At 70.6% G+C, this 56,913-nt stretch carries 48 protein-coding genes and 9 pseudogenes (2 of these 57 only partly in view); 28 read left to right on the top strand and 29 right to left on the bottom strand.

What is annotated here, in order from left to right:
* Nucleotides 1–438: the 3' portion of a pyridoxal-phosphate dependent enzyme gene (locus MOV08_RS07240; RefSeq protein WP_275306745.1), read on the top strand. 342 nt of this gene lie to the left of the window's left edge; the window shows 438 of its 780 coding nt (coding positions 343–780); its start codon lies beyond the left edge, outside the window; it ends in the stop codon at nt 436–438.
* Between the two features lie 15 nt (nt 439–453).
* The gene (locus MOV08_RS07235; RefSeq protein WP_275311713.1) at nt 454–1,866 is read left to right on the top strand and encodes an MATE family efflux transporter; all 1,413 of its coding nucleotides are present in this window, start codon (nt 454–456) and stop codon (nt 1,864–1,866) included.
* 34 nt (nt 1,867–1,900) lie between these two features.
* Here the strand turns inward: MOV08_RS07235 and MOV08_RS07230 are convergent, their stop codons facing one another.
* Nucleotides 1,901–2,788: a phenylalanine 4-monooxygenase gene (locus MOV08_RS07230; RefSeq protein WP_275306744.1), complete on the bottom strand. Its 888-nt coding sequence runs from the start codon at nt 2,786–2,788 to the stop codon at nt 1,901–1,903.
* A 271-nt stretch (nt 2,789–3,059) separates the two neighbouring features.
* Between MOV08_RS07230 and MOV08_RS07225 the strand changes: the two genes are divergently transcribed.
* The gene (locus MOV08_RS07225; RefSeq protein ID WP_420834134.1) at nt 3,060–4,145 is read left to right on the top strand and encodes a sugar ABC transporter substrate-binding protein; all 1,086 of its coding nucleotides are present in this window, start codon (nt 3,060–3,062) and stop codon (nt 4,143–4,145) included.
* A gap of 134 nt (nt 4,146–4,279) precedes the next feature.
* Here MOV08_RS07225 and MOV08_RS07220 read toward each other — a convergent pair whose 3' ends face one another.
* Nucleotides 4,280–4,762, bottom strand: coding sequence for an Lrp/AsnC family transcriptional regulator (locus MOV08_RS07220; RefSeq protein ID WP_039630452.1), 483 nt, complete (start codon nt 4,760–4,762; stop codon nt 4,280–4,282).
* Between the two features lie 199 nt (nt 4,763–4,961).
* On the opposite strand from MOV08_RS07220, the gene MOV08_RS07215 reads away from it, so the two are divergent.
* Nucleotides 4,962–5,486 (top strand): DUF6624 domain-containing protein, encoded by a 525-nt coding sequence (locus MOV08_RS07215; protein WP_039630450.1) that lies wholly within the window; start codon nt 4,962–4,964, stop codon nt 5,484–5,486.
* Nucleotides 5,487–5,529: 43 nt separating this feature from the next.
* On the opposite strand, the gene MOV08_RS07210 is transcribed toward MOV08_RS07215, so the two are convergent.
* Nucleotides 5,530–7,845 (bottom strand): glycoside hydrolase family 3 N-terminal domain-containing protein, encoded by a 2,316-nt coding sequence (locus MOV08_RS07210; protein ID WP_275306743.1) that lies wholly within the window; start codon nt 7,843–7,845, stop codon nt 5,530–5,532.
* 355 nt (nt 7,846–8,200) lie between these two features.
* Here MOV08_RS07210 and MOV08_RS07205 point away from each other — a divergent pair, with 355 nt between their 5' ends.
* From MOV08_RS07205 to MOV08_RS07175, 7 genes are all read left to right on the top strand, one after another.
* Nucleotides 8,201–9,712: an FUSC family protein gene (locus MOV08_RS07205; protein ID WP_039630447.1), complete on the top strand. Its 1,512-nt coding sequence runs from the start codon at nt 8,201–8,203 to the stop codon at nt 9,710–9,712.
* Between the two features lie 1,124 nt (nt 9,713–10,836).
* Complete coding sequence (locus MOV08_RS07200; RefSeq protein ID WP_052286576.1) at nt 10,837–11,520, top strand: urease subunit gamma; 684 nt, start codon at nt 10,837–10,839, stop codon at nt 11,518–11,520.
* Nucleotides 11,513–13,408, top strand: a complete 1,896-nt coding sequence (locus MOV08_RS07195; RefSeq protein WP_275306742.1) for an urease subunit alpha — start codon at nt 11,513–11,515, stop codon at nt 13,406–13,408. Before MOV08_RS07200 ends, MOV08_RS07195 begins: the two co-directional genes overlap by 8 nt.
* 44 nt (nt 13,409–13,452) lie before the next feature.
* Nucleotides 13,453–14,127, top strand: a complete 675-nt coding sequence (locus MOV08_RS07190; RefSeq protein WP_275306741.1) for an urease accessory protein UreF — start codon at nt 13,453–13,455, stop codon at nt 14,125–14,127.
* A gap of 41 nt (nt 14,128–14,168) precedes the next feature.
* Nucleotides 14,169–14,864, top strand: coding sequence for an urease accessory protein UreG (gene ureG / locus MOV08_RS07185; RefSeq protein WP_275306586.1), 696 nt, complete (start codon nt 14,169–14,171; stop codon nt 14,862–14,864).
* Nucleotides 14,861–15,682: an urease accessory protein UreD gene (locus MOV08_RS07180; protein ID WP_275306740.1), complete on the top strand. Its 822-nt coding sequence runs from the start codon at nt 14,861–14,863 to the stop codon at nt 15,680–15,682. The genes ureG and MOV08_RS07180 overlap by 4 nt, the downstream gene beginning before the upstream one ends.
* Before the next feature lie 172 nt (nt 15,683–15,854).
* Complete coding sequence (locus MOV08_RS07175) at nt 15,855–16,946, top strand: lactonase family protein (protein ID WP_275306739.1); 1,092 nt, start codon at nt 15,855–15,857, stop codon at nt 16,944–16,946.
* Between the two features lie 19 nt (nt 16,947–16,965).
* On the opposite strand, the gene MOV08_RS07170 is transcribed toward MOV08_RS07175, so the two are convergent.
* From MOV08_RS07170 to MOV08_RS07145, 6 genes are all read right to left on the bottom strand, one after another.
* Nucleotides 16,966–17,319, bottom strand: a complete 354-nt coding sequence (locus MOV08_RS07170; RefSeq protein ID WP_039630437.1) for a nuclear transport factor 2 family protein — start codon at nt 17,317–17,319, stop codon at nt 16,966–16,968.
* 361 nt (nt 17,320–17,680) lie between these two features.
* The gene (locus tag MOV08_RS07165; RefSeq protein WP_063777425.1) at nt 17,681–18,622 is read right to left on the bottom strand and encodes a sirohydrochlorin chelatase; all 942 of its coding nucleotides are present in this window, start codon (nt 18,620–18,622) and stop codon (nt 17,681–17,683) included.
* 72 nt (nt 18,623–18,694) lie between these two features.
* A complete protein-coding gene (locus MOV08_RS07160; RefSeq protein ID WP_275306738.1) occupies nt 18,695–19,738 on the bottom strand; it encodes an N-acetylglucosamine kinase in 1,044 nt (347 codons plus the stop codon).
* Nucleotides 19,731–20,768, bottom strand: a complete 1,038-nt coding sequence (locus tag MOV08_RS07155; RefSeq protein WP_039630431.1) for an LURP-one-related family protein — start codon at nt 20,766–20,768, stop codon at nt 19,731–19,733. Before MOV08_RS07155 ends, MOV08_RS07160 begins: the two co-directional genes overlap by 8 nt.
* 40 nt (nt 20,769–20,808) lie before the next feature.
* Nucleotides 20,809–21,486: a uracil-DNA glycosylase gene (locus MOV08_RS07150; protein WP_039630429.1), complete on the bottom strand. Its 678-nt coding sequence runs from the start codon at nt 21,484–21,486 to the stop codon at nt 20,809–20,811.
* Between the two features lie 54 nt (nt 21,487–21,540).
* Nucleotides 21,541–22,626: a WD40/YVTN/BNR-like repeat-containing protein gene (locus MOV08_RS07145; RefSeq protein ID WP_039630426.1), complete on the bottom strand. Its 1,086-nt coding sequence runs from the start codon at nt 22,624–22,626 to the stop codon at nt 21,541–21,543.
* Nucleotides 22,627–23,009: 383 nt separating this feature from the next.
* Between MOV08_RS07145 and MOV08_RS07140 the strand changes: the two genes are divergently transcribed.
* The 6 genes and pseudogenes from MOV08_RS07140 to MOV08_RS07110 all read left to right on the top strand — a co-directional run bounded on the left by MOV08_RS07140 (nt 23,010) and on the right by MOV08_RS07110 (nt 28,024).
* Nucleotides 23,010–24,107, top strand: a complete 1,098-nt coding sequence (locus MOV08_RS07140) for an NADH:flavin oxidoreductase/NADH oxidase (protein WP_275306737.1) — start codon at nt 23,010–23,012, stop codon at nt 24,105–24,107.
* Nucleotides 24,108–24,517: 410 nt separating this feature from the next.
* Nucleotides 24,518–24,913 (top strand): annotated as a pseudogene (locus MOV08_RS43800) (acyl carrier protein); the annotation flags it as partial.
* Nucleotides 24,914–25,070: 157 nt separating this feature from the next.
* Nucleotides 25,071–25,451, top strand: a complete 381-nt coding sequence (locus MOV08_RS07125; RefSeq protein WP_338057141.1) for a cytochrome P450 — start codon at nt 25,071–25,073, stop codon at nt 25,449–25,451.
* Between the two features lie 474 nt (nt 25,452–25,925).
* A complete protein-coding gene (locus MOV08_RS07120) occupies nt 25,926–26,537 on the top strand; it encodes an ATP-dependent Clp protease proteolytic subunit (RefSeq protein WP_073448745.1) in 612 nt (203 codons plus the stop codon).
* Nucleotides 26,538–26,658: 121 nt separating this feature from the next.
* Nucleotides 26,659–27,348, top strand: a complete 690-nt coding sequence (locus MOV08_RS07115; RefSeq protein WP_052286574.1) for an ATP-dependent Clp protease proteolytic subunit — start codon at nt 26,659–26,661, stop codon at nt 27,346–27,348.
* 304 nt (nt 27,349–27,652) lie between these two features.
* Nucleotides 27,653–28,024: an ArsR/SmtB family transcription factor gene (locus MOV08_RS07110; RefSeq protein WP_039630418.1), complete on the top strand. Its 372-nt coding sequence runs from the start codon at nt 27,653–27,655 to the stop codon at nt 28,022–28,024.
* 22 nt (nt 28,025–28,046) lie between these two features.
* Here MOV08_RS07110 and MOV08_RS07105 read toward each other — a convergent pair whose 3' ends face one another.
* Nucleotides 28,047–29,420 carry an FAD-dependent oxidoreductase gene (locus MOV08_RS07105; RefSeq protein ID WP_275306736.1) on the bottom strand — a complete coding sequence of 458 codons (1,374 nt, stop codon included), beginning with the start codon at nt 29,418–29,420 and terminating at the stop codon, nt 28,047–28,049.
* Between the two features lie 195 nt (nt 29,421–29,615).
* On the opposite strand from MOV08_RS07105, the gene MOV08_RS44145 reads away from it, so the two are divergent.
* The gene (locus MOV08_RS44145) at nt 29,616–30,401 is read left to right on the top strand and encodes a DUF6214 family protein (protein ID WP_420834133.1); all 786 of its coding nucleotides are present in this window, start codon (nt 29,616–29,618) and stop codon (nt 30,399–30,401) included.
* Nucleotides 30,402–30,589: 188 nt separating this feature from the next.
* Here MOV08_RS44145 and MOV08_RS07095 read toward each other — a convergent pair whose 3' ends face one another.
* Both MOV08_RS07095 and MOV08_RS07090 read right to left on the bottom strand, forming a co-directional pair.
* On the bottom strand, nt 30,590–31,252 hold the full coding sequence (locus MOV08_RS07095; RefSeq protein WP_039630412.1) for a TetR/AcrR family transcriptional regulator: 663 nt from the start codon (nt 31,250–31,252) through the stop codon (nt 30,590–30,592).
* A 438-nt stretch (nt 31,253–31,690) separates the two neighbouring features.
* Nucleotides 31,691–31,927, bottom strand: a complete 237-nt coding sequence (locus MOV08_RS07090; RefSeq protein ID WP_275306734.1) for an IS3 family transposase — start codon at nt 31,925–31,927, stop codon at nt 31,691–31,693.
* Here MOV08_RS07090 and MOV08_RS07085 point away from each other — a divergent pair.
* Nucleotides 31,910–32,520 (top strand): annotated as a pseudogene (locus MOV08_RS07085) (4-hydroxy-3-methylbut-2-enyl diphosphate reductase); the annotation flags it as partial. The gene MOV08_RS07090 and the pseudogene MOV08_RS07085 sit on opposite strands and share 18 nt — an antisense overlap.
* A gap of 116 nt (nt 32,521–32,636) precedes the next feature.
* Here MOV08_RS07085 and MOV08_RS07080 read toward each other — a convergent pair.
* Together MOV08_RS07080 and MOV08_RS07075 are read right to left on the bottom strand one after the other, a co-directional pair.
* Nucleotides 32,637–32,978, bottom strand: coding sequence for a phospholipase A2 (locus MOV08_RS07080; protein ID WP_275306733.1), 342 nt, complete (start codon nt 32,976–32,978; stop codon nt 32,637–32,639).
* 451 nt (nt 32,979–33,429) lie between these two features.
* A complete protein-coding gene (locus MOV08_RS07075; RefSeq protein ID WP_275306732.1) occupies nt 33,430–33,966 on the bottom strand; it encodes a hypothetical protein in 537 nt (178 codons plus the stop codon).
* 211 nt (nt 33,967–34,177) lie between these two features.
* Between MOV08_RS07075 and MOV08_RS07070 the strand changes: the two genes are divergently transcribed.
* Together MOV08_RS07070 and MOV08_RS07065 are read left to right on the top strand one after the other, a co-directional pair.
* Nucleotides 34,178–34,483 (top strand): hypothetical protein, encoded by a 306-nt coding sequence (locus MOV08_RS07070; RefSeq protein ID WP_275306731.1) that lies wholly within the window; start codon nt 34,178–34,180, stop codon nt 34,481–34,483.
* 21 nt (nt 34,484–34,504) lie between these two features.
* A complete protein-coding gene (locus MOV08_RS07065; RefSeq protein ID WP_275306730.1) occupies nt 34,505–35,671 on the top strand; it encodes a copper resistance D family protein in 1,167 nt (388 codons plus the stop codon).
* Between the two features lie 317 nt (nt 35,672–35,988).
* On the opposite strand, the pseudogene MOV08_RS44140 reads toward MOV08_RS07065, so the two are convergent.
* From MOV08_RS44140 to MOV08_RS07050, 3 genes and pseudogenes are all read right to left on the bottom strand, one after another.
* Nucleotides 35,989–36,110 (bottom strand): annotated as a pseudogene (locus MOV08_RS44140) (IS5/IS1182 family transposase); the annotation flags it as partial.
* A 671-nt stretch (nt 36,111–36,781) separates the two neighbouring features.
* Complete coding sequence (locus tag MOV08_RS07055; protein ID WP_275306729.1) at nt 36,782–38,062, bottom strand: erythromycin esterase family protein; 1,281 nt, start codon at nt 38,060–38,062, stop codon at nt 36,782–36,784.
* Nucleotides 38,063–38,439: 377 nt separating this feature from the next.
* Nucleotides 38,440–39,257 (bottom strand): IS5 family transposase gene (locus MOV08_RS07050; RefSeq protein WP_420834110.1). Its coding sequence is split into 2 segments (ribosomal slippage): nt 38,440–38,906 and nt 38,906–39,257, totalling 819 coding nucleotides; the frame shifts between segments, so codons are not numbered across the junction.
* Nucleotides 39,258–39,358: 101 nt separating this feature from the next.
* Between MOV08_RS07050 and MOV08_RS07045 the strand changes: the two are divergent.
* Nucleotides 39,359–39,811: pseudogene (locus MOV08_RS07045) on the top strand (GNAT family N-acetyltransferase); the annotation flags it as partial.
* Here the strand turns inward: MOV08_RS07045 and MOV08_RS44135 are convergent.
* Nucleotides 39,765–39,953: pseudogene (locus MOV08_RS44135) on the bottom strand (hypothetical protein); the annotation flags it as partial. The pseudogenes MOV08_RS07045 and MOV08_RS44135 sit on opposite strands and share 47 nt — an antisense overlap.
* A 30-nt stretch (nt 39,954–39,983) precedes the next feature.
* On the bottom strand, nt 39,984–40,463 hold the full coding sequence (locus MOV08_RS07040) for a MarR family winged helix-turn-helix transcriptional regulator (RefSeq protein ID WP_476718400.1): 480 nt from the start codon (nt 40,461–40,463) through the stop codon (nt 39,984–39,986).
* Between the two features lie 50 nt (nt 40,464–40,513).
* On the opposite strand from MOV08_RS07040, the gene MOV08_RS07035 reads away from it, so the two are divergent.
* Nucleotides 40,514–40,891 (top strand): cupin domain-containing protein, encoded by a 378-nt coding sequence (locus MOV08_RS07035; RefSeq protein WP_275306728.1) that lies wholly within the window; start codon nt 40,514–40,516, stop codon nt 40,889–40,891.
* A 766-nt stretch (nt 40,892–41,657) separates the two neighbouring features.
* Entirely contained in the window at nt 41,658–41,840 is a 183-nt protein-coding gene (locus MOV08_RS07030; protein WP_052286568.1) for a hypothetical protein, read from the top strand.
* A 254-nt stretch (nt 41,841–42,094) separates the two neighbouring features.
* On the opposite strand, the gene MOV08_RS07025 is transcribed toward MOV08_RS07030, so the two are convergent.
* The 4 genes and pseudogenes from MOV08_RS07025 to MOV08_RS43785 all read right to left on the bottom strand — a co-directional run bounded on the left by MOV08_RS07025 (nt 42,095) and on the right by MOV08_RS43785 (nt 49,063).
* Nucleotides 42,095–44,122 carry a HelD family protein gene (locus MOV08_RS07025; RefSeq protein WP_203232526.1) on the bottom strand — a complete coding sequence of 676 codons (2,028 nt, stop codon included), beginning with the start codon at nt 44,120–44,122 and terminating at the stop codon, nt 42,095–42,097.
* A 628-nt stretch (nt 44,123–44,750) separates the two neighbouring features.
* Nucleotides 44,751–44,942: pseudogene (locus tag MOV08_RS07020) on the bottom strand (transposase); the annotation flags it as partial.
* An 800-nt stretch (nt 44,943–45,742) separates the two neighbouring features.
* Nucleotides 45,743–47,254, bottom strand: a complete 1,512-nt coding sequence (locus MOV08_RS07015; RefSeq protein WP_275306727.1) for a serine/threonine-protein kinase — start codon at nt 47,252–47,254, stop codon at nt 45,743–45,745.
* Between the two features lie 1,062 nt (nt 47,255–48,316).
* Nucleotides 48,317–49,063, bottom strand: a complete 747-nt coding sequence (locus MOV08_RS43785; RefSeq protein ID WP_338057140.1) for an alpha/beta fold hydrolase — start codon at nt 49,061–49,063, stop codon at nt 48,317–48,319.
* Nucleotides 49,064–49,517: 454 nt separating this feature from the next.
* On the opposite strand from MOV08_RS43785, the pseudogene MOV08_RS43780 reads away from it, so the two are divergent.
* Nucleotides 49,518–49,877, top strand: a pseudogene (locus MOV08_RS43780) (MmyB family transcriptional regulator); the annotation flags it as partial.
* Nucleotides 49,878–50,131: 254 nt separating this feature from the next.
* On the opposite strand, the gene MOV08_RS06995 reads toward MOV08_RS43780, so the two are convergent.
* Entirely contained in the window at nt 50,132–50,836 is a 705-nt protein-coding gene (locus MOV08_RS06995; protein ID WP_275306725.1) for a TetR/AcrR family transcriptional regulator C-terminal domain-containing protein, read from the bottom strand.
* A gap of 91 nt (nt 50,837–50,927) precedes the next feature.
* On the opposite strand from MOV08_RS06995, the gene MOV08_RS06990 reads away from it, so the two are divergent.
* From MOV08_RS06990 to MOV08_RS44130, 3 genes and pseudogenes are all read left to right on the top strand, one after another.
* The gene (locus MOV08_RS06990; RefSeq protein WP_275306724.1) at nt 50,928–52,496 is read left to right on the top strand and encodes an FAD-dependent monooxygenase; all 1,569 of its coding nucleotides are present in this window, start codon (nt 50,928–50,930) and stop codon (nt 52,494–52,496) included.
* 350 nt (nt 52,497–52,846) lie between these two features.
* Nucleotides 52,847–52,996: pseudogene (locus MOV08_RS06985) on the top strand (ISL3 family transposase); the annotation flags it as partial.
* Nucleotides 52,951–53,124, top strand: a pseudogene (locus MOV08_RS44130) (hypothetical protein); the annotation flags it as partial. The pseudogenes MOV08_RS06985 and MOV08_RS44130, both read left to right, overlap by 46 nt.
* 426 nt (nt 53,125–53,550) lie before the next feature.
* On the opposite strand, the gene MOV08_RS06980 reads toward MOV08_RS44130, so the two are convergent.
* The 5 genes from MOV08_RS06980 to MOV08_RS06960 form a co-directional block, all read right to left on the bottom strand.
* Nucleotides 53,551–53,898, bottom strand: coding sequence for a YciI family protein (locus tag MOV08_RS06980; RefSeq protein WP_039630393.1), 348 nt, complete (start codon nt 53,896–53,898; stop codon nt 53,551–53,553).
* Nucleotides 53,899–53,965: 67 nt separating this feature from the next.
* Nucleotides 53,966–54,865 (bottom strand): Vgb family protein, encoded by a 900-nt coding sequence (locus tag MOV08_RS06975; protein WP_420834132.1) that lies wholly within the window; start codon nt 54,863–54,865, stop codon nt 53,966–53,968.
* Between the two features lie 5 nt (nt 54,866–54,870).
* Nucleotides 54,871–55,527 carry a CatB-related O-acetyltransferase gene (locus MOV08_RS06970; RefSeq protein WP_275306722.1) on the bottom strand — a complete coding sequence of 219 codons (657 nt, stop codon included), beginning with the start codon at nt 55,525–55,527 and terminating at the stop codon, nt 54,871–54,873.
* A 67-nt stretch (nt 55,528–55,594) separates the two neighbouring features.
* A complete protein-coding gene (locus tag MOV08_RS06965; protein WP_275306721.1) occupies nt 55,595–55,990 on the bottom strand; it encodes a VOC family protein in 396 nt (131 codons plus the stop codon).
* A gap of 154 nt (nt 55,991–56,144) precedes the next feature.
* On the bottom strand, nt 56,145–56,913 hold the 3' portion of the coding sequence (locus MOV08_RS06960) for an FAD-dependent monooxygenase (protein ID WP_275306720.1). Its footprint extends 758 nt past the window's final position; the window shows 769 of its 1,527 coding nt (coding positions 759–1,527); its start codon lies beyond the right edge, outside the window; its stop codon occupies nt 56,145–56,147.

The raw sequence follows: 56,913 nt of genomic DNA, 5'->3' as shown, positions 1-56,913 counted from the left end.
GAACTGCGCACCCTCATGCCGGACGTCACCACCATCGGCGTGGAACCCAAGGGCTCCATCGCCTTCGGCGGCCCCGCCCACGACTACTACCAGTCCGGCACCGGCACCCCCGAAGGCGCGGAGATCGGCGCCCTGGTCGACTTCGCCCTCATCGACGAGGGCGTCAAGGTCGGCGACGTCGAAGCCTTCGCCACCGCCCGCGCGGTGGCCCGCACCGGCCTGCTGATCGGCGGCTCCGCCGGCGGCGTGGTCCACGAGGCGCTGCGCCGACTGCCGTCACTGCCGCCCGGGACGACCGTGGTCGCCCTCGTCAACGACGGCGGGGAGAAGTACCTGGATACCGTCTTCGACGACGGATGGCTGGCCGCCCGCGGCCTGCTCGCCCCCGACGTCGAGCGCGAGATCGACGAACGCCTCGGCAAACTCCGCAGGAATTGACGGTCCATGCCCTTCATGCCCGCCCCGCAGCCGACCACCCTCCTCCGCGACGGCCGCGCGCTGGCCGCGCTGGCCGTGCCGCTGGTCCTCACCCAGCTCGCCCAGGTGGCCCTGACCACCACCGACACCGTGATGATGGGCTTCCTGGGCGCCCGGGACCTCGCGGCCGGCGGCCTCGCCATCGTCCTCTTCAACCAGCTGCGCACCATGGGCGTCGGCCTGGTCACCTCCGTCGGCAACCGGATCGCCGCCGCCGCGGCCCGGGAGGAGGAGGGCGACGCCCCGGGAACCGCTGCCGACGTGCCCGCCGTCCGGGGCATCGCCCGGGCCGGGACGGCCGTCGCCACCCTCGCCGGACTGGCCGGCGCGGTCCTGATGGTCCTCATCGGCCAGGCGCTCACCTGGGTCGGCCAGGACGCCGAGATCGCCGACCGGGCGCGGCCGATGCTCGTGGCGCTCGCCCCCGGACTGCTGCCCTGCCTGTGGTTCCAGGCGATCCGTCAGTTCACCGTCGGCCTGCGCCGCCCGCAGGCCCTGCTGCGGATCACGCTCGCCTCGGTCGCGGTCAACGCCGGCCTCAACTGGGTCCTGGTGCACGGCACCTGGGGACTGCCCAGGCTCGGCCTGCCCGGCATCGGCGTCGCCACCTCCGCCGTCCACCTGCTGTCCTTCCTCGCGCTGTACGCCGCCGCCCGGCGGGACCCGGTCCTGGCCCCGCGGCTCAGCCTCAACGCCGCCGGGGCCGACGCCGCCACCGTGCGCACCCTCGTCGGCCTCGGCGTGCCGATCGCCGCCACCTACGGCTCCGAGGCCGGCTTCTTCTCCGTCACCGCGCTGATGGCCGGCAGCTTCGGCAGCGCCGCGCTCGCCGCCCACACCGCCGTCAACCAGCTCGTCTACATCGTCTTCCAGGTCGCCGTCGGCCTCTCCCACGCCGCGTCCATCAACGTCAGCCGGGAACTGGCCCTGGGCCGCACCGACTCCGCCCGGCGCCTGAAGAACACCGCACTGGCCTGCGCCGCCGTGGTCATGGCGGTGGTCGCGGTGATCTACCTCGCGCTGCCGGAGCTGGTCCTGCGCCCGTTCTTCGACCCGGGCGCGGCCGGCGACCGGCCGGCCCTCGCGATCGCCGGCCAACTCCTGTGCGTCATCGCCGTGCTGCAGTTCTTCGACTGCGCCCAGAACATCGGCGTCGGCCTGCTGCGCGGCCTGGACGACACCAGGAGCGGCTTCCGGATCACCCTCGTCGGCTACGGGCTGGTCGGCCTGCCCGCCGCCTGGGCGCTCGGCTACGCCGCCGGGCTGCACACCCTGGGCGTCTGGCTCGGGCTGCTCGCCGGACTCGCCACCACGGCGCTGCTGCTGCTGCGCCGGTACGGCACCGCCCTGCGGGCGCGGGGCACCGCCGCCCCCGCGGAGGCCGCCTGAGCCGTGGTGGGCGGCCGTGCGGCACGGCCGCCCGCTACTGCCGGTCGCGGGGGAGCGACGGCAACCCCAGCCGGTTCCCGGTGTCGTCGTCGAATTCCGCGCAGAACCCGCCGATCGCGTCCTCAAGATGGGAGAAAGACCGCGCCGCGAACAAAACAGACTGATAGCTGGAAATACGGTACTGAGTGCTTGCTGCGACGCAGAGGTCCAGTTCGCGCACTTCCCGGACCTCGTGCGCGGCGATCTCCCCGTACGAGGACAGCAGCGCCGCGCCGAAGGCTTTCGGCCCGCCGGATTCGGCGATCAGCCCGTATTCGAGGGTGTACCAATACACGCGGCTCAGAATGTCCAGCGCCTCCGCGGTCCGGACCCGGTTCGCGGCCCGGCCGATGACCCGGTACAGCTCGGCGATCCCCGGCGACGACAGATGGATGCCGTGCCCGAACACGTCGTGCAGGACGTCCGGTTCGGGGGTGTACAGCGGCACGGCCGGATGGCGTACGAACTGCACCGCATGGAAGTAGCCGTGCTCCATCGCCCCCAGGAACCGCTCGTTGGGCACCACCCCGCCGGCCAGGGTGAGCGAGAAACCGGTGCGGGTCCGCAGCCCGGGCGTGATCTCCGCGTGCTGCGGGATCTGCTCGGCAGGTATGTCCGCTGCCTCGCCGGCCGCCAGCACCTCCCGGCAGGCGTGCGCCCGGTGCGCCGGGGCCAGCGCGTCGTACACCGTCCGCCAGGTCCGGTGCTCGTCCTCGGTGTACGCGACGTCCTCGTACGGCGCTCCCACCCGGTGGTTCTCGGCGCGGGCCGCCAGGGCGTCGCGCCGCCGCCGGTAGTCCTGGTCGTGGCGCCCGGGGTGCTCGTTCGCGCGCCCCAGCCGCCCCTCGACGGAGACGGGGGTCTGCTTCCGTACGGTGCTCATGGCCCTGAACCTGCCCCGCGGCGGGGCGAAGATCACCTGGCGTAGCGGTCGAAGTACCCAGTGCCGCGGACCGCTCCGGAGGCCCCGCCGGCCGCTACCGCGCCGCCTTCGGCCTCTCAACGCACGAGCCGCCCCGATGTCGTTATTGGTTCGTTTCTTGACTATCCGGGCTTCAGTGACGTTCACTCAGCCATTCATGGGCCGAGTCAGGGCGGCCCCTGTGGAGGTACTTTTCATGAGGCCGATGAAGGCTATGGACGCGGTGAATGTGATGAATGCAACAATGCGTCGCCGGGTCGTCGTCAGTGCGTTGACTCTTTCCCTCGCCGCCCCCCTGGCGGCGTGCGGAAGTGATCATCAGGAAGCCCCCGAAGGGAAGGACCACATCGGCCTCCTCCTTCCGGAGAACAAATCCACGCGCTACGAGAATTTTGATCGCCGTATCATTTCCCGGCGAATCGCGTCGCTCTGCCTCGAATGCAAAGTGGACTACGGAAACGCCGAGTCCAGCGCGGAGACCCAGCGCACCCAGTTCGAGTCCCTGGTGAAGAAGGGCGTCAAGGTCATCGTCCTCGACCCGGTCGACGCCCGGGCCGCCAAGGACTGGGTGGACTCCGCCGCACGTCAGGGCGTCCAGGTCGTCGCCTACGACCGGCTCGCCGAGGGCAACGTCAAGGCGTACGTCTCCTACGACAACGACAAGATCGGCCGCCTCCAGGGCGAGGGAATTCTCACCGCGCTCGGCTCCCGGGCGGCCACCGCCGACGTCGTCATGTTCAACGGCTCCCCGGGCGACCCGAATGCCCCGTCCTTCAAGAAGGGCGCGCACGCCGTCCTCGACGGCAAGGTCCACAAGGTCGTCTACGAGAAGGACGTTCCCGAATGGTCCGAGGCGACCGCCAAGAAGGACATGACCGATGTCATCAACTCCCGCGGTCCGCATGGCTTCGACGCGGTCTACTCGGCAAATGACGGCATGGCCGGCGGTATCGCCGCGGCGCTGAAGGCCGGCGGCGTGAAAAACGTCCCGGTCGGTGGCCAGGACGCCGAACTCCCCGCATTGCAAAGGCTGTTGGACGGAACTCAGGCGTTCACTGTCTACAAGGAGGTGCGCCCGGAGGCCGAGACCGCCGCGGAGATCGCCTTCCGCCTGCTGCGCGGGCAGAGCATCGCCTCCCTCACCTCGACCACCGCCGCCAGCACCAGCAAGTCCGGCATCCCCGCCAAGCTCTTCAACGCCACGCTGGTCACCAAGGCGAACCTCAAGGACACCGTCGTCCAGAACGGCGCGGTCCGCGCCGACCTGCTCTGCACCCCGGCCGTCGCGGCGGAGTGCTCCTCCCTCGGCATCCAGTGAGGCACCCCGGGGCCGGCGCGCGCGGACGCGGCCGGCCCCGGGCGCACCACGCTTCCCCCGCGCCGTCCGGCCGCCCGCGCCACGCAGGCGCCGCCCGCGCGCCGAACTCCCGCCGGCCGCCCGGTCCGCCGCCCTCAGTCCGGCTGCGCCGCCGCCCCGCCCACGGCCTCGACCAGCGGCAACATCCGATGCGGCACCCGCTCGCGCAGCACCACCTCCGTGCGGGTGCGGACCACCCCCGGCAGGCTGATCAGCCGCTGGATCACGTCCTCCAGATGTGCCGCGTCCCGGGCCACCACGCGCGTCAGCAGATCCCCGCCGCCGGTGGTCGAGAACGCCTCGATGATCTGCGGCACCTCGCCCAGCGCGGCGGCGACCTCCTCCAGATGCCCCTGTGTCACCTCGATGTGCACGAAGGCCAGCATCGGATGGTCCAGCGCGGCGGGCGAGAGCCGCGGCCCGTAGGCGGTGATCACCCCGTCCCGCTCCAGGCGGTCCAGTCGCGCCTGCACCGTCCCGCGGGCGACCCCCAGCACCCGGGCGTATTCCCGCACGCTCGTCCGCGGCTGCTCCAGCAGCAACCTGAGGATCTTCGCGTCCAGCGCGTCCACGGCCATCGGTCCACGGCCTCCTCACGGTCGGCGGATCGGTCGGCACGGTGCCGAGAGGGGGCGGAGCACTTCCGGGGACAGATCCATTATCCAGGCCCGGGGCCCCTCCCGTCACCGTATCCGAGGATGATCTTTTGCACCGATTCGCCCCCTAGCGTGGAGGCACCCGACCCGACGCAGGGTCACCTTCGACGTCTGGAGCACGATGGCGCACGACGCACCCCGGCACCGCACCGACGACCTCGCCGCGGTGGCGGCCGAACTGGTCGCCATGGCCGCCGAGGACAACCGGGCCGCACCCCGCGCCAACAGCGGCGACTTCGCCGACCAGTTGGCCTGGCGCCGGCTGACCGCGCGGCACGCCGACCGGCTCACCGCGATCATCGACGCCCACGGCTGGCCCACCGCGGACCGCTTCGGGGCGGACGCCGCCCGCGGCGCCTGGCTGATAGCCCAGCACGCCGACCGCCAACTGGACGTGCAGCGGCGCGCCCTGCACCTGATGGAACGCGCCGTCGCCGACGGCCTGGCGAGCCCCCGCGACCTGGCCTTCCTCACGGACCGCACGCGGGTCAACGACGGGCGGGAGCAGATCTACGGCACCCAGATCGCCGGGGTCCGGGACGGTGCGCCGGTGCCGTGGCCGTGCCGGGATCCGGAGCGGATGGACCAGCGGCGGGTCGAGGTGGGCATCCCGCCGTTCGACGAGTACGTCGCCCAGTTCGCCTGAGCGTCCCCCCCGGCGCCCGACCCGGCGTCCGGCGGCCCTCCGCTCAGGTCACGGTGAGCGTGGCCCTGCCCTCGGCGGTCGAACTGCCGCCCACATAGAGGTCGATGGCGCCGGGCTCCAGCCGGAACTCGCCGCGCGGGTCGTTGGTCCAGAAGCCGAGGTCCTCGGCCGCCAGCCGGAACCGCACGGTCCGGCTCGCCCCCGGCGCCAGCGTCACGCGCTGGAAGCCCCGCAGCCGGCGGACCGGTTGGGCGATGCTGGCGGCCCGGTCGTGGACGTAGAGCTGCACGACCTCGTCGCCGGTCCGGGAACCGGTGTTGGTGACGGTCGCCGTGACCTCGACGGTGTCGCCCGCGCGCAGGCCGCTCGCCGCGATCCGGCCGGTGCTCAGCCGGGGCGCGTCGGTGCGGAACGTCGTGTAGCTCAGCCCGTGGCCGAACGGGAACTGCGGTCCGTCCGGGAGGTCGAGGTACTTCGAGGTGTACTTGTCGTCCGGGTCGTAGGGCCGGCCGGTGTTCTCGTGGTTGTAGTGGATCGGGATCTGACCGACCGAGCGCGGGAACGAGACCGGCAGCTTGCCGCCGGGAGCGACCGTGCCGAACAACACGTCGGCGACGGCGTGGCCGGCCTCGATGCCCGGGTGCCAGGCCACCAGCACCGCCGGGGCCCGCTCCAGCCAGCTCCCGACGGTCAGCGGACGCCCGTTGACCAGCACCACCGCGAACGGCCTGCCGGTGTCGGCGATCGCCGCGACCAGCCGCTCCTGCGCGCCCGGCAGCCCGAGGTCGCTGCGCGCGGCGGCCTCCCCGCTGAGCGCCGGGGGCTCGCCGACCACCACGACGGTCACGTCACAGGCCCTGGCGGCGGCGACGGCGGCCGGGATGCCGCTGGTGTCGTCCCCCTGCGGGTCCACGCCGCGCGCATGGCGCACCGTGCTGCCGGGCGCCGCCTGCCGCACGGCGTCCAGCACCGTGCAGGCCGGGAACTTCCGGGCCGCGGGCGGCATCACCCACGTCCCCAACAGGTCGGTGGAGTCGCCGAACGGCCCCACCACCGCGATCGAACCGACCGAACCGCGAAGCGGCAGCACCCCCCTGTCGTTCTTCAGCAACACCATCGACCGGCTCGCGGCGGCCCGGGCCGCCGCCCGGGCCTGCGCGGACGGCTCGCCGATCGCCGCGCCCTCGTCGACGTAGGGGTGCGCGAACAGCCCGAGCGCGAACTTCAGCCGCAGCACCCGGGCGACCGCCTCGTCCAGCCGCCGCCGGCCGATCCGGCCCTCCCGGAGCAGCTGTTTGCCGTGGGTGACAAGGTTGGTGCTGGTCATCTCCATGTCGACCCCGGCGGTCAGCGCGAGCCGCGCGGCGTCCGCGCCGTCCTCCGCGACACCGTGCGGGATCAGTTCCTGCACGCCGTTCCAGTCGCTCACCACCATCCCGTCGAAGTCCCACGCCCGCCGGAGGATGTCGGTGAGGGTGTGCGGATCGGCGTGCGCAGGGACGCCGCCGATGAGGTTGAACGAGGCCATCACGGTGGCCACCCCGGCGTCCGTCGCGGCCTTGAACGGCGGGAGGTAGAGGTTCCGCAGCCGGGACTCGGAGACGTCCACGGTGTTGTAGTCCCGCCCGCCCTCGGGGCCCCCGTACGCCACGAAGTGCTTGGCGCAGGCGGCGATCCGGTCCGCGGCCGAGAGCCGGTCCCCCTGGTAGCCGCGCACCTTGGCGGCGGCGAACGCGGCGGTCAGGTACGGGTCCTCGCCGTTGCCCTCGGCGATCCGGCCCCAGCGCGGCTCGTGCGTCACGTCCATCATCGGCGCGAAGGTCCAGTGCACCCCGTTGGACCGGGCCTCCCGTGCCGACACCTCGGCGTCCCGCACCGCGACCTGCGGATCGAAGCTCGCCGCCTGCGCCAGCGGGATCGGGAACGTCGTCCAGAAGCCGTGGATGACGTCGAGACCGAACAGCAGCGGGATGCCCAGCCGCGACTCCTCGACGGCGAGCTTCTGGAGCGCGTTGCAGGTCCGGGCCCCGTAGATGCTGAGCACCGAGCCCAACCGCCCGGCGCGGGCGGCGTCCTCGACCGCCTTGGTCCCCGGCCCGCCCGGCCCGGTGTCGTACGCCCACGGGAGCTGCTGCAACTGCCCCAGCTTCTCTTCGAGAGTCATACGCGCCAGCAGTTCGCCGACCTTCCCCTCGTCCGGCCCGGGCCGGTGGCCGGAAGCCGTCCCGGCCTGAGTCTCCCCCGCCGCGGCGCCCCGGGGGAGCGCCTGTGCCTGGGGCGATCCGGTGCTCGCCAGACCGGCGGCCGCCGCGGTACCGCCCGCGGCGGCCAGCAGTGAACGACGTCGCAGCCCACCCATGCCTTCACCTTTTTCATCGAGAGAGGGGTAAAGGTTTTCCCAAGGCGCCAGGAGCTGAAGCGACGGTAAGTGAGCGCCCGGTAACCGTCAAGAGTCGCGTGCGAACCGGATGCACCGACCCGCCGTGCGGGGGCGGGTGCACGGCGTCGCCGCACGCCATGCCGCCCGGCTGGACCGTTGGCCCGCTAATGGCGCATCGAAATGCCGTGATGCTGTGCCAATGGCTCAGCGTTTTCAGCATCTGTTGAGCCACCTGGTGGGTTGATGGTGTGATGGCTCTGTCGATGGCGCTGCGGATCCCCGCGGCGCCTTTCTCATGTCGCGGTGCACCTGTGTGCGGAAGGGGCGGGGCAACTTGCTGAAGAAGGCGTTCGTGGCGCCGGATCCGGGGCGTATGCGACTGCGGTTCGCGGCCCGGGCCGTGGTCGGGGTCGGCCTCGCCGTGGCGTTGTGCGGGCTGGCCGGGCACACGCTGGTCGCCGCCATCACCGGCGGCCTGGCCGCGCTGCTCGCCTTGTTCACGGTGACCGACCCGACGGTGCGCGGCCAGGCCGTGACGACGGCACTGCTGCCCGTCGTCGGCCTCCCGATGCTCGCGCTCGCGGCGCTGCTGCACGACCTGCCGCTCGCGCGCGACCTGGCGTTCCTGGCCGTCGTGGGGGCGGGGGTGTACGCGCGGCGGTGGGGACCGCGCGGGCACTCGCTGGGCGTGTTCGCCTTCATGATCTTCTTCGCGGCGCAGTTCCTGCACACCGTCCCCGGTCAGCTTCCCGAGTCGTACGCGGCCGTGCTGCTCGGGCTCGCCGCGTCGTCGGCGGTGCGTTTCGGGGTGTGGTGCTACGAACGGCGGCTGCCGGCGCCCACCGCGGTGGCCGCGCCGGCCGGCGGGACCGGGCTCGCGCGGATCACCACGCGGCAGGCCGTGCAGGCGACCGTGGGGGCCGCCTTCGCCCTCGGCGTCGGGCAGATGCTGTCCGAACAGCGCTGGTACTGGGCCGTCGGCGCCACATGGTGGGTGTTCGTGAACACCACCTCGCGGGGCGAGACGCTCGTCCGTGGGTTCCGGCGGTTCCTGGGCACGGTGCTCGGGGTCGGGCTCGGCTTCGCCCTCGCCGTTCCGCTGCACGACGAGCCGGTCGCGGCCGCCGTGATCGTCGCCCTCGGCGTCTTCGGGATCTTCTACACGGCGGCCGTCTCCTACACCTGGATGATGCTCGCGGTGACCGTGATGGCCAGCACGCTCTACGGGCTGCTCGGCGTGCTCGATCCGGCACTGCTCGCCCTGCGGGTGGGCGAGACGGCCGTCGGGGCCCTGGGCGCGCTGCTCGCGGTGCTCCTGGTGCTGCCGGTGACCACGCACTCCGTCACCGACGAGCAGGTCGAGCGGGCCGTGCGGTGCGTGCACGCGTGCACCGCACAGGCCGCCGCCCACCTCGCCGGGGACGCCGCCGCCGATCCGGCGCCGCGGGTGGCCGAGTTGGAGGCGATCCTCGGCCGCGTGCGGCTGTCGCTCGTCCCGCTGGTGCATCCGCTCAGCCCCCTGCGGGCGCGCAAGCAACGGGCCCGGCAGATCGTCGCGCTGCTCGACGACTGCGCGCGCGAGGTGCGCGGACTGGCATCCATCGCCGCCGACCCGGAAGCCTCGCACGACGACCGGCTCGTCGCGGCGTGCCGGCGGGTCGAGGCCGCCGTCGAGGCCCTGACCGACGCCCCGCTCGACGCGCCCGGCCGCCGGGCGGAGGCCGGGACGCTGCCGCAGACCGGCGAGGGCGGACCCGTGCTGGCCCATCTGCACGCCCTGGAACAGGCCCTGCTCGCCCTCGCCGTCCCCCTCGGCCGGTCCGAACGGCTCCCGATGGGCGCCTGAGCGGGCGAGCCCGTGGCGGCCGGTCGCGTGCGGGCCGGCCGCGCCGCGGTCGTGGACGCTGCGCCCTCCGTTGCTCGGCGGGGGCAGCCCGGCGATGTCACGAGATCCCGCAGGCATGCGTACACCCTGCGATCCCCAGGGAATCCGAACCAGTGGGTCTTCGGACAGGAGCCATCGGGGCTCGATCGGCGTACGTGCGGAAGAGGTCGGCGCCGGCCGCGCGCCCGGCCGTGGAGACCCCTGCCGCTCGGGGGCGCCGGTGGGCGTTCCGATGATTCGGTGCTGCTTTTCGGCCGGGCCGGCGACGCCTCCCGATGTACCCCGGGGCGAGTGTGAGGGGCACATGCCGCTGACATCGGCGACATCGGTGCATTGTCGGGTTTGGCGACGGCCGTCGCTTCCCGCGTCCAACATCCCCAAACTCGACACGCATGTTCACCACGTCATGCGAACGGTCGGGTTTCCCTCGGGAATTCCCTGCCCACGGGCAGGACGGGGCGCCGGAACTTCTCGATGCTCGGCAGCTCTCGACCGCGCATGACGTCCCGCGAACCGGCGGAGAGTTCGGTACTGGCCTGCGAAGTCTCCGACCGCTTGATTTCCGTTAGGTTCCCCCGTTTCCCGCAGGGGGCGTGACGGCGCTCCGTGGAACGGCCGTTCGCCCCGTCGCCTGGCCGGAATTGCCTGTTTACCCAAGGGGGCGCGGCGGGGAATCTGATGGTGGATATCGGCCACGATCAAGGCCGTTACGGGAGTGCGAGGGGGCTTGATGAGGGGGCGCTGAGCGTCAACGAACAGGGTTTGACGAGCGCGACACCACTCCCCGTTGCGAGGATGAGGTCTCCGTCCCGTCCGATGGCGACTCGACCTTTCCTTTCTGATGTCCGCGGCAGAAATGTCGCATGAGCGGGCATCTTCCGAGGTGCGTGTGCGGGTATTCGCCGTGCCGGGCGAAGCCCGATGGCAGCTGCGGCGAATCCGTTGACGCGCCCTGCTGTAATTCCCCGAACTCCGCGAGGACTTCGGTGAAGTGGACCTCGACAGGGAACTTCTTCCGCAGAAAACTTCAGGGAACTTCAGGGAACTTCAACGACTCCGAAGGAACGTAAAGACGTGGTAATGCTATGCATCTGACTCCCCATGAGCAAGAGCGTCTGATGATTCACGTGGCGGCGGACGTCGCCGAAAAGCGCCGGGCCCGTGGGGTGTTGCTCAATTACCCCGAGGCCGTGGCCCTGTTGACCGTGCACGTCCTCGAAGGGGCCCGGGACGGCCACACCGTCGCCGAACTCATGGCGTCCGGCAAGAAGGTGCTCGGCCGGGAGGAGGTCATGGTCGGAGTGCCCGAGATGATCTCGTCCGTGCAGGTGGAGGCCACCTTCCCCGACGGCACGAAGCTGGTGGCCCTCCACGACCCCATCCCCCGTCGCGACTGCTGTGCGGAGTCCGACGACGCGACCCTGGTGCATCCGGGGAAGATCGACCACCCGGAGGGGGCCGGCCGCATTCCCTTCAACAAGGGCCGGGAGACCACCCCTCTGACCGTCTGCAACCAGTCCGACCGGCCCATCCAGGTCGGCTCCCACTACCACTTCGCCGAGGTCAACCACGGCCTGAGCTGGCGCGAGCCCGGCGGGGGCGAGCGCACCTTCAAGGGCGTCGCCTACGGCAAGCGCCTGCACGTCGCCTCCGGCAGCTCCGTGCGCTTCGAGCCCGGCATCCCGCAGCCCGTCGAACTCGTCCGCATCGAGGGCGAACGCCGCGTGCTCGGGCTGCGCGGTTGCGTCGGAGGTGACCTCGATGACTGACCCCACGACCCGCCCCGCACCCGGGACCCCGCCCGACGACGAGGGCGGGAGCCTGGAGCGTGCCGATTACGCCGACCTGTTCGGCCCCACGGAGGGCGACTGCATCCGCCTCGCGGACACCCGGCTGCGGATCGAGATCATCGAGGACTGGTCGGGCGGACCGGAACACAGCGGCAACGAGGTGATCTTCGGCGGCGGCAAGGTGATCCGGGAGTCGATGGGGCAGTCCGCTGTTCCGCGGGACTCGGTGGCGGCGGTGCCCGAGCGTCCCGAACCGCCCGACACCGTCATCACCGGTGCCGTGATCCTGGACCACTGGGGCGTGGTGAAGGCCGACGTCGCCCTCCGCGACGGCCGGATCAGCGCGCTCGGCAAGGCGTACAACCACGAGACCATGGACCCCCTGCACGACGGCCATCCGGTCGCCACGGACTTCGTCATCGGTCCCGAGACCGAGGTCATCGCCGGCAACGGGAAGATCCTCACCGCGGGCGCGGTCGACACCCACGTCCACTTCATCTGCCCCGAGCAGGTCGGTGAGGCCCTGGCCGCCGGGGTGACCACGCTCATCGGCGGGGGGACGGGGCCGGCGCAGGGCAGCACCGCCACCACGGTCACCCCGGGGCGCTGGCACCTCGCCCGGACCTTCGAGGCGCTGGACGCCTTCCCGGTCAACGTCGGACTGCTCGGCAAGGGCAGCACCATGTCCGAGGAGTCGCTCCGCAACCAGGTGGACGCCGGTGCGATCGGCCTCAAGATCCACGAGGACTGGGGCGCCACGCCCGCCACCCTCCGCACCTGCCTGAAGGTGTGCCGGGAGACCGGCGTGCAACTCGCTCTCCACGCCGACTCGTTGAACGAGGCGGGCTTCGTCGAGAGCACCCTCGAAGCCATCGGCGACGAGCCCCTGCACGTGTTCCACGTCGAGGGCGCCGGCGGCGGCCACGCGCCGGACATGATCACCATGGTGAGCAAGCGGAACGTGCTGCCGGCGTCCACCAACCCCACGCGGCCGCTGACCGTCAACACGGTCAGGGAGCACTTCGACATGGTGATGATCTGCCATCACCTCAACCCCGCCGTCCCGGAGGACCTGGCCTTCGCCGACTCGCGCATCCGGCCCTCCACCATGGCCGCCGAGGACATCCTGCACGACCTCGGCGCCATCTCGATCATGTCCTCCGACGCCCAGGCCATGGGCCGGATCGGCGAGACGGTGTTGCGGACCTGGCAGACCGCGGACGTCATGAAGCAGCGGCGCGGCTTCCTGCCGGGCGACGGCTGCACCCGGGAGACGGAGGTCTGCCAGCAACACCCCGCCCCGAACCGGGCCGACAACAACCGCGCCCGGCGGTACGTCGCGAAGTACACCATCAACCCGGCCATCGCCCAGGGCATCGATGCGGAGGTCGGCTCGGTCGAGGTGGGCAAGCTCGCCGACCTGGTGCTGTGGGAGCCGAAGTTCTTCGGCGTCCGCACCCATCTGGTCCTCAAGGGCGGACAGATCGCCTTCGCGCAGGTGGGGGACGCCAACGCGTCCATCCCCACCCCGCAGCCGGTGCTGCCCCGCGCCGTGTGGGGGGCCACCGGCCGCTCGCCCCGCTCCACCTCGTTCAACTTCGTCGCCCAGCGGGCCATCGACGCCGGACTGCCCGAACGCCTCGACCTCGGCAAGGAGTTCAAGGCCATCCGCAACACGCGGAACATCCGCAAGGAGCACATGAAGGAGAACGACGCCCGCCCCGACGTCGCGATCGACCCCGACACCTTCGAGGTCATCATCGGCGGGACGAAGGTGGAGGACGTCTCCGCACAGATCGACGGACACGGCGTCGAACGGAACTACGCCACCGAACTGCCCATGGCCCAGCGCTACTTCCTCTTCTGAGGGCCGCGGGCACGGTGCGAGGAGAGAAAGGTGAACTGCGGACCATGACGCGCGCCGCGCTGCTCGTCCTGGCCGACGGCCGGTTCCCCGCCGGAGGGCATGCGCACTCCGGCGGGGCCGAACCGGCGGTCCGGGCGGGCCGCGTCACCGACAGCACCTCCCTGGAGACCTTCTGCCGGGGGCGGTTGCACACCGCGGGGCTGGTCGCGGCGGGTCTGGCCGCCGCGGCCGCGGCCGGAAACGACCCGCTGGCACTGGACGAGGCCGCCGACGTCCGCACCCCGGTGCCGGCGCTGCGCCAGGTCGCCCGCCGGCTCGGCCGCCAGATGATGCGGGCCGCCCGCGCCACCTGGCCGAGTGCCGAGCTCGACGCGCTGGCCGTGGCCCGCCCGCGCGGTGCCCACCAGCCCGTCGTCCTCGGCCTGGCCGCCCGGTCCGCCGGGCTGACCCCGCTGGACGCGGCCCAGGTGGCCGCGTACGAGAGCGTCAGCGGACCGGCCACCGCGGTGGTCCGGCTGCTGAGCCTGGACCCGTTCGACGCCACCGCCGTCCTCGCCCGTCTGGCCACCGACGTCGACCGGGTGGCCGCCGCGGCCACCCGGGCCGCCGACCGCATCCCCGCGGAGGGGTACGACGCGCTGCCCGCCACCTCGGCGCCCCTGCTGGACATCACCGCCGAGGCGCACGCCGCCTGGCCGGTACGGCTCTTCGCCTCCTGACCTGCCCACCGATCCCCTTCCGACACGAGTACGGAGTCACCATGCACCTCGATCATCAGGACGGCTTTCCCGAGCGGCACACCTACAGTGCGGCTGCTCCCGTGCGCGGCGACGGGACGCGGCGTGCGTTGCGGATCGGGTTGGGCGGTCCGGTCGGTACGGGCAAGACCGCGACCGTGGCGGCGTTGTGCCGGGTGTTGCGTGAGGAGTTCTCGATCGCCGTCGTCACCAATGACATCTACACGCGGGAGGATGCCGAGTTCCTGCGGCGTGAGGCGGTGTTGCCGACGGAGCGGATCGTGGCGGTGGAGACCGGGGCCTGTCCGCACACCGCGATCCGTGACGACATCTCCGCCAACCTGGAGGCGGTGGAGGATCTGGAGGAGAGTGTGGGTCCGTTGGACCTGGTGTTGGTGGAGTCCGGTGGTGACAACCTGACCGCGACGTTCTCCAAGGGGCTGGTCGATGCGCAGATCTTCGTGATCGACACCGCCGGTGGTGACGACATCCCGCGCAAGGGTGGGCCGGGTGTGACCACGGCCGACCTGTTGGTCGTCAACAAGACCGACCTGGCCCCGTATGTGGGGGTGGATCTCGACGGCATGGCCCGTGACGCCAAGGCGCAGCGCGGCGAACTGCCGGTCGCCTTCACGGCCCTGAAGCAGCCCGACGGCGTCAAGCCGGTCGCCGACTGGGTCCGGGCACAGCTGGCGCACTGGACCACGGCCACCGCATGATCCCCACGATCCCGGAAGCCGCGAAGCCCGCGCCCGAGGCGACCGCCTCGGGCGTACGCGCCACCGCCCGCATCACGGCCACCGGCCGGGGCGGCGCCACCACACTGACCGCCCTCGACGGCGACGGCCCCTTCGAACTGCGCCGGCTGCGCCCGCGCGGGAGCGAGGCCCGGGTCATCCTCGTCGGCGCCATGAGCGCACCCCTCGGCGGTGACCGGCTGCGCATCGAGGCCACCGCGGAGCACGGCGCGTCCCTGCACATCACCTCCGCGACCGCCACCCTCGCCCTCAAGGGCGCCACGGCCGAGCCCGCCACCTATGACGTCGCCCTGACCGTCGGCGAGGACGCCCAACTGCACTGGCTCCCCAAACCGTTGATCAGCGCCGTCGGCAGCGACCTGCGGCAGACCCTCACCGCCGACCTCGCCCGCACCGCCCGGCTCGTACTGCGGGAGGAACAGATCCTCGGCCGGGCAGGGGAACCACCGGGCCGGCTGGCAACCCGCCTGGTCGTCCGGCGCGGGGGACGCACCCTGCTGCACCAGCAGGCCGATTACGGACCGGGCGCGGTCGGCTGGGACGGCCCCGCCGTCCTCGCCGACCACCGTGCCATCGGTCAACTCCTCATCGTCGACCCGTCGTTGGAGCACACCCGGAACCCGCCCCGGCTGCTCGCCGAAGCCCCGGAATCCGGCCAGGCCCTGCTGGCCCCGCTCGCCGGCCCCGCCGTGCTCGTCACCGCGGTGGCACGCGACGGCCTCCGGCTGCGCCGCCTCCTCGACACGGCGGACGCCGCCGTGCGCGGCACCGGAGGCTGACCGCGGCACCTCGCGGCGTACCGGTCGCTCCCGGCCATCACCGGCGCCGCCCCCGCCCGCCCTGTTAGCGTCGTCCGGACAACGGGAACCGTCCGGACGGCGCGGGCCGCCGCGGACCGGCCGGACCCCCATGGCCGGGCGGCCCCGACGGGCGGACGAAGGGCGGCGACCAGTGGCGACGACGGGGCCAGCGACCGAGCGGACCGGCGGCGGACCGGCGCACGGGGACGGGCCGCGCGCCTACCTCGGCTCCTTCACCACCGCCGGCGGCCTCGGCATCACCACCGCGGCCGTCGACCCGGAAACCGGGGCGCTGACCCCCCTGCACTCCACCGACGTCGTCCCCAACCCCTCCTACCTGGTGCCGGACCCCGGTGCCCGCCGCCTCTACACCGTCAGCGAGACCCCCGACGGCGCGGCGGCCGCCTTCCGCCTCACCCCCGAGGGGCCCGTCCTGCTCGCCCCCGCAGTCCCGGTGGGCGGCGCCGACCCCACCCACCTCACCCTGACCGCCGGCCACCTGGTCACCGCCAACTACAGCTCCGGCGACGTCAGTACCCTCCCGGTACGCGACGACGGCACCCTCGGCGGTCCGGCACGGGTCCTCGCCCACCACGGCAGCGGCCCCCGGACCGACCGCCAGGAGGGGCCGCACGCCCACGCCGTGCGGCCCGACCCCACCGGCCGATGGCTGCTCAGCGTCGATCTGGGCACCGACGCCGTGCGGATCTGTGCCCTCGACGCGGCCGACGGCACCCTCACCGTCCGGGACGAGACCCGCCTGCGGCCCGGCAGCGGGCCCCGCCACCTCGCCTTCCACCCCGCCGGCGACCTCGTCTGCGTCGTCAACGAACTCGACCCGACCGTGACGCTCTGCCGGTGGGACGCCGAGCACGGGACGCTGACGCCGCTGGGGGAGACCCCGCTGCTCCCCGAAGGGGCCGCGGACACCGGCCCGACGTTCCCCTCCGCGCTGGTCCTCTCCCCGGACGGCCGGTTCGCCTGGGCCGCCAACCGCGGCCACGACAGCATCGCGGTGCTCGCCCTGGACGCCCGGGCCGGGACCGCGACGCTGGTCACCACCGTGCCGTGCGGCGGCCACTGGCCCCGCGACCTCGCGCTGCACCCCGACGGGCGGCACCTCTACGCCGCCAACGAGCGCTCCGGCGATGTCACCTGGTTCACCATCGACCCGGCGACCGGCGTCCCCGCCCGCGGCGGCTCGGTCCCGGCGCCGGCCGCCTCGTGCGTGGTCTTCGCCTGACGGGCCGGGCGCGGGGCGTTCACCCCTGGGGGAAGCGCCCGCCGAAGTACACCTGGGTCTCGACGAGTCGCCCGTCCCGGACCGTCATCACCTCGACGTTGCGGTGGCGTTCGCCGGTGGTGAGCTCGTACGCGTAGCGGACGAAGACCTGGCCGCCGTCGAACGGCACGGCGTCCAGGATCTCCTGGGAGCGGAACCGGTCCGCGGTGGGGAAGCAGACCGCCAGGAAGGCGGCCCGGTCGATGTGGTCGTCCTGCGGGCTGGTGAAGACGAACTCCTCGGCCAGCAGCCGCTCCATGGCCGGCCGGTCCTGGGCCAGGTACGCGGCGAAGCAGGCCCGGGCGACGTCCTCGGGCGCGGTGATGTCCGGCACGGTGTCCTCCTGCGGGGCGGGTCGGGTCGGTTCGCGCCGGGTCGGAACGCGGCGGGACCACGACGGTAGCGAGGCGGGGGCCCGAAGCGAAGGCCGCGCGGGGGCGAGGGGCGCGGGCGACGCACCGTGGGGCGCGCGACGGCCACAGGGCGCCCGTACAGCGCCTGTGGCGACCCGCTGGCGCCCCGGGGGTGCCACGCCCCTCTCGGGCCGCCTGACGGGCATCCGTGCCGCTCAGAGAGGGTGCGGGCGGGGTGCGGAGGGGAAGCGCGGAGGGCCGTCCCGCACGCGTGCGGGGCGGCCCTCGGTGATCGGGTGCGGCTCCGGTGGCGGTTCCGGTGCCGTGCGGCTGCGACGCGGCTTACCGGACGGCTGCCCCCAGGCCCTGGCCCGGCAGGGTGATCCCCATCGCCGCCGCGTAGTTGGACAGCACCAGCCGGCCCACCGCGCCGTACGCGCCCAGTGCCTCGGCCGAGGCGCAGCCCGCCTCCGCCGCGGCCGCCCCCAGAAGGCCGTCGGCGAGTTCGGGACCGATCAGGTACGGAGCCAGCGCCAGTTGCTGCGAGCCCGACGAGCGCAGCTGCTCGGCGGTGCGGGCGATCGCGCCCTCCTCGTCCAGGCCCGCCGCCAGGACCGGCACGGCCAGCCGGGCGGAGAGCAGCATGCCGGTGATCCCGGCGGCCTGCACCGCCTCCTCGCCGCCGACGGTGGCGAGGATGATGCCGTCCGCCGCGGTGGCGACGGTGAACAGCCGGGCCCGGTCGGCGCGGGCCAGACCGGCCTCGGACAGCCGGACGTGCAGCGCCTCGGCCAGCAGCGGGTGCGGACCCAGGACGTCGGTCAGCTCGGCCCCGGAGGCGCTGTTCAGGATGGCCTGGCGTATCCGGCGCAGCAGGGCGCTGTCCGGGCCGGCCAGCAGCGGGACGACGACCGCGGCGGGGCCGGCGGGAGCGGGCTGGCCGGTCTCGGCCGCCCGGGCGTTCTGCTCGGCGGCGGCCTGTGCCAGCACCGCCTCCAGGGACGGGAACTCCTCGCCCTCGCCGTCGACGTAGCCGAGCCGCGCGTCGAGGCCGGGCAGTTCGGACCGGGCGATGCTGGAGACCTCTTCCGCCAGGCTGCGCGAGGCGGGGGAGGGGGTGCCGGGCACGGCCAGGACCAGGGCGGGTGCGCCCTCGGGCGCGGCGAGCGGCTCCGGCTTGCGGTGGCGGCCGGACGGCCGCGTGCGCGGCATGCGGACGGGCAGGCCGGGTGCGGCGGCGTCGATACGGGGCGAGCCAGGTGCGGGCCCAGTGGGGGAACTCATGGCGCCGCATGCTAACGCCTCGCCGCGCCCGCCCGCCGGGGGAGGGTTCCGCCGCGAGGTATCCGTCCCGTTTTATCCCGCGCGTCGTGCCGGCGAGGACGTCACATGCCCTGTGATCTGCAACAACTTGCCGTCGACGGGGAGCGCCAGACGGTCCGCGGCCAGCGCCGCGGCGATCGCCAGCGAACCGTCGAGCGGGCTTCCGGCGGCCTCGACGGGACGGGCGCCGGGCAGCCGCTCGGCGAGCGCCGCGCGAAGCGGCGACAGCAGCGGGTCGCCCAGGGCGAGCAGACCGCCGGTGAGCGCGACCGCGGCGTCGGGGCCCGGCGGGCAGACCGCGGCGGCGGAGTCGGCGATGTGGCGCGCGGCATCGTCCAGGATCCCGGCGGCGACCGGGTCCCCGGCGGCGGCACAGTGCGCCACCTCGGGGGCGAAGGAGGCCAGCACGGCGGGCCGGTCCGGTCGCGGGTACAGCGCCGCGGGCAGTCCGGTGACGGGGCCGAGCGTCTTCTCCGCCCGGGTCAGCAGTTCCTGCGAACCACCGGGTCGTCCGTCGTGGGTGCGCAGCGCGGCCTCCAGCCCGGCCCGCCCGATCCAGGCGCCGCTGCCGCAGTCGCCCAGCAGGTGCCCCCAGCCGTCCGCCCGGCGCCAACCGCCCGTCGGCGTCAGGTCCGTGCCCAGGGCGACCAGGCCGGTGCCGGCGGCCACCACGGCACCGGGCCGCTGGCCGAGCGCCCCGGCGTAGGCGGTCACCGCGTCCGCGGCGAGTGCCAGCCGCCGGACCCCGAAGGCGGTGGCCAGCGCCCCGGGCAGTCGGGCGCGCAGCGCGTCGCCGAGGGTGCCCATGCCGGCCGCGCCGACGCACACCGCGACGAACCGGTCCGCGTCCACCTCTTCCGCCAACTCCGCGCCGGCGGGTAGGAGTTGACGAAGCATCTGATCCGCGTCGATACCGTCCGGACCGGTATGGACCGGCTCGCGCGAGGCGAACGTGGCCGCCGGTTGGAGCCGTGCGCCGTCCCCGTCGATCCGGGCCACCGCGATCCGCAGCCCCGACCCGCCCGAGTCCACCCCCAGGACGTGGTCCCCGGCTCGCGTGCCGGTGGGCTCAGCCAAGGCCGCGGGAGTCCTGCTTGAGGGCGGTGTCGACGGTCAGCGCGGTGGCCACGACCAGGCTCAGCAGCGGGTCGGGCAGCTGCCGGTGGATCTGGAGGACGTAGTTGTCCGCGGTGGTGAACATCGTCTTGGCCAGGCCCTCCCAGGTCTTGGTGATCCGGGCGATCTCGGCGTCGGTGTGGTCGACGATCGCGAAGTTCCAGGCGCGCCAGTTCTCCGCCTTGATGGCGCCGATCTGCTGGCCGTTGACCATCATCGCGAAGTTGATCTTCCCGATGGCGTTCTGCTGGACGATCTCGCCGACCGGCTGGCCGTCCGGGCGCGTCACCAGGACCTTGGACTTGATGAGCTTGGCGGGTCTGGTCAGCACCAGCTGCGGCTGCCCGTAGGCGTCCCGGATCTCCAGCTTGTGGGTCATGTACTGATCAAGGCTGGAGACCACCCGGAACACCTTGCGCGCGGTGCTCTGACCGATCTCGACGACCGAACCGAGGGTGTTGCCGTTCTGGTCGTAGACCGCGTACTCGTTGCTCACCTCGATGAGCTTGGCCTTCTGGTTGACCACCAGCACCGGTTCGGTGAAGAGCGTGCCGCCGCCCGGCCCGGTGGGGGCCACACCGGCCCCCTGCTGCACCTGCTGCTGTATGCCGGCCTGCTGCATCGCCTGGTGGTGCGCGTCGGCCGGGTAGGGGCCCGGCTGCCCGGGCTGTCCCGGCGCCTGCTGCGGGTAGCCGGCCTGCTGGCCGTACGGGGCGGCGCCCGGCTGCTGGCCGTACGGGGCCTGGACCGGGGCCTGCTGCTGCGGCGGGTACTGCTGCGCCATCTGCGGTTGGGGCGCCTGCTGCGGTGCCTGCTGGGGCACCGGCTGCGCGGCCTGCGGTTGGCCCGGCTGCGCAGTCTGTTCCGGAGCCGGTGCCTGCTGGCCCGGGTGGGTGTGCCCGGTCCACTGGGCGCCGTCCCACCAGCGGAGCTGATGGGGGGTGCCCTGCGGGTCGGCGTACCAGCCCGCAGGGATGTTCGCATTCGTCATGCGGGGAACACTATCTCCCGGCTTCCGGCCGGGGCCCGGGTCAGGGCAGCCGCCAGTCCACCGGCTGGGCGCCCTGCCGGACGAGGAGGTCGTTGACCCGGCTGAACGGCCGCGAGCCGAAGAAACCCCGGTCGGCGGACATCGGCGAGGGGTGCGCGGACTCGACCGACGGCACCTCGCCCAGCAGCGGCCGCAGATTGCGCGCGTCGCGCCCCCACAGCACCGCCACCAGCGGCCCGCCGCGCGTCACCAGGGCCCGGATGGCCTGCTCGGTGACCTGCTCCCAGCCCTTGCCGCGGTGTGCGGCCGGCTTGCGCGGCGCCGTCGTCAGCGCTCTGTTCAGCAGCAGTACGCCCTGCTGGGTCCACGGGGTCAGGTCGCCGTTGGACGGCCGGGGGAGCCCGAGGTCGGAGTGCATCTCGCGGAAGATGTTCTCCAGGCTTCCGGGCAGCGGCCGGACGTCCGGCGCCACGGAGAAGCTCAGCCCGACCGCGTGACCGGGCGTGGGGTAGGGGTCCTGCCCGACGATGAGCACCCGCACCCCATCGAAGGGTTGCTGGAAGGCGCGCAGCACATTGTTGCCGGCCGGGAGGTAGGTCCGGCCCGCGGCGATCTCCGCCCGCAGGAAGTCGCCCATCGCGGCGATCTGCCCGGCGACCGGCTCAAGTGCCTTGGCCCAGCCTGGTTCGACGATGTCTTGGAGAGGTCGTGCAGCCACGGGATCACCCTACTGGCCGATGCCCCTCCTCCTTCAACTCCGGGCCACCGCGCCTCAGGCCGTCGCCGCCGCCCGTACGCAGAGCACGTCGGGCAGGTGGCAGGCGAGCTGCCGCCAGCTGTCGCCGTCGTCGGCGCTGGCGTAGAGCTCGCCGTTGCGGTTGCCGAAATACACCCCGGCGGGGTCGGCGTCGTCCACCGAGAGGGCGTCCCGCAGGACCGTGCCGTAGTGCTCCTCCGCGGGGAGGCCGACGCTCAGCGGCTCCCAGCTCGCGCCCGCGTCGGCGGTGCGGAAGACCCGGCAGCGGTGCTCGGCCGGCACCCGGTCGATGTCGGCGGTGATCGGGAAGAGGTAGGCGACATCGCCTCTTCGGGGGTGCGCGGCCACCGCGAAGCCGAAGTCCGAGGGCAGGCCGGCGCCGATGTCCGTCCAGCTCGCCCCGGCGTCGTCGGACCGATAGACGCCCCAGTGGTTCTGGAGGTAGAGCCGGTCGTGGTCGACCGGGTCCGGCGCGATCTTGTGGACGCACTGGCCGAATTCGGGGTGCTGGTCGGGCAGGAAGACCGCCTTGACGCCCTTGTTGGACGGCGCCCAGCTGGCGCCGCCGTCGCGGGTGCGGAACACCCCGGCGGCGGAGACCGCGACGGTCACCGAGTCGGCGTCCCGAGGGTCGGTGACCACCGTGTGGACGGCCAGCCCGCCGCCGCCCGGTACCCACTTCTCCCGGCTGGGGTGCTCCCACAGTGCCCGGACCAGCTCGAAGGTCTCGCCGCGGTCCTCGGACCGGAACAGGCCGCCGGGCTCGGTGCCGGCGTAGACCACCTCGGGCGCGGCCGGGCCCGCGGGGTGCAGCTGCCACACCCGCTCCAGTGAAGTCCCGGTGTGCGCCGGGTACGTGACGGCCGGGCGGGCCGGCTCGCGCCAGGTCTCGCCCAGGTCGTCGGAGTGGAAGACCGACGGGCCCCAGTGTGCGCTGTCGGCACCCGCCAGGAGCCGGGGCCGGCCGCCACGGGTGTCGATCGCGAGGGAGTACACCGCCTGCGCGGCGAAGTGCGGGCCGCTCAGCCGCCAGGTGCCGCGCCGCCGGCGGCCGATGAACAACCCTTTGCGGGTGCCCACCGCGAGGAGTACGTCTGTCATGCCGGAACACCTCCGGGACGCCGTTGTCTCAGATAGTCGCCAGTGTGCACCCGGCCACTGACAACGGCGTGCCGGTCGGTGTCCGCGCAGGTCAGACGGCCCGGTGGCGCTGCTGCGGGATGCCACCGTGATCTTCACGTCCGGGGCGGTGGCCCACTCCGGGATGCCTGCCGACCTTCCGCCGACTCTCCTTCACCTGCCTCGGCCTCCTGACGTCTCGTCACGTCGCCTGAGGGCGGTCGCGGTGGAGGTGGCGCCGTGGTCGGTGGCCGACGGGGCCGGCGCGCTTGTACGAAGGGTGTCGTAATTCGAAGGTCTTCGTAGTACGGTGTTCGTCGTATCAAGCGCGGCCGAGGTGGCTGCCCGTGTGAACGGAGTCCTTTGTGAGCACCCTCTTCGAGCCCTTTCGGCTTCGGTCGTTGACCATCCCCAACCGGGTCTGGATGTCCCCGATGTGCCAGTACAGCGCTGACGCATCGGGGCCGGACATCGGCGTGCCGGGCGATTGGCACTTCGCGCACTACGGCGCGCGGGCCGTCGGCGGTACCGGACTGATCATGGTCGAGGCCACCGCTGTCTCCCCGGAAGGGCGGATCAGTCCCGGGGACCTGGGCATCTGGAACGACAGGCAGTCGGCGGCGTTCCGGCGGATCACCTCCTTCCTCAAGGAGCAGGGCACGGTGCCGGGTGTGCAGATCGCTCACGCCGGTCGCAAGGCGTCGACGGACGCGCCGTGGCGCGGTGGTGCCCCGGTCGACCATGACGCACACGGCTGGCAACCGGTCGGGCCGAGCCCGCTGCCCTTCGACGAGGGCCACCCGGTCCCGGACGAGCTGACGGTCGAGGGGATTCAGCAGGTGGTTCAGGACTTCGCCGCCGCGGCCCGACGGGCCCGGGACGCCGGCTTCGAGGTGGTGGAGATCCACGGCGCCCACGGCTACCTCATCGGCGAGTTCCTTTCCCCGCACACCAACCACCGCACCGATACGTACGGCGGATCCTTCGCGAACCGGACGCGTTTCGCACTGGAGGTCGTGGATGCGGTGCGAGCCGTCTGGCCCGAGGAACTTCCCGTCTTCTTCCGCATTTCCGCGACGGACTGGCTGACGGAGAACCCCGATGACGAGCGCGAGGGATGGACGGCCGACGACACCGTGCGGTTCGCCGCCGATCTGAAGGCGCACGGCGTCGACCTGCTGGACGTGTCCACCGGCGGTAACGCGCCCAAGGCCCGTATCGCCACCGGGCCCGGCTATCAGGTGCCGTTCGCGGAGCGGGTCAGGGCCGAGGTCGGACTTCCCGTGGGTGCTGTCGGGGAGATAACCGAAGCGCGGCAGTCCGAGAAGATCATCGAGAACCGCCAGGCGGATGCCGTACTGATCGGTCGCGAACTGCTACGCAATCCGTACTTCGCACGGCATGCCGCGCGTGAACTCGGCGGCGAAGTGGCAGCGCCGGTGCAGTACCACAGGGCCACCTGACCTCGGATTCCCCATGCGTGCTGGGGAATTCCAGCAGCGCGGCCACCGGCGACGGGCGGGCCGCCGCTTCGGGGCGGCCACGGTCGATGCCGCCGCGGTGCAACTCGCCCGAACCGGCGGTCAGTTGGCGGTCACCGGCCACTTACCCTACTGCCGGCCGGAGTTGGCCTGGACCAGATGCCCGGCGGAGCGACGTCCTGGACCGCACGGACGGTGGCCGTCCGGGGGAAGGGCGATCAAATCGCATGCCTCCAGGGCACGTTGGGTGCTGACGACGCCGCTCGACGGGCTGATGCGGCCGGTGCCGCCCGGCGCGAAGGGGGAGGTCTACGTCGGCGGGGTGTGCCTGGCCCACGGGTACCGCAACCGGCCCGATCTCACCGAGCAGCGGTTCGTACCGCACCCCTCCGGTGAACCGGGCGCCCGCCTCTACCGCGCCGGGAAGGCACCGACGCGTTCCTCGCGGCGTTCCTCGTCGGGGGCGCGGCGGCCGTGGACCTGGACGAGGTGCGGACCCGCCTGCGCAGGGCGCTGCCGGACTACATGATGCCCTCGCACCTGGAGTGGCTGCCGAGCCTGCCCCTGACGCCCAGCGGGACGACGCGTTGCTGCGCCGTGCGCCGCTCGCCGCGCCGGCGACGGACGCCGCCCCGCCGACCGACGAGCACGAGAAGGCGCTGGTGGGCATCCTGTCGGAACTGCCGGAGCTGCCCTCGCTCGGGGTGCGCGACAACTTCTTCGACATCGGCGGCACCTCGCTGACCGCGATGCGGCTGGTGATGACGATCGAGAAGCGGTGCGGCGTCAGCGTCCCGCTCTCCGCGTTCGTCGCGGCGCCGACCGTGTCCGGGCTCGCGGAACGGCTGCGGGCCGGGAACTCGGCGGTGGAGTTCGACCCGGTCGCGCCGATCCGCCCCCAGGGCAGCAAGCCGCCACTGTTCCTGGTCCACCCGCTCGGCGGCCATGTGCTGTGCTACGTACGCCTCGCCCGCCACCTGCCGGACGACCAGCCCGTCTACGCGCGCAGGCCGCCGGGACCGTCCCCGGCACGGAGTCGGCGCGCTCGGACGGGACCCGGCGCACCACGGCCCGCTGGCCGCGTCGTTCGTCGCCGCCCGCGACACCCGCCATCTGTCCTTCGGCCACGGACCGCACTTCTGCGTGGGCGCTCCGCTGGCCCGGTTGGAGGCACACATCGCACTGCCGGCCTTCTTCGACCGCTTCGATGCCGAACTGGCCGTCCCGGCAAAGGAGGTGGAGCCCTTTCCGTCGCTGGCGCTCAACGGCATCCGCGCACTTCCGGCCGTGATCAGGCCGCGTGCGGGGGCGGCCGCCGGGGGCTGAGACGCGCGCCCCACCGGGCCGGGTGGCGGCCGTCAACGCGGCGACGCCCGAAGGCACATGGGCGCATCGGCAGATCGGTGCATCGGCGCGTCGGTGCACCGGCACACCGTCACGCCCGGCGCGAAGCCCGTGAACGTCACGCAGCAGTGGTTGCGGCATTGGCCGCACATTGTCCGCCCAATGTCCGCGGCCACTTCGGCGGTTCCGCCGTCCGCGCCATCCCGGGCGAGAAACCACTGCGTTTCCGATCAACCACCGCGACTCGGTGAAACGGCCGGACGTGATGGCCCGCGGAAGCAAACGCGAATGCGCTGTCAGTGAACAACTAGGCGCTGAGCTAGCGCAGTTGGACGATTGTGTTACGTTGTGCCAGGCAGGCGTGGGCGGACATGGTGTGGCTTATTGGATGGTCCGCCGAGTGGTCCGCTGCCGAATTCACAGGAGGATCCCGTGGCTATCCGTCAGGCATTAGAAATTAACTCGACGAGCCCTCGACTGGCATCGCCAGCCCCTGGCGGCGGTCTCGGTGACCAGGTCTTCAGCAGGCTGCTGAATGACCGCATCATTTTCCTCGGGCAGGAAGTCGACGACGAGATCGCAAACAAGATCACCGCGCAGTTGCTGATGCTTGCGGCGGAATCCGAGAACGACATCTACCTTTACATCAACTCTCCCGGCGGTTCGATCACGGCGGGCATGGCCGTCTACGACACGATGAACTACATCAAGAACGATGTGGTCACCATCGCCATGGGCTTCTGCGCTTCCATGGGGCAGTTCCTGCTCACCGCGGGTGCCAAGGGGAAGCGGTTCGCGCTGCCGCACACGAAGATCCTCATGCACCAGCCCTCCGCGGGGCTCGCCGGCACCGCCTCCGACATGCGGATCTACGCGGACCAACTGCTCAAGACCAAGCGGGAGATGGCCGAGCTCATCGCCGCGAACTCCGGCAACAGCGTCGAGACGATCACCAAGGACTCGGACCGCGACCGGTGGTTCACCGCGGAAGAGGCCAGGCAGTACGGACTCATCGACAAGGTCATGACCTCCACCGGGGACGCTCCTGGCGGCGGCGGCACCGCCTGAGCACGTTGCCGGACAACTGGTGCGCCGACCGGCACGCACCGGGTGTCCGACAACGGTCCAGCGAGCCTCCCCGTGATCGGTGGGGCGTCGGCAGCACCCGAGAAGAGGAAACGAGACCGTCATGACACCAGACTCTTTGCGCGGCGGTGCGCAGGGAATCCTGACGAGCCGCTACATTCTCCCGAACTTCTCGGAGAGGACGACGAACGGGACCCGGGAGTACAACCCGTACGGCAAGCTCTTCGAAGAGCGGATCGTTTTCCTGGGTACCGAGATCGACGAGACGGCGGCCAATGACGCCATGGCGCAGATCCTCTGCCTGGAGTTCCTGGACCCGGATCGTGACATCTCCATCTACATCAACTCGCCCGGTGGATCGTTCAACGCCCTCACCGCCATCTACGACACCATGCAATTCGTGCGGCCGGATATCCAGACGGTCTGCCTCGGTCAGGCGAACTCCGTCGCGGCGGTCATTCTCGCGGCCGGTACCGCGGGCAAGCGAATGGTGCTTCCGCACTCCCGCGTTCTCCTGTGCCAGCCGGACAGCCCCGTACGCCAGGGCCAGATCTCCGATCTGGAAATCCATGCGGACGAACTGGATCGAGCCAGGAACTGGATCGAAGAAGTCCTCGGCAAGCACTGCAACATGGACGCCAAGAAGGTCCGTGAGGACATCGAGCGGGACCACATCATGACCGCCGACGAGGCGAAAGAGTACGGCTTGGTCGACCAGGTGCTCGCCCCCCGCGGCAACTCGGCAAAGAACGCTGCCACGTTGGCGGACGGCTCGGGAGGATCCTCACGCTGATCACGGTCACCGGCGCCGTACCTCCGGCTCCCGCTCGACCTCCGCTCCGCAGCTGAGAGGCGCCCTCGACGAAGGTCACGCCTCCGACACGCTGCGGAGCTTCCGCGGTTCGGTGCCGGCGCATCGTCCGGACGAACGGGCGAGTGGGGCGATCTCGCCGCTTCTACGATGAGCATCGTATTATGGCAAGCGTCAAACTACGATGGATCTCGTACAATGGGGTCTTCAAGGGCCGCCGCGACCACCGGGGAATGCCGGGTGCGGGCGCGTCGCAGCTCAACAGATCCGCAGGTCAGGAGCCGTCATGCCGACCGAAACGCCAGCCGCCGGGGCCGCCTCGGGCGCCCGGTCGCTCCCGCACCCGGACCGTGAGGACATCCGGCTCGCCCAGGTGCTGCACGCCCTCGCCGACCCCATGCGGCTGCGGATCGTCTGCGCCCTGGCCGCCGCCGAGGGCGAGCTGAACTGCGCGGACATCGAACTGCCGGTCAGCAAGTCGACCTGTACGCACCATTTCCGGGTGCTGCGCGAGCACGGCGTGATCCAGCAGTTCTACCGCGGCACCGCCAAGATGAACGGCCTGCGCCGGACCGACCTCGACGAGCTGTTCCCCGGCCTGATCGACGGCGTCCTGCAGGCGGCCCGCCTCCAGGAGCGCCGCCTCGGCGCACTCTGAACGGGCCGCCGACCGCCCCGGCTCAGCGCCCCACCAGCACCGACCGCGCCGCCCGCAACAGCCCGTCCCAGTCGGCCAACTTGACCGTGCCGCGCCCCAGGCTGCGTCCCCGTTCGGCCTCCGCCGCCTCGATGGCCAGCCAGCCGCGCCAGGGCACCGGCCGCACCCCGATCCGCTCCAACGCCGCCATCGGTTCCGCCGCCACCGGCCGCACGGCCAGCTCGGCCGCGTCGGCCAGCAGGGACCTCGCGGTCTCCTTGGCGCACGGCCGGTTGGTGCCGATCACCCCGGTGGGGCCGCGCTTGATCCACCCCGCCACATAGACGCCCGGACATGGCTCCCCGTCCTTCAGGACCCGCCCGTCCGCGTGCGGCACCGTCCCGCTCGCCTCGTCGAACGGCAGCCCCGGCTGCGGCAGGCCGCGGTAGCCGACCGAGCGCAGCACCAACTGCCCGGCGATCTCCTCGTATTCACCCGTCCCCGTGACCCCGCCGCGTCCGTCGGGCACGGTCCGCTCGAACCGCACCGCCCGCACCCCGGTGGCCGGGTCCCCGAGGAGTTCCACCGGGCGCAGGAAGAACCGCAGATGGATCCGGCGCTCGCGCCCCACTCCCGCCGCCATGGCCACCGGCCGCTCGGCCCAGTCGCGCAGCACCTCGACGTTCCGCCGCATCGGGGCCGGCAGTGCGCTCGGATCGCGGTACGCCGGGTCCAGCGCCAGTTCCTCGGGCTGGACGAGCACCCGCGTGCCGGGCAGGGCGCCCAACTCCCGCAGCTCCTTGGTGGTGAACTTGGCCTGTGAGGGGCCGCGCCGGCCCACCATCCACACGTCCTCGACCCGACTGTCGGCCATCGCTCCGAGTGCGCCCTGCGGCATATCGGTCGAGGCCAGTTCCGCGGCACCCCGGGACAGCATCCGGGCCACGTCCACCGCGACGTTCCCCACCCCGATCACCACCGCCGAGTCGGCCGTCAGCGTGAAGCCGTCGGCCGCCGCGTCCGGATGCGCGCTGTACCAGGCGACGAAGTCGGTGGCCGGATGGCTGCCGGGCAGGTCCTCCCCGGGGATGTTCAGATGTCGGTCGGTGGCGGCGCCCACGCAGAACACCACCGCGTGGAAGATCTCCTGGAGCTGCGCGAGGCTCACGCCGGCTTCCCCCACCTCCACGTTCCCCAGGAAGTGCACCCGGGGGTGCTCCAGCACCGCCCGCAGGTTGTTCTGCAGCGACTTGATCTTCTCGTGGTCGGGTGCCACGCCGTAGCGCACCAGGCCGTACGGGCAGGGGAGTCGGTCCAGGACGTGGACCTCGACGTCCGGGACGTCCTCCTGCTCGACGAGCGTCTGAGCGGTGTAGACACCGCTCGGTCCGGAACCGATCACTGCGACACGAAGCACGGGTGGCCCCTTCCGCGGAGTACCCCCAGGATCGCACCGGCCGGCCCGCGGCGGGAGAGCTGCGCTATCGGGGTTGCTCCCGGTCCGATGAGCGTGCCGCGCCCGTTGGCCGGGTGAGCTGGAGGCTAGGTTTTGTTTGTGTCGGAAAGTGAGTTTTATACCGATAACCCCCGATATAAAGCGCAAGGCGGGGCATTGGAGTGGCCGGACTGGGAGCTTCAGGCGCATGGCTCGGCCGCGTCCGAACTGGGCCCCTGGTTCAGTGCCCGGCTGACCTTCCCCCACGGCGCCCGGATCGACGTCCTGGTGACGGCCACCGGTGACCGCCTCACCGTCGAGGACGTCCGCGCAGATCCGCCGCTGACACTGGACGATCTCGCCATGCTCGCCCGCTGGATCGAGGGCCCCCTCGACGACGCCTGCCGGGCGGCCACCGGACGCCCCCCGAAGACCGCGCCCGGCCCCGGCGCACCCCGGGACCCGGAGCCCGGTCCGGCAACCGCCGCACCGGAAGAGGGCGAGGCCCTGGCCCGCCCCCGGTCGGCCCGCGCGGAGGTCGCCGCGCCGGCGGACGACGTCGTCCACGGCGAGGGAGCGCTCCGCGGGGCGGGCGCCGGGCCGGCGGCCGGCAGCGGCGCGGCGGGTGCGGCGCCGGCCGACGGCCCGCCGGATCCGGAGCCGATCGCCGCGGACGACGGTCCGGAACCGGCCGCCGCGTCGCCCACACCGAGCCCCGACCCGGACCGGGAGGCCGACGCCGCCCCGCCGCCCGCCGAGTCCCGCGCCGCGGTCCTCGTCCGCTCGCGTGCCGGCGAGCGCCGCAAGATCGCGGCGGCCGCCTACCGCGCCGCCCAACAAGAAGGCCGGGACCCGATCCTGGCCGTCATGAACGCCACCGGCCGCAATCGCCGACGGGCCCTACGGCTGATCGCCGGCGCCCGCGACGCCGGCCTGCTGACGCCGCGCCACAACAAGCGCTAAGGGTTGTCCCGTGATCCCTGGTGGATCAGCGCGCGGCGTCAGATGCGGTGCGTCGCAAGGCGGAGGGGCATCCGGATACCGGGCGTATCCGGATGTTCCGACAACGCGGCGTGGGGGTACCTCCCAGCGTCAGCTGGGGGAGCGCCGTAGCTGTCGTCGTGCGCCCGCCAGGGATTACGGGACAACCCTTAGGCCGTGCCGCGCCACCCGCCGGGGCGGCCGCGTGTCGTCGTCCCCTCGGGTGGGCGTTCGCCCGGTGGCACGCCCAACTCCCAGTCCAGTTCGTACCGTTGGAACAGTTCGGCGCGCAGTCGGACCCGGGGCATCTGTGCCCCCGGCAGCAGCATCGGCACCACGGATCCCATCAGCAACGCCCGCAGCATCGGATAGTCGGTATCGGGATCGGCCGACCCGTAGGCCACCACCGTCTCGCGCAGCAACTGGGCCAGCCGCTGTTGCTCCGGGCACTGGATGAAGCCAGGGGCCGTCAGGATGCCGGCCATGTGCGTGCGCATCAGCAGCGGCTCGTCGTGCGCCAGCCCCAGGATCGCGTCGACGGCCCGGGCCAGCAGCTCCCGCCCGGCGTCCGGTCCGGTGGGCCGCGGTTCGCGCTCCAGGGCGGCCTGGAGCGTGCGGTGCATCAGTCGGTGCACGGCCGACTGGAGGAGCTGATGCTTGCCGGGGAAGTAGTAGGAGATCAGTCCGCGGGCCGCGCCCGCCCGCTGGGCGATGTCGCCGAGCGTCGTCGCCTCGTAACCGCGCTCGCCCACCAGTTCGACCGTCGCCTGTAGCAGTCGCTCGCGGGAGCGCCGCCGCAATTCTTCGTTGACCGATGCGCTGCGGGGGGACATGCTGTAACTCCTGCGTTGACTGGCTCAGAGCCAATATACTCAGCGCAGGTTCCGGAAGTCCGTCCGTGGTGGCGGTAATTCCGGCCAGGCTGCCTGATTCGGGCGACGCGGGGGATCGCCCGAATCAGGTGGAGCTGAGGCCGGGGTTGATCCCGTGACCAGCGTCTTGCCAGGTCAAGGGGTTAACCCCGGTTCGCGTCAGGTTGCAGGTTCGCTCATCTCTGGTCGGTTCTGATCATGCCTTTGCTGACTCGTTGCTGACTTAGCTGACATCACGTCAGGCCCTTTCGGACGGCCTGCTGGTCGATCAAGGGGCGGCCGTGGCCGTCGTTCAGCGGTGCTGGCAGCGCGAGCCCGTCGGGTTGACGCCATGATTCATCTCAAGCTGATCGTCGCCATTAATGGATGTGTTAATTCCCCGGTTTCGTGGAGACCTTCCTATGCGGCCGGCTCCTCGGTGAAGCCGGCCCAGTAGTCGCGTTCGTAGCCGATCGGGCTTTTCCAGTGGCACACGCTGGGTAGCCGACGTGTGTTGGAGAAGTCGGTGATCCAAGTCGCGATCCGGATCCGTGCTTCGGTGCGCGTGGCGAAGGTGCGCCGGTGGACGTATTCGACCTTGAGTACGCTGTTGAACGCTTCGTTGACGGCGTAGCCGGGATTTTCCTGATCGGCCATGATGGTCACGAGGAAGTCATCGGCACCTTGGGCGAGGCCCCCCCGGCCGCATCACGCTGGTCGACGGCTCTCACGATGTGGCGGGCATCGAGGTCCGCAGCGAGTCGAAGGTCGTCTGGCTCTCCCAGACGGCGCTCTCGGTCGACGAGACCATGGAGACGGTTCACGCGCTGAAGCAGAAGTTCCCGCTGCTCCTCTCCCCGCCCAGCGACGACATCTGCTGCGCGACGCAGAACCGCCAGATCGCGGTGAAGCAGAGGGGCGCCGACGCGGACCTGCTCATCGTGGTCGGCTCCAAGAACTCCTCAAACTCCCTCCGGCTCGTCGAGGTCGCCCTCGGTGCCGGCGCGCAGGACGCCTACCTGGTGGACTCCGCCAGCGAGATCGACGAGGCATGGCTCAGGGGCGCGTGCACAGTCGGCCTCACCGCTGGCGCGTCCGTCCCCGAGGTCCTGGTCGAGCAAGTCCTGCAGTGGCTCGCCCAGCGCGGCTTCGAGGGCATAGAGCTCGTCAAGGCCGCCCAGGAGGCCATCGCCTTCTCGCTGCCCAAGGAACTCCGACATGGCCTCGGTTACCCCCAAAGCCCTCTTTGACAGCCTCGTCCGAGAGGGACCGGCCCCGGCGAACTCGACCTCGGCCTGTTCGCCCCCCTGCCCCGGCCGGTCGATGCCGTCCACGCTGGGCACCCACTTGACGTGAAACCCGGCGCCTACCCGACGTAGAAGGCGGTGCTGCCGAATTGCCGCACGACCTGATACATCGTCCGCGCTGAGCCAGGGCAGTCGGGGAGAGCGTTCGGCTGGTCGCGGCAGATCCGGAGCATCTCCTCAAGGAGGCGGTCGTCGATGGTCTTGCGCCGGGCTTCGGTGGGGTCCAGGCGCAGGCCCTGTCCGCCGTAGTTGCGGTAGCCGAAGTCGTGGATGACACATGCGTCGTGGAAGGCCTTCGCCCACGGGCGTGGGGTGGGGGGTGAGCAGCCGTCGGTTGTCCAGTCGAAGGGCTTCTCGTGTTGCTGCGCGTAGGTGGGGAACTGGCGGTAGGTCCTCGCCATGAGGAAATCGGCCTGCTCGCGCACCTGATGGGTGTGCCTGGCCTGCGTCGACCCGGAGGCCGCCCGTGGTGCGGCATCGGACGCTGCCGCGGGTGCGGCACTCGGCAATGCGCTGATCAGAAACGATCCGCAGAGGGTGAGTCCGATGAGGAACCGTGACGCAGCGCGCCGTCGGGCGTGGAGTCTCATGCTGCTCCTATCTGGAGATGCGAGTGCGGAATGGCGAGACATCATTACCCCACGCGATCGACAAGTTGCTATATGTAACTACGGTCGGCTCTGGTGCATCCGCGCCAGGCCGTGCGTCGGCCGACAGAGCTTCCAACCGGCCCCGGGTCCCCTGCTTGAAGGTGGAGCGGGGACGCATGGCGCGAGTGCCCCGCCGCCGACCGGCGGGGCACTCTGTGTGGGGAGGCGGTCGTTCGAGGCCGGGGCGTGTCGTCCGCGGCTGCTAGGCGAAGGTCAGCGTCGCCGGGCCGCTCTGGCTGGAGACTCCCTTGCCCGAACACGCGGTGGGGCTCAGATCGGGCAGCGTGACCGTACGCGTGGCGACACTGCCCTTCCCGAATCCCTGGGTCACCGTGCCGGCGGCCGTGATCTGGGATGTGCCGTTCCCCAGTCGGACCACCGAGGTCACCTTGAAGAGCACGGTGGACCTCTTGTCGTTGTTCCACTGGTAGGTGGGCTGGTCCTGGGTGCCGAGCGGGTTGTTGAGGGAGGTGCAGGACGCGGTCTCGGTGACGTGGAACGTGCCCTTGCCGGACGTGATGCCGGCTGTGTCCTTGCAGGACGTGTAGACCTCGGTGATGGTCACCTTGGTCGACTTGGCGGTGTTGGTGAGCGGCGGGTCGTAGGTGACGGTCTGGCTGCCGATGCACGACAGAAGTGAGGCGTCGGCGTGCGCGGTGGCGGGGGCGAGGAGACTGCCACACGCGAGCGTGAATGTCGCGGTGATGCCGAGGGTCCGAGAGCGAATGCCGGCGAACACGGTGCCTCCTGGGCTTCCGAAAGGAGTGACGCGCGGTGAGACCATTAGCCCATCGCTCTCGGCCAGTTGGCCAGATCCCGACCGTACATCACAGCAGTGCACAGGCTCAGTGCCGAGCGCGCCACGAACCCTGTGCGCCGCCTTTGGGCAACAGTCCATCGTGTGTGTACGGGAGTTGCCCCTCCGGTGTGGCGGACGGCCCGCTCAGGGCGTGGACCTGGCGGAGGTCGGCGAGGTGACATTCACCAGCGCGGACCGAGTTCGGGGCGTGGTCCATAACTTCTACACGGACGGCAAGAAGCTGGATGCGGCCGTCGCGGTCATCGCCGCCCTGCACCACGACAACCCGGTGCTGCGCGAACACCTGGACAGCCACACCGGCAAACTCGACGATCTGGACGAACGCCGGGCCGACCGCGCAGGCCGGGGCCCCTCATCGGCTCCTGCTGACCTCAGGAAGCTGAGCGGTCCTCAGGTGCCCGATCCGCAGCATCACCTCCTCCTGGCCGGAAAATGACTTAGGCTAGGCTTACCTATTGTGAACCTCGCGCATCTGGCCGCCTCGGTCGGCTACAGCACGCCTCCGTCCTGGCGGATCCTTACCAAATCTGGCTATTTTGTCGGCCTGTCCGGAGCCGTCGGCGCCACGGTGACGTACGCGGCAGTGGTCCGCCCAGCACTCCGCGCGAGCGAGAACGAGCGCGGCGACGTCGACGCTCTACGTCGGCGGACGGCGGGATATCTGGCCTGGGCCGGGGTCGTCCTGCTCGCGGCCGGCTACTTCCAGCTCGCCGCTCGCCTGGCCCGGTCCGGCAAGGGCATGCCGTTCGGCGACGCTCTCGCGCCGGCACGGATCTGGGACTTCCTGCGCGCACCCGCCGCGAAGGGGGCGTGGGTGGCGCAGGGTGCGATCTACCTGGCTCAAAACGCCGCCCTGATCCTGGCTTCCGCCACGCTCATCGCACTCTTCACCCCGCAGGCACGACGACACCTGAACACCCTCGCTCTGACCGCCCTGCCCCTGGCGCTCGCCACCTCGCTCGTCGCGGCGATACCCGCCTCCGCACCGAAGGACGCGGACCACGTCCTCGACCTCCTTTTCGGTCAGGTTCACGTCATCAGTGGCACGGTGTGGATCGGCGGTCTGGTCCTGCTCGCCACCCTCGCCGGCACCCGTGGCCGACTGGGCCAGAACGCCGGGGTGCTGTGGGCGGACCTCTGGCGCCGCTTCAGCTTCGTCTCCCTGGTCTGCGTCGGCGCGGTGCTCGCCTCCGGCCTGTGGATGAGCTGGAAACACGTCGGCAGCATCGGGCAGTTGTGGACGACGACCTACGGATTCCTCCTGTTCATCAAGATCGTGCTGGTCCTGGGCATGGTCACGGCCGGCGGCGTCAACCAGTTCTGGCTGATGCCCCGCATCGCCCAGGCCCGCCGCGCCGACTCCACAGCCTCTCTCCTCCACCTGACGCTGCGGCGCTTCCCAAAGGTCGTCTGGGCCGAGGTCGCGCTCGGAGCCGCCGTCCTGACCGTCGTTCCCTTCCTCAGCGGCTCCGCCCGCGCCGAGGCCGGCAGCCCGCCGCCCGTCACGAGCAGCAGCATCTTCGCCGTGGGCGCCACACTGGTCCTCGCCCTCGCCGCCTCGCTCTACATCACGGTCAGGACCTCCGACGCCCTCTCCCGACGCGAGATCCCAGCCACCCCCTGACCCGGCGACCTCCCAGACCTGTGGCGAGACAAGGTCGAGTGCGACACCGAAGTCCCGCCGTCTTACTTGATGTTGTCGGCCCGGCACGTTGCCGGCGCCGACGGCCGCTGGGCAGTAACGTGGCCGACGTCGGCCGGGAAGCTCGCGGTGCCGATCCATCTCACGCCCGGTGTGAGCCGTCGCTCGTGCTCGGGAGCGATGGAGTCGGCCAGCAAGGAGGAGGCGGGCGTCGCCCGATCATTGGTGGACGCGGCGCAGCAAGCGGGCACGGGCACATGGTGTGCATCTCCATCGTCGATGTCGCGCAGGATCTTCTAGCCCTTCATCCGGGCGAAGACGTGCTCGACGCGGGCACGGACCTTGTGGTGAGACGCGTTGTGTTCCTCTTTCCAGGCCGGAGTTCGGCCTGGCCGCGTTCGCGCCGGCGGGGGATGACCAGGCAGGCGAGGGCCACCTGGGAGAAGGTGAAGAGTACTTCGGGTGTGGCCGCGCGCCCTCCAAAGGCCAGGACGGCCTTTGTCAGAGGACGTTATGCGAGTCTTGAACCGTTCTCGTGAACGACTGCGTGATCAGATCGCCAGCCTTACCAAGCAACTCGACGCCGCCGAAGACACTTTGAGGCGACTGGAGATTACCCGGGAGACCATCCTGGAACTGGCCGCCGAGGACGGAGCTTCGCCGTCCGAGCCGCTGCCTCCCGGTACCGCGAGACCCTGGCTGCCATCGAGGAGACCGGGAAGGGACTCCGTGCCCGGGACGCCGAGCCCTCGGTCTCGACGCCGAACCACGGCACACCGAAGGCACCCGCGCCAAGCTGAAACGCCTGGTCGGTCGAGGCATCCTCACCGAACCTGAGCCCGGCCTATTCACTCTCACCAAGCCCACATCGGGCACACCAGAAGCCAACTCAAGCCCAGATCCAGGGGACCCGAAGGCCATCCCGCAGTTAGGGGGTTGAGTATTTCAGTGACGTTTTGGTGGGCCCGGTCGGCTATACCCTCGCGAGTTGCGCATCCCGTGGCCGGTGCGGGCGGCACCGAATCCGCTTCCTTGAGCCGTAGGCAGGTGGGGCCTTGGTCCCAAGGCCCCACCTGCTCGGGTTCAGGGTGGTCAGAAGTGCACTGTGCGGTCCCGGGTGACGGTCGGGACGGCGAGCACGGCATCGAACGCCTCAGGGACCGGGGTGCTCAGGTGGGAGCTCTGGAAACGGATCCCGTTAAGCAGTGGTGCACCCTGGGCGTCGCGCGGTGTGTGCCGCAGGTCGGTCAAGGTGATCCGGTCGATGAGTCCGGCGTCGGTGAGGGCGGCCTCGACGCTGCCGGGTGCGGCAGGCTCCAGGTGGGCTTCGGCGAGGGTGAAGCCGACCGCGGCGCTCTGGTCGGGGTACATCTCCGGCACATGGTCGGCGGTGTGGACGAGGGCCACGGCGCGGTAGTCCTGGCCGAACATCCGATGCAGGTGCTGGCCCATGGGCAGTGTGGTGAGCCCACCGCCGCCGAACCCCAAAGAAAACGCCGTCTTGTGGATGTGGTTGTTGTGCGCCGCGAGGACGATCCGGGCCCCCGGTTCGGCGTGGTCCAGGTGCCAGCGCACGGACTCGGCAAGGTAGACCTCCCGCACCGACAGGTCCGCGGCCAGGGCCCGGCCGGACATCAGGGCGTTCCCCGCCTGGAACATGTAGTCGGTGTGGCAGGCCGCTTCCACCCGGCGCCGGGCGATGTCGAAGCGGCGCTGGCTGCTGCGGGAGACGTAGAGCGGTTCGACGGCGCGCAGCCGCAGCAACAGCCGAGCCAGTGTGGCGGTCAGCTCGCTCTGCTCGGCGGTCTCCAGGCTGGCCCACGCGGGCGCGGCCGCCGCGCCGGAACCGCAGCCCTTGAGGAACCGGTCGCTGATCTCCAGGACCGTATCGACGAGGGGGAGTGCGTCGGGGTCGACCTCGCGCAGGTAGTCGGCCACCGGCTCCAGGGCAGGTCGTAGCGCCCCGCCGGCCTCGGGGATGTCGAGGCCGGCGAAGCGCAAGGGGTGTCCGCTGGTGCGGTTGTGGTGTCGCAGCCAGTGCATGAGATCTGCGGCGCCCCACTCGGCGGCGGCCCGGCTCACTTTCGCCAGGTCGCCGTCGTCTCCCTCGCCCTGCAGCCACCGGTCGAGCGGGAAGGCTTCGCTGAAGCCGAACTCCATGGCGAAGACGGTGAATCCACAGCGTTCGGCGAGGAAACGCAGCACCCGCTGGCGTGCGCGCGAGAACTCTTCGACGAAATGGGCGCCCTCACCGACCGCGACAACCCGGGCATCGCCGACGATCTCCCGGAGTACTTCGAGGTCGTCGAGGGGCTGGTGCGGATCAAGGGTGGTCAGGGTGCTGGAGTGCTCGCGGAACCAATCGGCAAGCACGGTGCGGGAAGAAGGCTGAACAGGCACAAGTAAAGCTCATCTCTCGGCTCGGAGGTTCAGGAACCAGCCGCTCATCCGCACACGGGCGGAGGAGCGACGTGACGACGCACAGACGCAACCAGCGCCGGGCCACTGAGCCAACGGCGCGCCGCGTCCGTCAACGAACCTCGTCAGAGAAAATTGCTGAAGATTGCCATGATCGAAAACTAGCACGGGCGCCGTACTCGGACATGCGAATATTCCGGCGCTCGATCGCGAGGCAGAGCGCCCTCGGAGGACTTGTGCGAGCTGATGCCGGCTACCAAGGCTGATGTTGTGCCGGGTCCGCTGAGCAGCCGAGTTGCCCCCTTCCGAGTGGTGGAAGGCGCTTAGAGGTCCTAACAAAGGCGTTGGACGTGTCTGTAGGTGATGAGACATGTAGCGAGTCCGAGGAAGGCTTCATGGATGTCGTCCCGTCGCTCCCATCGGATGCGCAGGCGACGGAAGCCGTGCAGCCAGGCGATGGTTCGTTCGACGACATATCGGAAGACGCCCAGGCCGGAGCCGTGTGGCTCGCCTCGCCGCGCGATCACGGGACGGATGCCGCGCTGCCACAGCAGACGCCGGTACTTGTCGTGGTCGTAGCCACGGTCGGCGAGCAGTGCGTCGGGCCGGTGGCGGGGCCGGCCGACAACCCCGGCGACAGGGGGGATCTTGTCGAGCAGAGGCAGGAGCTGGGTGACGTCGTTGCGGTTGCCGCCGGTCAGCGACACCGCGAGCGGGATGCCTTGGGCGTCGGTGACGACGTGGTGCTTGCTGCCCGGCCGTGCGCGATCGACCGGACTGGGACCGCTTTTGGGCCCCTACGGGCCGCCCGCACATGGGAAGAGTCGATCACCGCCCGGGACCAGTCCAGCTTCTTCGCCGACCGCAGCTTCTTCAACAGCAGCACATGCAGCTGGTCCCACACCCCGGCGGCATTCCAGGCGGCCAGCCGCCGCCAGCAGGTCATACCCGAACCAAAGCCCAGCTCCTGCGGCAGGTACTCCCACTGGATGCCGGTGTGCAGCACGAACAGGATCCCGCACAACGCCTGCCGGTCCGGCACCCTCGGCCGCCCCTCAACCAGCTTCGGCCCCGGCTTGGGCAGCAACGGCTCGACCAACGCCCACAGTTCATCCGACACGATCCACGGCCGCGACTGACGTTTCCCCACGACCAGACCAACGAGCAAATAGGCCAGCAGTCACATGATCAACCACTTCTGTTAGGACCTCTTAGCCACATAACGTCCTCTCAGGGAGTTCGGACGATGATGCGCGCGCATGGGTCAACAGGTGGGTGAAGTCCTGGAAGGAGGAAACCGCGATCGGCTGGGCCGTGGTACCGCCCAGCGGCGTGCCGGTAGGCCCCCTTGCCTTGCAGCAGCTCAATCTCCCTCGTGGAACCGGACGTACTACCCGCTGGCTGCTGCGGAGCAGCCGCGGCTACGGCTGGGGTCATTGCGCACGGCAAAGGGCAGCCCGTTGGGCCTTTGACGATGTCGGCCTGCATCGTCTCGCCCTTGCACATTCGGCTGCCAACGAAGCGTCGTGCAGGTCTGCGTTGAAGGCTGGGCTTGCGGCAGAAGGCGTTCGGCGCAGTGCCGAACTCCACCTTGATGGCTGGCACGACATGCACGAACACGGTTGTGTTCAGGGCGATCTGCCAAAGCAGACACGTCTCATGGCAGTGGCCGACACCACAGTGATTCCGACCTCGGCGATTTAAGGTGATGGTGGCGGGAGGTTGGGGGAAAGTCTGGTGCCGGTGAGGAGCCGTCGAGGACGTCAGCGCGGTATTGGAGCCGCTTGAGGCGGTTGCGGACGAGGGCTTCGAGTCTGTCGAGGGCGACGCCGGCGAGATTCGCGAGACAGGCAAGTGACTTCCGGGCGTGTCGAGGCTACGAGTGGCCGAACCATCCGGGCACGTCAAGCAAGAATGGCTCTGCGGGAGTCATGCTGCGCAGGTCAGCTTCCAGCGCGCGAAGGCGATCTTCGCCGAGGGTCTGAGCCCAGTCGGCCCGGAGGCGGTCAAAGATGCGGGCCGACAAGGCCAGGCACTCAATGCCGCGATCAGTGAGTCGCACGATCTTGCGCCGTGCATCGCGCGGATCTGTGCCGCGTTCCACGTAGCCAAGGCGCTCAAGTGTGTCGATCGTCTTGCCGGCTGCCTGTTTGGAGATCCCGAGCCGACGGCCAAGATCCGCGGCGGTTGTGCCGTCCTGGCCGATTGCCTGGAAGACGTAGCCGTGCATCGGCCGGACGTCGGGATGCCCTTGGCGTGCGAGCTCGTCGTGGAGGTCATCGATGAGAACGCGGAAGGCAAGGAACAGTCGCAGCGGTAGCTCGAAGCCAGGGGAGTCACTTGACACGATCGACAACCAGGTTCACCATTTCGACAACCATGTTGTCGAGTTTAAGGGATTCTGCGATGCCTGTCATCCGCCATGCCGAGAGCCGCCGGACCGAGACACCCAACGCCGTCATGACCACGCTCGCCTCTCCGACGCTGGGGGGCGCTGGACAGGCTCTGTGGCGCGTCGATATGCAACCTGGCGCCACGGGCCCTCTCCACACGTTCGATGCCGAGCAGGTGTGGACAGTGGTGGACGGCGGCGCGACCGTTGAGCTCGACGGTGAGACGCTCATCGTGGTGCCTGGCGATACGGTCGTCATGCCCGCCGCAGCGCCGCGGCGCGTGAGCGCCGACCCGGAGGTGGGCTTCGCCGCTATTGTTGCTGCCTCCCCGGGCGCGTGCGCTTCTGCTCCTGATGGCACCGGTAAGACGGTGCCGGCCTGGACCGTTTAGGTAGAACGACGACTGGACCGCCCGGCCTGAGGGCCGCCACACGCGTGTTCATGAACACAGAGGGTGCCGTAGTCGCGGGTGCAGATCCTGAGGGCGACTTTGCGGAGCTCGAAAGGGCCGAGGACTCCTGCCATTCTTCGGGGGTGAGGGTGCGGTAATCCTCGCCGGGGCGCTCGGCTCTGCGACGCGCAATGAAGGCCCGGTGGCGGGCGATGACGCGGCCACCCTCGGCCGGTGGAGGCCAGCGCGTTCGTTGCGGGGCGGGTCCATCGGATTGCGATGAGCGTGTGCCCGTCGGCCCCGGCGCGATCCGTCCAGTGGGAACGGGTTGGGCACCGGTCCGGTGCCGACGTCGCGATGGAAGCCGTAGAAGGTCCGTAGGACCGCCTCGCTGTGTGTGCGGACCGACGGCGCGCACGGCTTCCCGCCCGGAGCCCACCGGCCGACCTTGTCCGGGCGCCGCCAGTGCGGACGTGACGGCTTCCCCGCGACCTGCAGCCAGTGGGAGAAGTCCCTCGCCTCGATCCGACTGGCCCGGTCCCACGGCATCTCGACCGCCCAGAGGAAGCGGAACCAGCGCAGTAGATCCGTGCCGTAGGAACGAGCTGTCGTCGGCGGCCGCCCGGCACCTGCACATCCCGCAGCAAGGCGGCAGCCCCCTCGACCGGCTTCCCGGTCGGGCCGACAAGCCGGTAGGGCTCCCACGGGTCGTCCGTGGCGACCAGCTCTCCGGCCAGCGGCACAGACAGGGCCGCCAGGTCTCTCGATGACTCCATGGCCAGCCCAGCGACGATCCCGCCACAGGGGCACTGACCTGCGAGAACTCCGTCAGTACTTCAGTCAACAGGTAATCTTCCGCAACGCCCTGGACATCGCCGAGATCGTCCGCCAGCTCCTGGAGGAGGGATGGGGGATCGACCCCGAGGACCTGGCCCGCATCTCCCCGTAGCCGGCCGAGCACAAAAAACGGTTCGGCGAGTACTCCACGCACGAACTCGGCATCGAGCCGGAGGCGTACGACCCGGAGCTCGACGTCGACTTCACTCTGCTGCGTGAAGGGGATCTGAACGTCGTCGACTTGGACCAGGCCGTGTGATGCCGGGTGCGGCCAGGAGCGGTGAGGCGGCGAGCAGCCCCGTGCGCGCGGGCCGGTGTCTGTACCGCGCCGGGTGCGCCCGCGGCGACGACGCGGGCGCCGAGGCGTCAGGCGGGCTGGACGGTGATGGTGCAGAGGCGCTTGGTGGCCCGGGTCAGGGCTACGTACAAGTCCCTTTCCCCACCGGGGCGGGTCGTGATGATTTCCTCGGGGTTCATGACGACGACCCCGTCGAATTCCAGGCCGCGTGCTTCGGACGCCGGCACGATGCGTGCGTGGTGAGCGATGCCCTGGGCCGTCAGCTCGCTCACCCTGGTGTCCGCGCAGATCACTCCCAGAAGCTCGCCCGGGTGTGCGGTGCTCTGGGCGCGGAGTTCCTGAACGACGGCGGTGACCAACCCGTCCGGAGGTGTGGTCACGGTGCGAGGGCTCTCGCCGCTTCGCAGTGACCGTGTGGGCTTCTGGTCCGGAGCGATCCGCATGAGCAGGTCCCGGACGCTCTCCAGAATCTCCTGCGTGGTGCGGTAGCTGACGGTCAGGTGGTGCAGTTTGAACCGCGGTCCGACGTGGGGGCTCAGTGCTTCCTTCCAGTCGCGTGCTGTCGCGACCGGGCCTGCCTGGGCGAAGTCACCCACCAGCGTCATCGCCCTTGCCGGGCAGCGGCGGACGATCATCCGCCACTGCATGGCGGTCAGTTCCTGCGCCTCGTCGACGACGACGTGCCCGTACGTCCGCTCGGGAGGGCCGTCGACCAGGCTCGCCGCCTCGTCCAGCAACGGCACATCGGCATCGGTCCACGGGTCGTTGGGACCGCGCAGCAGAAGGGACCGCTCCTGCGCGGTCAGGCGGGGCAGGCGCTCGGCGAGAGCGCCGGCGTTCGTCAGGAGCGCCTTCACGAGGTCACCGGGTACCAGCCGCGGCCACAACACCTCGACCGCTCGGTCGACGCCGGCGTCGGCGAGGAGATCGGCTCGGATGGCGTCCAGGTCCAACTCGTGGGCCGGACCCGAGTCGGCCGCACCTTCGGCACGGCGCTGGGCGGCTCCCGTGAACCGGTCGAGGTTGATGCCCGTCATCCTTTCGGCATCGGCGTCGATCTGCTCCAGGAGGTCGCCCATGTCTCGTTGCACCGCGTCGGTGACGGCGTCGACCAAGAGCTCTTTGAACACCTGGCGTGCGGGGTTGTGTCCCGGTACGGCTGCCACGGCGGCGTCGCGTGCCGTGGCGACGTCTTCGCCGGAGAGGTGAACCAGTTCCTGTCCGACCCGCACGGTGAAGTCGCCGACGGGGGCTTGGTGGACGCGCAGCAGGCCGGCCAAGGCGTCGGCGAGGTCGGAGCTGCCCTTGAGACGCGCCGTAGCGAACGGGTCCACCGTGTCCGTGGACACTCCGGCCAGTTCCCGGCAGGTCGCCAGAACGACGTCGTTCTCTCCGAGCGAGGGCAGGACCTGGGAGATGTAGTCGAGGAACCGGGCGTTCGGGCCCACCACCAGGACACCCTCCTCCGCGGCGCGCGGGAACGCGTACAGGACATAGGCCGCCCGGTGCAGGGCGACCACCGTCTTGCCGGTGCCGGGCCCGCCCTGCACCACGGTCACCCCACGGTGGGCGGAGCGGACGATCTCGTCCTGCTCGGCCTGCAGCGTCGCGACGGCCGCGTGCATCCTGCCCGTACGCCGTGCCGACAGAGCCTCGGTCAACGGGCCGTCCCCCACGACGTCCTCGTCGGTCGGGGCGGTCCCGTCCAGCAGTTCGTCGCTCACCGAGATGACCGTGCGCTCCTCCAGGCGCAGGTGCCGGCGCCGCCGCAGGTCCATCGGGTGGACCGGGGTCGCCTCGTAGAAGGGCCGCGCCGCGTTCGCGCGCCAGTCCACGAGCAGAGGCAGGTCATCCTCCTCCGTATGCAGTCCGATCCGCCCGATGCGCAGGGCCGTGCCATCCGTCCAGTCGATGCGCCCGAAGACCAGCCCCTTTTCGGCGCCCTCCAGCCGACCGATTTCCTTGGCCAGACGCTCGGCGGCGATTTCTCTCTCGTATGCCGCACCGGCGCTGTCCGCCGGGGCCTTCAGCACACTCGCCCGGTGTACTCGCGCCTCGGAAAGCCGCTCGGTGAGCAACTCATACAAGGAGGACACATAATCCCGCTCCGATTCAACCGCACGCACAGCGGGATCACTCATTTTCGACAACAGGGGACTCCTTCGATTCGACCCACACCATACGGTCAAAGATCCCTAAAGATAAGCCTTGACTTACTTGGTGAGGTCATGCCCCTGCGACTGAATCCATGACGGCTGACCGTAGGGCACGCATTCCGCCGTTCCGTATATCGCTAATTGCGTTCACGATGCCCGCCTGCCTTATGGGCGAGCCCGCCCTCGGGTGCCGGCGATGTTTTGCCGCGTTCGGGAAAAGGGGGGAGATCCGGCGAGGCGACCGGCGCCATCGAGCTCACTGCCAGGGGGCATCGGGTCGCTTCGCCTGGCGACCCGACCGAGGAGACGAGCACAGAAGCGCCCTAAGCCCTCGACTGGTCCACCACTGCCCGACCCGTGCCGACGGCCCCATCTCAGGACCGCAGCACCACGCCACCGTCGGTCGCGACCGACCCAGAGAACGGATCGGTGAACTCTCACCCCGTTCGCCGCCGCAACGCCCGGCGGCAGGCCCGTCCGTGCCCGAACCATCCGCCCCGGTCCCGCCCAACCTGGATCCGCCGATCTTCGGCCTCCGCGTCTTTGGTGTCGTCAAAGGAAGGCGGGCTCAGGCGGTCAGCGCACCACCGCTGTTCAGGAGGCCAGCGTAGGCTTCTGCCGGAGTGCGATAGCCATGGGCCTTGCGCGGACGATGGTTGAGCTCGTGGGCGCTGGTGTCCAGGTCGGCCTGGCTGAACGTGCGGAGGTCCGCGCCCTTGGGGAGGTACTGCCGAAGCAGCCGGTTGGTGTACTCGTTGCTGACTTAGCTGACATCGTGCCAGGCCCCTTCGAGGTGTCCTGCTGGTCGATCCAGGGGCGGCCGTGGCCGTCGTCCAGCGGCGCTGGCCGCGCGAGCCCGTCGGCTTGGTCGGCTTGACGCCATGATTCAACTCATGCTGATCGTCGCCATTGACGGATATCTCGTTGCGGAAGCGGCGCCGAATTGACGTGACATCGAGTAGCAGGAACCCGCAAGGCGTACCTCTGGAGCACTGGTCGTCGCCGCTGAGCACGGCAGACGTTGTGAGTCCGCAACGGCCAGGCGATGCCTTTTCTGCCTCGACGTCAATCGTGAAGTGCCCAGAAATTTTCCCAGGTGCCGTTCGCCGGCTATCTGCAAAGGTATATATGCCGTGTGGCATCTACCGAACCGAGTCGGCAATTCCTGTCATGGAATGCCCAGTCGTAGCCGGGGCAGAATCCCGATTAAATGCTGTCCGTATCTGCATCGATCGAGGTCGGCTCAATTGTCCTGACTGCCCGTTCACGCCCCAGCAGCCTGCGGCGCGGTTGGCCTCCCGCGCCCTGAGTGCATCGGTAGGCGGGGAAGGTGCCACTGTCAATGTCGGCGCTTGACCCGTTTCCGGTGACGCATCACGTTGAGCGTGTCGCAATCTTCGGGCCTGCGCAAAGGCCGCTTACCTGCAGTTTCGCCACGTGTGCATGATGTGCGCTGCGGGCGTTATGGGCGATATCTTGACTGGGGCACGTCCTGGAGAAGAGGGGGGAAGTAGGCCGGGTGGGCGCGTGGGCGATAGCCGCCGTGTGCGGAGGCGGGTGCTATTCCCGAAGGCGAATTCCCTTGACGGCGGCGTCGAAGACCGGCCGGTACTGGTTCCATTGTGCGTTCGGCGCGGAGAGGTAGACCACGTACTGGGTACCGTCGGCACCGGCGAAGGCCAGCTCCACCGCTCGGTATTCCCGTAGCTGGCCGTTGAAGGTGAACTCCCAGTACCCCGCGGGCCGTCCGCGGAACATCGTGGGGCCCATCCTCACCCGCTCGTAGCCCGGGTTGTCACGACGCGTCTGGGCCTCTTCGGTCTCGTGCCAGTGCCGGAGCGGATCGGACCCCGCGAACGCGACGACATCGACCCTCAGGCCCACCCGTCCGGACGGGTCCACGTAGGCAACTTCGCCACCGGGCACGTTCTTGGGCTTCCAGCCGTCCGGTATGGGGACGGAGAAGCCTTGACCGGCTGTCTGGAGGTGGGATCCGGCAGGCAGCGGGGGCAGTGGGGACGAACTGGCACTCGGGGGCCGGGTGGCGGGGGATGCCTGGGGCGGGTGACCGGTTGTCGAAGCGGAATCGTCCGCCGGCCACAGCAGCGCGCCGCCCGTGACGATGGCGGCGACCACCGCCGCGGAGGCACACCACAACGCCGTACGGCTGCTGCGCCTGCCGCCTCCTGCCGGAGCCCCGGGAGCTGCCGCACGTTCAGGTCGGGTGGGCGGATGGACAGGCGCGGCCCGTGTCGTGGTCGCGTCGCCGAGGCGGCGTTCGGCCTCGTGTGCGTCCATGCGCCGGTCGGGTTCCTTCACCAGCAGCCCCTCGATCACCGGGGCCAGGTCCCCCGCACTGCGCGGGGGTTCGTAGGTGTCGGCGGCGATGGCGTACGCCGTCTCGATCGGGGTGTCGCGTTGGAACGGGTGGCGGCCTTCGACCGCCTGGTACAGAGTCGCTCCCAGGGACCACAGGTCACAGGCGGGGCCGGGTTCGGCGATTCCGCTCCGGAGGCGTTCCGGCGCGAGGTACTGGATCGACCCGACCAGCTCCCCGGTCCTGGTGAGGGACGGTGTGCCGGACTCCACGGCGATGCCGAAGTCGGTGAGGACGATGCGTCCGTCGTTCCCGAGCAGCACGTTGGCGGGCTTGACGTCCCGGTGCAGCACCCCGGCGTCATGTGCGGCGCGCAGCGCGGCGGCCACGCTGCGGCCGATCCGGGCGACCTCCTCGGGCGGCAGCGCACCCTTCTGCTTCAGGACGTCGCCCAGTGTGACCGAGGGAATGTATTCCATGACGATGCAAGGGAGGCCATCGTCCTCGACGACGTCGTGCACGACGATCACATGGGGGTGGGTGATCCGGGCGGCGCTGCGGGCCTCCCGGCGGGTGCGCTCGTAGAGCTTCTGGACCTCGTCGTCGTGCAGGTGCGGCTGTACGTGCAGCTTCTTGACGGCGACGTGCCGGCCGAGCAATTCGTCCTCGGCCCGCCACACCGTGCCCATGCCACCGCGGCCCACACGCTCTACCAGTCGGTAGCGGCCGGCTACGAGCCGCCCCAGATCGGACACTGCGAGACCTTTGCCTTCTCCGCGCGCCGGAGCGCGCCTGAACATGTTGCGGGAGCACCTTAGCCGGTGTTGATTACATGGCCATGCCAGCAGGTTTCCCGGGCTGCGACACGACTTCCCCGCACACCGGAGAGCTCGCAGGGTGCCTGGGACAACTACCGGAGCGGGTTGCCTTGTTGGCCCGGGAGCCGGGGCTGCGGGGCGGAGGAATGCCGCCACCGCGAACGTCATCCCCTTTGCGGGCCCGGTCACCGGCCCCGTTGCGCTCGTCCTTGGTGCGCAGTGGTGCAAGCAGATCAAGCAGATCAAGTAGACCGGTGAAAAGGGCGACGGGGGCAAGACCTGTTCCAAGTACAGATCACGAGGTGGGTTGGAGGCTGCGGAGCGAGATGATCGCGCCACGTAGGTGAAGGCCGGCGAGGCAACTGTCCGGAGACCTTTCGTAGCGAGTGGCGAGGCCCCGCCACTCATTGATCTTGTTGATGGCGCGTTCCACGGTGTTGCGTTCGCAGCACAGGCCGTGTCATGGGAGATGGGACGGCCGCCCTTGCTGCCCTTCTTCTTTCGGTCGGCGGCTTGGTCGGCCTTCTCCGGGATGACGGTCTTGATCCCGCGGCTGCGCAGGCGAGTGCGGTTGGCGCGGGATGAGTACGCGTTGTCGCCCACCACCGCGTCGGGACGGGTTCGGGGTGCGGCCCGCACTTCGGCGCACCTTGATCCTTTCAGGACGGGGACGAACGAAGTACGGGCTGTCGGCGACTTGTCCTTCGGTGCCTTCGAAGGACAGCGGTCGGCAGCGCCGCTCGGCGGTCCGGTGGGTCCTGGTGGTCAGCCCGGCACGCGACCGCCCGACCTTGGCCGCACGGAGCCGGGCCTTGCGGCGCCGCCGTATGTGGCGGCGTTCCTCCCGCTCAGGGTCGGCGGCGCCGGCTGCCGGCGAGACCGCCAGGGCGTTTCGCCTCTTTCGCGAAGCGCCCTCGACCAGTTCCCACTCGGCTTCGCTCAGATCACCCCGCACACAGCACTTCTACTGGTCGCCCCCGACGTGTTGTCGAGACGGCGTCAGTCGGTGTGGTCGTACGTGACCTCGTGGAGGATCGCGGCCAGTTCGCCCGGGACCGACAGCATCGGCCAGTGCCCGGTAGCCAGGTCGAACCGGCGCCACGGCGACATGTTCAGGCCGGCAAGCAGCGGCTCGCCGGCGTCCAGCATCGCGGTGAAGTCATGGCAGGCGACGACCACACGGTCGACCTCGGGGCCGGGCGTGGCGGCGCTGGCCAACGGCTGCTCAAAGGTGCGGAAGGGCTGCGGCGTGCCTTGGGCCCGCAGCAGCCGGCGTTGTGCGGGTCCGAGCCCGTCGAGGGTGCGCTCGGATCCCAGTTCCTCAAACGGAGGCAGCGGCAGCCGCCAGCCGTCCCCGTCCTCGGCGACCTGTCGTCGGATCCTCGCCACCCGCTCCGGCGGCATCAGCCCGAGCAGGCTCATGCCCTCACTGAACGGCGCGCTGTCGATGTAGACCAGCCGCCGCAGCCGTCGGCCGAGCCTCCCGGCGGCGCCGCTCACCGGCGCTGCCGCGTAGCTATGCGCCACGAGCGTCACGTCGGACAGGTTCTGCGCCTCGACAAATGCGGTGATGTCTGCGATATGAGTGTCCAAGTCGGTGTCGGGTCCGCCGTGTTGCGCTCGTTCGCCCAGCCCGGTCAGGCTGAGCGGCAGTGCCCGGTGACCGAGCTTCGACAATGCGCGGGCTGTGTCCTGCCAGGCCCACGCTCCCAGCCAGGCACCGGGAACCAGTACATGCGTCGCCATCTTGTTCATCTTCCAGTCGGGCGCTGTACGGACAGCGCCTTCCAACAAGGTCGACCGAAGGTAGGCCCGATCTAGGACGCAAACCGTCCTGGATCGGCTGGGAGGCGGGTGAGCCCTACACCCCACAGAGGACGAATGCCACGGCAGTTGCCTGGCCCGTCCATCACCTCGGCCGATTCCGGGCGGCAGTCGGGGCACCTGCTCCAGGACTGTCTGGATCACTGACCAGCCCTGCGAACTGAACTTGGAACAGGCACTGACGGGCTGCAGCCGGCTTGGGAGGGTGCGGTTCAGACCCGGGAGCTGCGGGGCAGCAAGGAAGCCGGAGTAGCCGGCCATCGCGAAGAAGTTGGCGGATGCGCCGGACACCAGTCCGGGCGTCTTCAGTACCCGGCCGGGCAGTAGCGGGGCACCGCCACGCCGTGCGACCGCCCGCTCGACGAAGGTGAACAGGATGAACGCCGGCACCGAGACCGCGAGCGAGACCTTCGTCCACAGCGGCCAGTGGTTCTCGTGGCCCAGGACCAGCGGCACGACCAGCAGCAGCAGCGCTGCGGTCAGCGTGATCAGGCCGGGGATGTCCAGAGTCTCCTTCATGGTGGCCCAGTTGCGGGCCGAGTTCGGCCATCGCCTGGGCGACCCGCGCTGGACGGGTTTCATCCAGCAGCTCTCCGAGGCGAGTCCGCGCTTCGCCGAGATGTGGGCCAGACACGAGGTCGCCTCGTCGGTTGCCCGGCGCAAGTCCTTCTGGACCGTGGACGGCGACCGGCTCAGCGTGATGGCGACCGGCTTCTCGGCGACCTCGGCTCCCGACACCAAGATGTGGGTCTACACCCCCGACGGCCCGGAGACGGAGCGGCTGCTGAGCGAACTCGTCGACCGCTACCGGCATATCGGCCCGGCCGAGTTGCTGTCGCGGGGCACTCGCAAAAACACCCGCAATCGCAGCGCTGCTGTTCGACCTCATGCAGCCGGTGCCGGGGCTGTCGGTGAACTGTTGGTTTTCAGGCTCTTCACAGACGAGGGTGTAGCGGTCGGGAACCGTGAACCGGTACGTGTACCGATCGGTCAGCGACTCAATCGGGCCGCGAGTCCGTCGAGCACGCAGTCCAGGCCGAACGCGAACTCGACGTCGGGGTCGACTTCCTCGGCTTCGAGGACGCGGCGGGCGAGCATCGGGTGCTCGCCGGCCGCGAGGACCTCGTTGATGTAGGGGCCGACGCTGCGCTGCCACTGCTCCTCGGTCAGGCCGGTGCGCTGTTCAGCGTGCCGAGCGGCCTGCTGGGTGGCCACCGAGCCCAGCACGTACGCGTGCACGGCGCTGAGCGCCTGCGAGGCCAGGGTGATGTCGGGCGTGAGCGCAACGGCGGCGCGCAGCGCGGATTCCGACCGCCGCAACGAGTTGGGGCCAAGCGAGGGCCTGCCCGCCAGTTCGCCCGCCAACCACGGGTGCCGGAGCAGGGTCGCACGCAGCGCGTGCGCGACCGCGGCCAGGTCGGCGCGCCAGTCCCGCGTGGGCTCGGGGAGCGGGTCCTCGCCCTGCGCCGCGTCGACCATCAGGTCCACCAGTTCGTCGCGGTTGGTGATGTAGCGGTAGAGGGTGGCCGTCCCGGAACCGAGGTCGCCCGCGACCCGGCGCATCGACACCGCGGCCAAGCCCTCCGCGTCGGCGAGGGCCAGTGCGGCGGCCACGTACTGGTCCACCCCCGGCGCGCGTCGGCGCGGTTCGGGGCGAGACCTGGTCCACACCGACGAGGGAGCGGGTTCGGTCATCGGTTGGGTCCTTTCCTCGTTGACCAGCATTCTACCTTCTGGCTACGGTGTAGCCATGACGGAAACAACGTATCCAGAAGTGCCAGTGCCAGTGCCAGTGCCAGTGCTCGTGGTCGGAGGCGGCAGCGTCGGGCTGCTCACCGCGGCGCTGCTCGCCCACCACGGCGTCCCCGCGGTGCTCGTCGAGCGCCGATCCGGGCCGTCGGTCCACCCGCGCGCCACCGGCATCGGGCCGCGCACCGTCGAGGTTCTGCGCGAGCTCGGGCTCGACACCGCCGTCGACGCCGTCGCGGTCGACCTCCGGGGTGCCGCGGGCAAGGCGGTCGCGCGGACCGTCGTCGAGATGGGCGCGGGCGATGTCGAGACCGTGCCGATGCCGACCCCGTCCGCCGCCGAACTGGACACGACGCCGTTCAGGCTGCGCGGCGTCTGCGCGCAGGACCGCCTCGACGCAGTGATGGTGGCCGACCTGGCGCGCCGCGGAGCGGATCTGCGCTGGTCGACCCGTCTGGTCGGTATCGCGCAGGGCGCCGACGGGGTCGACGTCGAGCTGGAGGGGCCCGATGGCCGCTACTCGTTGCGCTGCGCGCGCGTGGTGGCTGCGGACGGCGCGCACAGCACCGTGCGGTCCGCGCTCGGCGTGGGCACCTCCGGGGCGGGCGACCTGGGCAAGTCGATGATCAACATCCTGTTCCGCGCCGACCTCCGTCCCCACCTGAGGGGGATGTCCTTCGGCACCTGCACGATCACCACGCCGGAGGCGCCCGGCCTGCTGGTGACCGTGGACGGCGAGACGAACTGGGTCTTCCACATCGCTTGCGACGTCGACGGGGGCGAGCGCCCCGAGGACTTCACGCACGAGCGCTGCGCCGCGGTCGTCCGGGCGGCGGTCGGCGATCCCGACCTCGACGTCGAGGTGCGCAGCGCGCTCCCCTGGAGGCCCCGGAGTTCCCTGGCCGATCGCTTCGCTGTCGGCCGCGTCTTCCTCGTAGGCGACGCCGCGCACACCGTGGCACCCCTGGGCGCGTTCGGCCTCAACACCGGTGTCGCCGACGCCCACAACCTGGCGTGGAAACTGGCCGCCGTCCACCACGGCGAGGCAGGCGCCGGCCTGCTCGACACCTACGCGCAGGAGCGCGAGCCGGTCGCCGCGGCGACGCTGGACCAGGCGATGCGCAGGCTCGCCGACCCGCAGCTGCACTGGGGGCGTGGACCTGAGGCCGACGCCGCCAGAGCGGCGGCGGGGGTGTGGGCGGCGCCGGTCGTGCACCTCGGCCAGCGATACGACTCGGCCGCCGTCGTCGACCCGCGGCCGGAACTCCCGTCCACGGTGGACCTGGCGGTGGCGCTGGACGGGTCGCCGGGTTCACGGGTGCCCCACGCGTGGGTCGACGGGGTCTCCACACTTGACCTGGTTGCGTCCCGGTGGACCGTGCTGGTGGGCGCCGCGGGCGACCGGTGGCTCGCCGCCGCGGCGGACGTCGGCCTACCGGCACACCGGGTCTCCGCACCGTGGCTGTCCGACGACGGGGCCCTGCTCGTGCGACCGGACGCGATCGTCGCGATGCGGGTCACGGCACCGGTCCCGAACCCGGCGCAATTCCTCGCCGACGTCCTGGACCAGGTGCTGGCCAGGCCGGTCGCGGTGCCGAGCGCCTGACCGGGGCGCCTCAAGGGAAGCGCCCCCGTTCATAGCTACAGCTTGGTCGTGCTGACCTTGAAGTTCGGGAAGTACACGTGCACTTCCCGTTCGACGACCCGGCTGCCGCTCCGATGCCCGCGGACTTGCAGGAATTGCTACATCCCCGGACTCCAGCCGGAGACATGCTTGAGTTCTTCCCACCAGGCTGAAGGCAACGGATACGCGCCGAGTAAACCAGTCGTCCTCGGCTGCCGCCGGAGACGAGCGGGACAACCTGAGTCGGATCGAGTGTTCCGGTTCTCGCACCTCATTCCGGAAAACCTCGACGTGCCTCACGCTACCCTCGTCCGGACTTCAACTGCCCTGACCTGACCACGTTCCGCCGGGTCGACGAGCTCGGCCTCGTCGTCACCGGCCAACGGCTCGAACCAGATCGGGCGGTGCTGGCCTGCGGGGTCGTCGAGTCGGATCAGTGGTGCCGGCGCTGCGGCTGCGAAGGCGTCCCGCGTGGCACATTGACTTCGACCTGATCGAGTCCTGGTTCCGGCACCTGACGGGGGTAGCGATCTCGGTGCGCGAGGGCGCCATCTCCTTCACCCTGCTGTGGCGACACCTACACGCCGGCTCGCGCAGAAACGCGACGTACACGGCGTTCCGTGAGGTGGGCACGGTGATCCGTACCGTCCAGCTGCTGCCCCATCGAGCAGGAGAAGACCGCAGAGTTCAACGTGCTGCTCAGCAACGCGGTGATCTTCCGCAATGCCCTGGACGTCGCCGGGATCGTGCGCCAGCTCCAAGATGTGGGCCATGCCATCGCCCCGAGGACCTGGCCCGCATCTCGCCGTACCGGACCAGGTACATCCGCCGCTTCGGCGAGTACTCCACCCGCGAGCTCGGCATCCGGCCCGAGGCGTACGACCCGCATCTGGACGTCGACTTCGGCTTGCTGCGCGGTGACGGTCCGCCTGCCCCGGACGCAATGGCCAGGTGGCATGATCGAGCGAAGCCGGGCGGCACGACAGCGGTGTCCCCGGGGTCGGGCACTGTGCCATCGGGCCGGTCCCGGTGTTGTTCAGGCGGATTCGAGGATCGGGCGGATCTCGATGGTCTCCGGGGTGGGGAGGCTCTTGGCCAGTTCGAGGGCTTCCGCGCGGTCGGCCACCTCGATGATGAACCAGCCGCCGAGGGTCTCCTCGCCGGCCTGCGCGGGCCCGTCGGTCACCGCTGATGTCCCGTCGGCCGTTGTACGCACCGTCGCGGGAGTGATGTGCTCGGTCTCCAGGGCCTCGCCGCCGACCAGTTTCCCGGCCGCGGCGAGGTTGCCGATCCAGCCTTCGTATTCCTTGCGGTATGCGGCCCGGTCGGCCTGGATGCGGCGGCGTGACTCGTCCGTTTCGAAGATCACGAGTGCGTATTTCATGGGACTTCCTCTCCGGCCGCCGTACGGGCGACCGCTGCTGACGGTGTGTAAAGGAGGGGCGGCCTGTTCAGGCGGTGCTGCCCGCTGGGGCGATGCGGGCGAGTGCGCCGATCTCCAGAGCGGTCCACAGGGCGCCGTCGGGACCGACGGTGATGCCGTGTGGTTCGGAGTGGGGGGTGGGCAGGTCGTGGACGGTGAGGGAGCCGTCGGGGGTGATTGCGCCGATGCGGTTGCCTCCCCATTCGGTGAACCATGCGGTGCCGTCACCGTCGACGGTGACGGCGTGGGGTCGGGCGGTGCGGTCGGGCAGCGGGAACTCGGTGATCTGCCCGTCGGGAGTGATCCGTCCGATCTGCCCGGCGGCGATCTCGACGAACCACAGAGTGCCGTCGCGGCCTGCGGCGATCCCCACCGGCGCGGCCGCCTTTGTCGGCAGGGGATGGAGGGCGACCGCACCGCTCATGTCGATCCGGCCGATCGCGTTCGCCTGGTTGAGGGTGAACCACATCCCGTCGTCGTCGCCGGCGGTGATCGCGGAGGGGAATGCGCCTGTGACCGGGAGCGGGAACTCGGTGATGTGGCCGTCGACGGTGATGCGGCCGATGCGGTCGGCGGCGGTCTCGGTGAACCACAGCGCGCCGTCGGGTCCCGTCGCGATGCCGAACGGTCCACAGCCGGGGGTGGGCACAGCGAATTCGTCGATGACGCCGTCGGTGGTGATCCGCCCGATCCGGTCGGCCCGGTACTCGGTGAACCACAACGCGCCGTCCGGGCCGGGTGTGATGACGGTCGGCCCGCAGGTGGGGTCGAGCCGGTGGCTCGTCGGCTCCTCGCCGGGGACGAGGCGGCCGATCCGGCCGCTGTGGACGAGGGTGAACCACAGCGCTCCGTCCGGACCCGTGGTGAGGGCGTAGGGTCCGGCCGCGCTGTCGGCCACCGCGTGCTCTTCGATGGATACCTGGGTCACATGACTCAAAGGGGCTTGTCCAATCCGTGCGCGGTGGCGATGCGTTCGATGTCGGCCGGGGTTCCGGCCATGATGGTGCGGGCGTGTTCGGTGACCAGGTCGGCGGGCCAGTCCCACCACGAGGCGCGCAGCAGCCGCTCGGTGTCGGCGTCGGTGAAGCGCTGCCGGATCGGTCGAGCCGGGTTTCCGCCGACGATCGTGTAGGGCGGGACGTCGGCGGTGACCATCGCACCGGCGGCGATGATGGCGCCGTCGCCGATCCGCACGCCGGGCATGACGGTCGCCCGGTAGCCGAACCAGACGTCGTTGCCGACGACCGTGTCGCCGCGGCTGGGCATGGACGTGACGATATCCAGGGTCTGCTCGGCCCACCGGCCGCCGAACATGGTGAACGGGTACGTGGACACGCCCATCGTCGGGTGCTCGGCGCCGGCCATCAGGAAGGTCGTTCCGGTGGCGATCGCGCAGTACTTGCCGATGGTGAGGCGCTCCGGGCCGTAGGCGTAGAGGACGTTGCGGTGCTCGAAGTCCGTGGCACCGTTCGGGTCGTCGTAGTACGTGTACTCACCCACGGCGATGTTCGGTGAGGTGACCAGCGGTTTGAGGAACACCACCCGGTCGTGGGCGGGCAGCGGGTGCACGGCGGTGGGATCAGGCGACAACGTACGGTCCTTCGGATCTGTGGCTCGTGGCCATCGGGATGGGGCTTCCGCGGCTTCGCGCGGTCGGTCAGGCAGGGCCGGAAGGTGTGGCCCACTCCACGAACTGGATGACAACTCCGTTCGGGTCCTTGATCTGGAACAGCCGCTCACCCCAAGGCTCTTCGCGCAGCGGCATGGTGATCTCGACTCCCTCGGCGCGCAGCCGCTTCTCCTCGTGCTCGATGCCGGTGGTGGCGAAGGCGAGGATCAGGCCACAGGCGTGCTGGTCGCGCTGGTCGGCCGGCAGCACTTCGGTGCCGCGTGCGAGCAGGACGATGTCCGTCGCGGCGTCGTCGCGCGCCAGGGAGGCGAATCCCTCGGCGGCGGCCTGCTGTTCGGCGTAGCCGAGGTGGGTGGTGAAGAACCGCTGGGACGCGGCGACGTCGTCGACGGTGAGCGAGACGGTGGACGCGGTGATCTGCAAGACGGTTCTCCTCATGGATTCTTCGCGGAGCCTGTCGCCGCTGGTAGGCGAGGCGGTCGAGCGTGATCGTCGGCGGGGGTGCGGGTCAGTAGCCGCCGTGTCGCGGCGCTGGCGCCTTGTCGCGCTGTCAGGCACAGGTGAGCGGTTGTCGTTCTCAGGGAGTGCCGAACCAACCGCTGAGCGCTTCTCGCAGCGCGGGTCCGGCGTCGTTGACTGGTTCGTCAATGGCCGCGGCCCAGGCGACGTGGGCGTCCGGACGGATCAGGAGGGCGTCGGCCGGCCGATCGTCGGTTTTGACGGTGTGGACCTCGACGCGTTGCCGCCACTGGTCAGCGACCGCGCGGAGGTCTGGACGGTCGGCGAGGTCCAGGAATATGGGCCGTGCGGTGTGCATGAGTTCGGCGACGTTGCTTGTGCCCAGGTCGGTGTGCAGGGTGAGGTCGGGTGCGAAGGCGCCGGCCAACGCGTGGTGACGGGAACCAGGCATCAGGTAACGAATGTCGGTGCCGGCGACAAGCGCTCCCATGCGGCGCAACGGCTGCTCGTCCAGGAGCAGTTCCTGGAAGACTTCGCGAAGCGCTTCGGCTGCCGGGTCGTGCCCGCGCCGCAGTGCCACCTGAGCTCGGGTGTGCAGCATGGTGCGGGCACCGGCGAGGTGGCGTTCGTCGTGGTAGGTGTCGAGCAGACCGGCCGGTGCCCAGCCGTGGACGGCGGCGGCCAGCTTCCACGCCAGGTTGACCGCGTCGAGCATGCCGGCGTTGAGTGCCACACCGGTGGCGGGGAACAGATGCGCCGCGTCGCCGGCCAGCAGGATCCGCCCGTCCCGGTAGCGCTCGGCCTGCCGGGCTTTGAAGGTGAACCGCGACAGCCGAATCGGTTCTCCCAAGGGCAGGTCCGCGCCGAGGACGCGGCGAACGCTGTCC

This window comes from Streptomyces yunnanensis, from assembly GCF_029011865.1.
Lineage (GTDB): Bacteria > Actinomycetota > Actinomycetes > Streptomycetales > Streptomycetaceae > Streptomyces > Streptomyces yunnanensis.
This window is presented reverse-complemented; position numbering and strand designations above follow the sequence as displayed.

What these genes read in the sequence shown, in the direction of transcription:
- MOV08_RS07235 (WP_275311713.1), top strand. Translation starts at nt 454, where the DNA reads ATGCCCGCCCCGCAGCCGACCACCCTCCTCCGCGACGGCCGCGCGCTG.
- MOV08_RS07230 (WP_275306744.1), bottom strand. Translation starts at nt 2,788, where the DNA reads ATGAGCACCGTACGGAAGCAGACCCCCGTCTCCGTCGAGGGGCGGCTG.
- MOV08_RS07225 (WP_420834134.1), top strand. Translation starts at nt 3,060, where the DNA reads ATGAATGCAACAATGCGTCGCCGGGTCGTCGTCAGTGCGTTGACTCTT.
- MOV08_RS07220 (WP_039630452.1), bottom strand. Translation starts at nt 4,762, where the DNA reads ATGGCCGTGGACGCGCTGGACGCGAAGATCCTCAGGTTGCTGCTGGAG.
- MOV08_RS07215 (WP_039630450.1), top strand. Translation starts at nt 4,962, where the DNA reads ATGGCGCACGACGCACCCCGGCACCGCACCGACGACCTCGCCGCGGTG.
- MOV08_RS07210 (WP_275306743.1), bottom strand. Translation starts at nt 7,845, where the DNA reads ATGGGTGGGCTGCGACGTCGTTCACTGCTGGCCGCCGCGGGCGGTACC.
- MOV08_RS07200 (WP_052286576.1), top strand. Translation starts at nt 10,837, where the DNA reads ATGCATCTGACTCCCCATGAGCAAGAGCGTCTGATGATTCACGTGGCG.
- MOV08_RS07195 (WP_275306742.1), top strand. Translation starts at nt 11,513, where the DNA reads ATGACTGACCCCACGACCCGCCCCGCACCCGGGACCCCGCCCGACGAC.
- MOV08_RS07190 (WP_275306741.1), top strand. Translation starts at nt 13,453, where the DNA reads ATGACGCGCGCCGCGCTGCTCGTCCTGGCCGACGGCCGGTTCCCCGCC.
- ureG (WP_275306586.1), top strand. Translation starts at nt 14,169, where the DNA reads ATGCACCTCGATCATCAGGACGGCTTTCCCGAGCGGCACACCTACAGT.
- MOV08_RS07180 (WP_275306740.1), top strand. Translation starts at nt 14,861, where the DNA reads ATGATCCCCACGATCCCGGAAGCCGCGAAGCCCGCGCCCGAGGCGACC.
- MOV08_RS07165 (WP_063777425.1), bottom strand. Translation starts at nt 18,622, where the DNA reads ATGAGTTCCCCCACTGGGCCCGCACCTGGCTCGCCCCGTATCGACGCC.
- MOV08_RS07155 (WP_039630431.1), bottom strand. Translation starts at nt 20,768, where the DNA reads ATGACGAATGCGAACATCCCTGCGGGCTGGTACGCCGACCCGCAGGGC.
- MOV08_RS07145 (WP_039630426.1), bottom strand. Translation starts at nt 22,626, where the DNA reads ATGACAGACGTACTCCTCGCGGTGGGCACCCGCAAAGGGTTGTTCATC.
- MOV08_RS07125 (WP_338057141.1), top strand. Translation starts at nt 25,071, where the DNA reads ATGTGCTGTGCTACGTACGCCTCGCCCGCCACCTGCCGGACGACCAGC.
- MOV08_RS07115 (WP_052286574.1), top strand. Translation starts at nt 26,659, where the DNA reads ATGACACCAGACTCTTTGCGCGGCGGTGCGCAGGGAATCCTGACGAGC.
- MOV08_RS07110 (WP_039630418.1), top strand. Translation starts at nt 27,653, where the DNA reads ATGCCGACCGAAACGCCAGCCGCCGGGGCCGCCTCGGGCGCCCGGTCG.
- MOV08_RS07095 (WP_039630412.1), bottom strand. Translation starts at nt 31,252, where the DNA reads ATGTCCCCCCGCAGCGCATCGGTCAACGAAGAATTGCGGCGGCGCTCC.
- MOV08_RS07090 (WP_275306734.1), bottom strand. Translation starts at nt 31,927, where the DNA reads ATGGCCGATCAGGAAAATCCCGGCTACGCCGTCAACGAAGCGTTCAAC.
- MOV08_RS07080 (WP_275306733.1), bottom strand. Translation starts at nt 32,978, where the DNA reads ATGGCGAGGACCTACCGCCAGTTCCCCACCTACGCGCAGCAACACGAG.
- MOV08_RS07035 (WP_275306728.1), top strand. Translation starts at nt 40,514, where the DNA reads ATGCCTGTCATCCGCCATGCCGAGAGCCGCCGGACCGAGACACCCAAC.
- MOV08_RS07030 (WP_052286568.1), top strand. Translation starts at nt 41,658, where the DNA reads ATGACTCCATGGCCAGCCCAGCGACGATCCCGCCACAGGGGCACTGAC.
- MOV08_RS43785 (WP_338057140.1), bottom strand. Translation starts at nt 49,063, where the DNA reads ATGGCGACGCATGTACTGGTTCCCGGTGCCTGGCTGGGAGCGTGGGCC.
- MOV08_RS06995 (WP_275306725.1), bottom strand. Translation starts at nt 50,836, where the DNA reads ATGACCGAACCCGCTCCCTCGTCGGTGTGGACCAGGTCTCGCCCCGAA.
- MOV08_RS06980 (WP_039630393.1), bottom strand. Translation starts at nt 53,898, where the DNA reads ATGAAATACGCACTCGTGATCTTCGAAACGGACGAGTCACGCCGCCGC.